We start from the raw sequence: 57043 nt of genomic DNA on the forward strand, positions 1-57043 counted from the left end.
CTTTTACAAAATTGGATAAATACACAAGCAATGCATTTTGCTCCAAATGATAAACCCATCACTAAGGTGGTGATAGAGCCAAAGCGTTTTTATTTGGTTTATGAAAATTTGGTGGGTAAAGAAGCATATCGTCTGACCAACTCTTTGGATATTGTGCTTTATAATACCGAACTGACATCAGAGGCTTATCGTTTTGAATGCGAAAAAAACTCTCATGTGGAAACCTTAGCACAGTGGCAGGCAAATCATTATGCCAAAGTAAATCAAATCCTAAATGCTCAAATTGATTCATGTATGGCGGATTTGACGCGACATAAAGACAAAGTGTATGCATATCTTGCTAAAAACTTGCAGTCTTGATGGATTGTCATAAGTCATCATTGATGTCTTTTTGTTGTGTATTTTATTAAAAATTTATTTAAATCAATAGCTTAAAAAATTTTTTAAAATTTTATTAAAAAATGCTTGCCAATCTTTAAAAAATCATTATAATACGCACCATCAAGACGAGATGTCTTAATAAATCTGGGGTTGTGGCGAAATTGGTAGACGCACTGGATTTAGGTTCCAGCGGGGCGACCCGTGAGAGTTCGAGTCTCTCCAACCCCACCATATTAAAGACCTGCTATTATGGCAGGTTTTTTGTTATTTGCCGTTTGCCCAGCCATCATTGAGACAGCTAATGACCGTACACACTTTCAACCCCAAAGCCACAACCGAGCCATACCACCACAAAGCCAACCATAACCAAAACCGAGACATTGTTCAAAGCGAACAATTTGTCCCTACGGATTTATCCACCAAAGCCCCAAAAGTGGGTTTTGTGTCGCTTGGTTGCCCCAAGGCTTTGGTGGATAGTGAGCGTATCATCACCGAGCTGACTCGTGAAGGTTATCAAGTCGCCAAAGATTATGATGGGGCAGATTTAGTGGTGGTCAATACCTGTGGTTTTATTGAGTCGGCGGTGCAAGAGAGTCTCGATGCCATTGGCGAAGCGATTAGCAAAAACGGCAAAGTGATTGTAACAGGTTGTCTGGGCAAAGACGCTGATAAAATTCGTACCATGCACCCTGCGGTACTGGCAGTAACAGGGGCTCATGCTTATGATGAAGTCGTCAAAGCGGTAACACACCATGTGCCAAAACCTACCAAATCCAAAGCCTACGACCCAAAAATTGACCTTATCAATGACGCTGGTATTAAGCTGACCCCAAGTCATTATGCTTACCTAAAAATCTCCGAAGGCTGTAATCATCGCTGCACCTTTTGTATCATTCCGTCTCTACGTGGCGATTTGGTGTCTCGCACCATTGATAGCGTGATGAATGAAGCGGTAGCACTTCAAAAAGCAGGCGTAAAAGAGCTGCTCATTATCAGTCAAGATACGTCCGCTTATGGACTGGATTTAAAATACAAAATGGCATTTTGGCAAGGTCAGCCACTAAAAACCAAATTTTTTGATATGTGCCAAGCTCTTGCAAAACTAGGTGTTTGGGTGCGACTGCATTATGTTTATCCTTATCCGCATGTGGATGCTGTGGTACAAATCATGGCAGAGAGCATGGCGATTAGTGGCGGCAAAGGTGGGCTGTTGCCGTATCTTGACATTCCTTTTCAGCACGCCAGCCCTGATGTATTAAAGGCGATGAAACGCCCCGCCCATAGTGAAAATACGCTTGAACGTATCGCTAAATGGCGAGAAATTTGCCCTGACATTGCCATTCGTTCTACCTTTGTGGTGGGCTTTCCGGGGGAGACAGACGAAGACTTTGAGTATTTGCTGGATTGGCTTAAAAAAGCTCGCCTTGACCGTGTGGGCTGTTTTATGTATTCGGAAGTAGAAGGAGCGGCTGCCAACGAGCTGCCAAATCCTGTGCCAGAGTCTGTCAAGCAAGCACGTTATGAGCGATTTATGGCGGTTGCCCAGTCCATCAGCGAAGAAAAACTCCAAGAAAAAGTTGGCAAAACCTTAGTGGTGTTGGTTGATGAGATTGACGAAGAAGAAAACATCGCCATCTGTCGCAGTTATGCTGATGCCCCAGAGATTGATGGTCATGTGTATGTGGATAATATTGACCAGACGGTAAAAGCAGGGCAATTTTTGACGGTGGTCATTGATGAAGCCAGTGAGTATGACTTGTTTGCCAGCTTTTGTAACGCCAAATGACAGCGTGTTATTTTAAGTAGCTTTTTATGCCCTTTATGATATTTGGCTTGTGATTGCAGGATTAATTCAGTAGAATGACAGTCAAATAAAACAGTAATAACGGGTGAATTTATGGCAAAATCTTTTGCGGTGCGACTGGTTTTGGTGATGGTATTGTCCTTGATGTCTGTTGTTTCGGTATCTGTTCATGCCAGCCAAGGTAAATTACCACCACAGTTTAGTGCAGATAAAGACTATCATACGAATGTCGCTAAGGCTCGTGAAATGCTCCAAGCTCGTAGTAATTACCAAGTTACCAACATCAAAGCCAGTGTTCAAGAAGGTAAAAAATACCTTGAAGTAAAAGCCTACAAGGGAGCATCAGAATATGAGATTAAGTTGGACTATCCAAATTTAAAGATAGTCAAAGAAAACAAAATCGGCAAATAAACCAATCATTACAAAACCATTCATTCAGATGAGTGGTTTTTGTATATCTGCTTGAAAATCAGTTTGTGGGTTTGATGTCTTCAATCAGCCCCAATAGATAATTTCTAATTTCTGCCAATTTATCATCACTGGTTTGATTTAGCCAAGTGCCATCTGCGGCATGGCGAATTGCCATCAGGCGACTGTCGCTGTCAGTATCAGCATGAACAGCCAGTTTGGTGTTAAGCCAATTTGTCCATAAATCACGAAGTTTATTATCTGCATTCATGGCTTGAATGAGTCCCGCCCAATCACCAGATAAACCAATTTGTGTGTCATCAAAAAGTACATGAACATAAGCTTTGGTAAAAGTGCCAAATTCATCGGTGATGTGAGTCATGATGGCGGTGTTAATTTGGGCGATAAATAACTCAAAAACGCTCATTATTAGGTCATCTTTGTTTTTAAAATGATGGCATAATCCACCTTTGCTTGTGCCCGCCATATCAGCAACTTTTTGTAAAGATAAATTGGCAATGCCATCTTTGAGTATCAGCTCTTTGGTGCAGATGATGATGCGGTGGCGTAATGCTTGGGGGTTGTTTTTGCGTTTGGGTGATGTCATCATGTGCTTTGCTTTTCCTAATTAATGAGTGGTAACATTTGAAAAAACATTCATAATCACCACGCCAATGATGATAAAAATAATCCCAATGATGGCAGGAGTATCTGGGGGATTTTTTAAAATAAAAACGCCAATAAGAGCTGTGAGAACAATGCCCACCCCTGAACAGAGTAATTCACGCTTTGTAACGAGTGGGGTCTAAAACGCCTGCATCTATAAACCCTTGACGGCGTAACACGCAGCTATCACACACGCCACATGCTCGCCCATCTGTGTCGGCTTGGTAGCAAGATACGGTTTGAGCATAATCTACGCCCAGTGATAAACCCAACTGTAAAGTTTGGGCTTTGGACAGGTGCTGTAATGGGGCAATGATGGATAGGCGGTTACCTGCTCGCCCAGCAACGGTTGCCAAATTTGCCATCAGCTCAAAGGCCTGAATAAAATCTGCTCGGCAATCAGGATAGCCTGAAAAATCTACCGAACTGACCCCAATGATGATATGATTTGCCCCTGTAACTTCGGCGACCGCCAACGCATAGGATAAAAATATCGTGTTTCTGGCAGGAACATAGGTGATGGGCACACTATCTATGTGGTCGCTATGATTGGGTACGTCTATGGTGGTGTCGGTCAGGGCAGAGCCACCAAGCTGAGCGATGTCTATGTCTATGATGCGGTGTGATATGCCCAATTTTTTTGCGATTTTTTGGGCAAAAATCAGCTCACTGCAATGACGTTGCCCATAACGAAAACTGATGGCAGTTACGTCCTTAAAATGTGCTTTTGCCCAGTATAAACAAGTGGTGCTATCAAGCCCACCAGAAAATAACACGACAGCACGGTCGTTTGGATGGCTTGGGGTGAGTGTGATGTCATTCATGATTAAAATTATGTATTTTACCATGAAATATCAGTTTGGCAAAGGTTGGTCAATGTTTAAAAATATGCTTAAATTTTAAAACGATTGTGTTACAATAACGCAAAAAATAGGACATGGACATGGACACAGAGCTTATTAAAATCATCCTTGCCTTTGTGGTGCTAATCAATCCGTTTAGTACATTAAGTTTGTTTTTAAACATCACAAGTGGCTATCAGCCCAAAGACCGCCAAAAAGTCGCCCAAATTGCCTGTTTGACGGTGTTTATTACCATTGCCTTTTTTACCTTGCTTGGCGAGAATCTTTTAAAGGTGCTGGGAATTTCAGTGGGGTCGTTTCAGGTGGCAGGTGGGATTTTGGTGTTTTTGATTGCCATTAATATGATGAATGGTGGCGGTAACCCTGTCAAACCCAATGCTGATGAAGTGGAAGTCAGCTCATCTTTGGCGGCATCTGCTGTGGTGCCAATTGCCATACCAATGATGATAGGACCTGGGGGGATTTCTACGGTCATCATTTATAGCAGTCAGGTCAAAGGTGTATTTGCCATAGCCATGATTTTATCGGCAGGTTTGTGTATCAGTCTGTTTTGTTATGTGTCGCTGATGATGGCAGGGCGGATTAGTCGCTTTTTGGGGGAGACTGGACTTAATATCCTAAGTCGTATCATGGGCATGTTGCTTGCGGCGGTGGCGATTGAGATTTTGGTAAATGGACTGCGTGGGCTATTTCCCCAATTAATGATTTAGTTGATTGGCATTTAAAAACCCAGCGAACTGGGTTTTTATTTAGTGCTTAGTATTTAACAGATGAGTTTCAAGATAATGAATGTTTTGAGCATCTTCGCTAAAATTTTCATCTACCAAAATCACATCACGATGTAGTGGCACGTTGGTTTTAATGCCTTCAATCACCAGCTCATCTAAGGCGTGGAGCATTTTTGCGATGGATTGCTGGCGAGTTTGGGCATGACAGATGAGTTTGCCAATCATTGAATCGTAGTAGCTTGGAATGTTATATCCTTGATACAGATGACTGTCAAAACGCACGCCTGAGCCACTTGGGGCAAATAAATTATTGATTTGACCGGGGCAGGGCATAAATGTTTTGGGGTCTTCGGCATTGATACGGCATTCTATGGCATGACCACGAATGGTAATCTCATCTTGATGGTAGGACAGCCCATAGCCTGCGGCGATTTTAAGTTGTTCTACAATGATGTCAATGCCTGTAATCATCTCAGTAACTGGGTGTTCTACTTGGACACGAGTGTTCATCTCAATAAAGAAAAATTCTTCATTTTCATACAAAAACTCAAATGTCCCTGCACCACGATAGCCGATTTGCTCGCAAGCACGCACACAAGCATCTAAAATGGGCTGTTTAATGTCATCAGGAATGCCGGGGGCAGGAGCTTCTTCTAGTACTTTTTGATGACGGCGTTGCAGTGAGCAGTCTCGGTCAAATAAGTGCAAAGCATTACCATCACCGTCCCCCAAAACTTGCACTTCTACATGGCGGGGATTTTTTAAAAACCTTTCCATATAAACCGTATCATCACCAAAAGCACTTTGAGCTTCGGTTTTTGCAGCTTGGACTTGATTAATCAGCTCTTCAAAACGCTCTACCACACGCATACCACGTCCGCCACCACCAGCTGCCGCCTTGACGATGAGGGGGAAGCCAATTTTGCGAGCTTCTTCTTCGGCATTATGCAGAGTAATCGCCCCAACAGAGCCGGGGACGGTGGGTACGCCAGCTTCTTTCATGGCGTTGATGGCAGAGACTTTATTGCCCATCAAGCGGATATGGTCAGGGTGCGGACCAACAAAAGTCAATCCTGCTCCTTCAACTTTTTCGGCAAATTCAGCATTTTCGGACAAAAATCCATAGCCAGGGTGAATGGCGTCTGCCCCTGTTACTTCGGCGGCGGTCAGTAGGGCTGAGATGTTAAGATAGCTTTGGTTGGATGGGGGGTTGCCGATACATACCGCTTCATCACAAAACCTAAGGTGCATCAAATCCTTGTCGGCTGTGGAATATACGCCCACCGTCTGTATGCCAAGTTGTTTACACGCACGCACGATACGCAAGGCAATCTCACCACGGTTGGCAATCAGAAGTTTTTTAATCATGGGTCAAGCCTTATGCTTTATAACGAATGACAGGCTGTCCAAACTGCACGACTTCGGCATTAGACACCAAAATTTCTTCAATAATACCGCTTTGAGTGGCTTCTAAGGGGTTCATGATTTTCATGGCTTCAATGATGCCAAGCTGGTCGCCTGCTTCTACCTTTTGACCCACTTTGACAAAGGGCGGGTCATTTGGGCTAGGGGCAGAGTAAAACACACCCACCATTGGGGCGGTCTCTATTTTGCCACTTGGGGCTTTTGTCGTGGGGGCGGTAGGTGCGGTTGTGGTGCTAACGGCTTGGGGGACGGCAACGGTTTGTACGGCAACATTACGAGTAAGATGAATGTAGTCGCCTTTTTTGCCGTATTCAAGATTTGCTAAATCTTTTTCTTCCATCAAGTCAATAAGTTCGCGAATTTGTTTGATGTCCATTGTCATCACCTTAAAAAGTCAAAATACATAAAAACGAATTGTAACAAATTTTTTCAAAATCGCCTAGCACTTGCGGGGAATTTTGTAAAAATTTATTTAAATTTTTGTATAGTGTACATTCGTTGTAAATTTTTGCAAGTAATTTTGTGTGAACGACTGTAATATTTGTGCAAAATTAAGACGATTGTGCGTTTAAAATTTGTTGATACCATGTTGGCATTGACCATTTGATGGCTTTGGTTGGTGTATAGGCATACATTTGGTCAAGCAAGTCATCTGGGTCATCGGAAACACAGACTAGTTTTAGATTGTCTTTTGGCATAAAACCTTGCTCGGCAGTATGTGCCAACAAAGCCATTACAGGGTCATAAAAACCATTGGTATTTAATAGCCCAATGGGGCTTTGGTCTAGTTCAAGTTGGGCGTTAGACAGCACTTCAAACAACTCTTCATAAGTGCCAAGACCGCCTGCCATGGCAATATAGCCGTTTGCCAGTTCTATCATTTTTAGTTTGCGTTCGCTCATGGTGTTGGTTTTGATGAGTGTGGTTAGGTTGTCATGGACAATCTCTTTTTCTGCCAAAAAATGTGGCACAACGCCAATAACTTCCGCCCCGTGTGCCAAAGCGGTATCGGCCAGCGTTCCCATCAGTCCTACGCTGCCACCCCCGTAAACAATGCGATGACCACGGCGAGCTAGGGTTTTTGCCATGTTTTGAGCAGCATGATAATAATCAGCGATGTTGCCAAGATTTGAGCCACAATAAACTGTGATATTATTGAGTTGTTTCATAAATTTTCCTTGTTAAAAAATGTTAAAGATGTCAAAAATCGCCATGGTTGAATCACACCGAAGCTCATGCCCACCAAGCCAACCACCATGACCAAATCAAGTGGTTCACCCAAAAGTGGCACAGCAACAATGGCAGAAATAAAAGGGGCAACCGATGCGATGCCACCTGCGGTAAATGCGCCCAGTTTTGCCACTGCCAAAGCGTAGGTCATGGTAGCAACAATCATGACAATGACACTGTGAAACACCCCTTGTATGATGAGATGATGTGGTTTGACGTGGATAAAGTTTGGCTCAAAAAATAGTGCGTATATTGGCACATATATCAAAGCAGACCAAACGGCAGTGCAGCACATGATTTGCCATGCTGTCAGTGAGCTTTGCTTGACCAAAATGCCATAAGCCCCCCATGAAAAAGCACACAGCACAAATAAACCATCACCCATACCAAACGTTTGTTTTGTGATGACCATTAAGGCGGTCATACTCACAAGTGTTAAGCTGATGATGATTAGAGCGATTTTGGTGTCGTGGTCGGGACGTTTTTTTAGCCAAAATAACATGAGTAGGGCAGTGGCGACAGGTATCATGCCATTTAAAAATACTGCCCCATGTGCCACAGGAGCGATTAAAAATGCACGATATACCAACATACTATAACCCACACCACCAAAGATAGCAAGGCTGATGGCGGTTTTTGACCATAAAAATTGATGGTTTTTTTGGTAGATGATGATGGGCAACAAGATGAGTGCTGAAACGCCAAACCGAATAAAAATGATGTCCCATGCACTAATGCCCCAATGAGCATTTAGGCGAGCAAATAAACTAAACCCACCCCAAATCGCCATCGTGATGATGACGAAAATATAACCTTGAATTGGGGTGGGTAGGCGATTAAAAAAGCCCATCAATGCTTAGTCTTTGGCATTTTGTAGATTGGGGTCGGCAAAAACTACGACTTCTTCGGTAAATTCAGGCTTGACTTTAACCACAAAATCTTCACGAGATAGCCCCATGCGTAATGGGATTGAACTTGCGATATATACAGATGAGTAAGTACCTGCAATCGTGCCGATAAATTGAGCTAGGGCAAACCAAAACAGCCCTTCGCCCCCTAAAAACAGCATGGCAATGACCACAACAAAGACGGTGCCCGATGTCATAAAGGTACGCCTTAGGGTTTCGGTCAGCGATAAATCCACCACCTGACGGGGAGTAAGCCCACGCACACGGCGAAAATTTTCACGGATACGGTCATACACAACAATGGTGTCATTTACCGAATAGCCAATCAAGGCCAACACAGACGCAAGCACGGTCAAATCAAATGGCCAGCCAAAAATGGCAAACAAACCACACACCACAATCACATCATGAAATAGTGATAATACCGCCCCCACTGCCAATTTAAACTGAAAGCGTACTGCCACATAAATCATCATCAGCACCAAAGCCACGCCCAGTGCCATCAAAGAATTGAGATAGATTTCGTTACCCAACTGACTGCCAATGACATTGATGTTTTCAACAGTAGCACTATTTTGGGGCAGATTTAAAGCTTCGGTGAGTGCTTGATTGAGGGTGCTGGCATCTTTGCCGTCTTGGGGTGGCAAGCGTACTAACAGCTCATCTCTTGTACCTAGATATTGAACGACAGCATCGTTAAAGCCTTTATCTGCCAAAGCACGAGTAACCGAAGCTTGCTCCACAGGCTGACTGTACTTCACATCAGCTGACACACCGCCAGTAAAATCCAGCCCTAAATTTAGCCCTTTTACCGACAAAGCAATGACACTGGCAATCACAAGCAAAGTAGAAATGACCATCATGGGTATTTCTAATTTCATAAAAGGAATGATACGCTGATTGCCAATGAGTTTAATGCCACCTTCTTTTTCAGCAATATCATCAGTATCGTTATTGCTAACGATGGCTTGACCGTCTAGTTTGGCATTGGCAGCAGCGTTACTGCCTTTACCATTTCGGCGGGGTGCACGGCGACGTGGGGTGGTTTTGCCATCGTCGGTAGGGTCAATCGGATTATTTTCTGTCATGTCTGTCTCCTAACCGATGCTGATTTTGGTTAAGTTTTTGCGATAACCATACCAAATTTGCATTAAGGCACGAGTTATGATGATGGCGGTAAATAGCGATGTTAAGATACCAATGGCAAGGGTGATGGCAAAGCCTTTGATTGGACCTGTGCCAATGGCAAACAAGATAAACGCGACCAGTAGTGTGGTTAAGTTGGCATCAAAAATAGAGCTAAATGCACGGTCAAAACCTGCCATAATGGCAGTCTTGATGTTTGAGCCACCTGCGATTTCTTCACGAATCCGCTCAAAAATCAGCACGTTTGCATCCACCGCCATGCCCATGGTCAATACAATCCCTGCAATGCCGGGCAAGGTTAAAGATGAGCCAAGAATGCTCATGACCGCACCAAGCATGATGATGTTAAAAGCAAGGGCAATATTGGCAATGACCCCGCAAGCACGATAAAACACAATCATCCATAAAAATACCAACAGATAACCGATTTGAGAAGCAAACAGACCTTTGTCAATATTTTCTTGACCCAAAGATGGACCGATGGTACGCTCCTCCACAAAATACATGGGTGCTGCCAAAGCTCCAGAGCGAAGTAGCAAAGCAAGCTCAGATGCTTCGGCATGACTGTCTAGCCCTGTGATGACAAAAGATGTGCCTAGCACCGCCTGAATGGTGGCACGATTAATGACACGAGTTTCAGCATAGGGCGTACGCACTTCGGTGGTTTCGCCAGTGGTGGGGTCAGTCTCAAATTTTACTCTTTGTTTGTTTTCTATGAACAAAACCGCCATTTGCTTGCCTTGATTTGGAGCAGTGGCACTTTGCATGAGTTTGCCACCAGCATTATCAAGGGTGATGGAGACTTGCGGGCGACCTGTTTCATCAACACCAACTTGGGCGTTTTGTACTCTGTCGCCTGTGATGATGGCTTGGCGGTTGAGTAGTAGTGGCATGCCATCAAGCGTACCAAAAGGAAATGCTTCTGTGCCGGCAGGTGGTACGCCCCCTGTAAAGCTGTCTGCCCCATCAGCAACCAAACGAAACTCCAAATTGGCAGTGCGTCCCAAGACGCGTTTGGCTTCGGCGGTGTCTTGTACTCCGGGCAACTCTACAACAATGCGGTTTGTTCCTTGGGATTGCACCAAGGCTTCTGCCACACCAAGCTCATTGATTCGGTTGCGAAGTGTGGTTAAGTTTTGACCTACTGCATACTCATTGATTTGGTTTAAGGAAGATTCGGTGTAGCTCATCTCCAAGGTTGCCCCGTCTTGGCTCATCACAGGACGTAGTGCAAAATCTGCCATCGTGCCTGCAAGCGTTCGTTGGGCTTTATCACGTTCGTCATTGCTATCAAAAGTCAAAACCATGCCATCTGTGGTGGTGCGTAAGCTTTTTATGGCGACCTTTTCGTTTCGCAGATGACGGCGTACGTCTTGGCTAGCGGTTTCTAATCGCCGTTCTAGGGCTTTGTTCATGTCCACTTCTAGAACAAACCGCACCCCGCCACGCAAATCAAGACCAAGCTTCATCGGTTTTGCCCCAATGTCCCTAAGCCATGTTGGGGTGGTTTGAGCAAGGTTTAGAGCGACCACATAATTTTCACCCAAATTTTTACGCAAAGTATCTTGGGCTTTTAGTTGGTCTTCAGCGGTATTAAGACGAATCAGCACGCTGTTATTTTCAAGGTTGCCCCCATGATGGGACAGACCTGCATCATCTAGCAGACGTTGTGATTGGGTCAAAACGTTTTGGTCAAGACTTGTACCTGCTGATGTGCTGGTGATTTGTATTGCAGGTTCATCAGGATATAGGTTGGGTAGGGCGTAAATGCCACTAATGACAAGTGCGACCACGATGAGTATGTATTTCCAAGCAGGATAGTGCATAAGGGACTTCTTTTGTTAAGCCAATAACAAACCGATAAGTTAAAATGAATGATTGTTGTAGATTTTCAAAGATTTTTAAAAGCATTTAGATGGCATCAATCGTCCCTGTGGGCAACACACTAATGACGCTGGCACGTTGGATTTTGACTTCGGTTTGGTTATTTAGAGAGACAATGGCGTATTCGCCTTCAATTTTTTTTATTTTACCCATCAGACCGCCTGCAAAAATCACTTCTGTGCCAACTTTTAAGGCTTCTACCATGGCTTTATGCTCTTTGGCACGTTTGGATTGTGGGCGAATTAATAAAAAATAGAAAATCGCAAAAATTGCCACCATTGGCAAAAATTGTAAAAACGCATTTGGTTGAGCAGGGGTGGCCGTTGCTAATATAGAAAGTAACACAATGTTCTCCTAATCAATGAATAAAAATAACATAATATGATAGCATAAAATCACAATTTTGGGGCGCAAGTTTGATTTTTAAATGGTGGCAGGTGGTTTTATGGTGATAAATGACAATTTTGGGATAAATTTTTATCATTTTGGTATTTGCCCCTTGCAGTTGTGATGATTTTATCTTAACATAGGGGCTTTTATTTTATGTCATTGACCCATGCCCCGACAGAGACTTTTGCTTTTCGTTCTTTTGTTTTTGCCCCTATCAGCATATGCTCAGCCTACTGTGGCTACCAATACCAACATCGCTTTACTTGTCTTTTATGTCAGTTTTTCAATCTTGGTGTCGTTTATTTGTTCTATCTCAGAAGCCACACTGCTGACCATGAGTCCAAGTTATGCAGACAGTCTAAGTGATGACAACCCCAAAACTGCCAAATTGCTCCAAGATGTTAAAGTAGATAATATTGGCAAATCCATCTCAGCGATTTTAACCTTAAATACCATTGCCAATACGCTCGGCTCACTTGGGGCGGGGGCTCAGGCAACCATTGTGTTTGGCAATGCGTGGTTTGGGGTATTTTCAGCAGCTATGACCATGGCGATTTTGATTGGGTCAGAGATTATTCCTAAGACACTGGGGGCGACCTATTGGCGTACCTTTGCTGTGCCTGTGGCGTACTATGTCAAAGGGATTAGCGTGCTACTTTTGCCTGTCATTTGGGTTACTGAAAAAATCACCAAACTGCTCACACGGGGCAATACAGGCAGTGATTTTAACCGTCATGAGTTTATCGCCCTTGCCAACCAAGGACAAAATTCAGGGCAGATGAGTGAACTTGAAACTCGTATTATTAAAAACTCACTTGCTCTTAGTATGATGAATGTAGAAGACATCGTAACGCCCCGTTCGGTGGTTATGGCATTTGAAGATACCATGACGGTGGGTGATGTGTTTGCCACTTACCCTAAATTGCCCTTTTCTCGTTTTCCTATTTTTTATGATGATTTGGATAATACCACAGGTTTTGTCTTAAAATCCGACCTGCTTATCGCCAAGGCCAACCAAGAGATTCATACGCCCATCAAGCAGTTTCGCCGTGAGATGACTTTTGTGTTTGCTAAGATGAAGCTGTTTGATTTGCTAGATTTGATGCTCAAAGAGCGTGTGCATATCGCTTTGGCGGTCGGAGAATTTGGTGAAGTCAAAGGGATTGTCAGCTTAGAAGATGTGCTTGAAACTTTGCTTGGTCTTGAAATTGTTGATGAGATTGACCGTGTGGACGATATGCAAGCGTTGGCTCGTCAGTTGATGGACAGACGCATGGCACGACTTGGGGCAAAGATTGAGCACGATGAACATGATGAGACATCATCTTGATTTGGCACTAAAATTGCAACAAAATATTACAAAACCGTCATCATTCTTTATGGCTTGACTGTTATCTTAATGATTATCTAAGTTAATGATGAATATTTATGAAAAAATCCACCGCTTTATTTAGTGCCACCTTAGCCATCATTGGTGTGTATTATGGTGCAAAACAATGGCTTAAAAACCCCAAAGTTGCTCGTGCCGTTGGTGTGATGGGTCTGTCAGGCGTGATGGCAACAGCCCCAGCGTACGCCATGAGTGAAAGTGCTGTACAATCTTTTGCTAATGCAATGAAAACATCTGCCAATGCCCAAAATATTGGACAGTTATCCGTGCTGATTGATGATGAAGCGGTAATTTCTTTGACCCGACAAGGCAATACCGCCACATTGAACAAAAATGGCTATTTGCAACTCCTACAAAAATCATGGGCAGGTTCAAAGGATTATCGTTATGACATTGCCATCAGTGATGTGGTTGTTAGTGGCAATCAAGCCAAAGCTCAGGTTAAAATCACCGAAAGCTGGGTTAAAAATGATAAAAAAACCACCATTACAACCGTATCACGAGCTACTTTGCAGGATTCTGGTAAAAATGCGGTGTTATTAAGAGCAGTATCTCAAGTTACGGTAGAGTGATTTTTGGATAATAACCATACAAAATAATTGCTATTGATACACTTTATCCTTTGATATAATTGTTTTGCTATATTATAATGGTGAAGTCTTTTTTATCATAGGATAGTTATGAAATTAAGTAGCAAAGATAATCAGTGTGGTATTTTAAAGCCTTTGGCGGTTTCGGTGTCTTCTTGCTTGCTATTTGCTTGTGCTAGCACGCCATCTCACATGACTGCCAATACAAATACGGTGGCTATTCCTACTAAAACAGATGTGCCTGTTACGCCTGATATTGTTCCGAGCCAAGATGATTTTACAGGGGTGTTGGACCAAGCCACGCTTGATGAACTTGAAGATTTGCTATTTGCTACTGACATGAGTATGGTGGAAGGAGACCGCTTAACGGTACAGCGTTATGGCAATTTGTGGGACAGGGTGCGTCTTGGTTATCGCATGAATCATGTACAAAATAGGCGTGTAGAAGCCCAAAAATCATGGTTTTATAGTCGCCAAGATTATCTTAATCGTCTGACTGCCCGCACATCTCGCTATCTATATTATACAGTTACCGAAGCAGAAAGACGTGGCATTCCTACCGAACTTGCCTTGTTGCCCATCATTGAAAGCTCATACGACCCATCTGCCACATCTAATGCCGCCGCCGCAGGACTTTGGCAGTTTATTCCAAGTACAGGGCGAATTTATGGCTTAAACCAAAGCACCACCTATGATGGTCGTCGCGATATTATTGAATCCACTCGTGCTGCTTATGATTTTTTAACCAGTTTGTATAATCAGTTTGGCTCATGGGAGCTGGCATTGGCAGCTTATAATGCAGGACCAGGAAGAGTTTCTCGTGCCATCAGTGCAAACCGTAATGCAGGTTTGCCAACCGATTATTGGTCGTTGCGTTTGCCAACAGAGACCATGAATTATGTGCCGCGTTTTATGGCGGTTGCTCAAATTGTCAAATCCCCAGAAAGTTATGGCGTGTCCTTACCAGCGATTGCTAACCACACGCATTTTAGAACAGTACCAACCAATTTTGGGGTCAGTCTTTATGACATTTCCCAAACCACTGGCGTGCCATTAGACGAACTTCGACTGTTAAACCCTGCTTTGATTAGCTTTAATGTGGATAGTGCAGGGCCAGGTAGGGTGGTCATCCCAAACAGTTTGCCTATCAGTGTTGATAGGAAAATAACTGACTTAAAAGGTTATGGTTATGGAGCATCGGCTTATGTGGCAAGTCAATATGTCGCTCCAAAAAATACTGCCATTCAAAACATCAATTCCGCCAGAGCGTTAGCATCGGTCAATGCTTTGCCGACAACCAGTGCTCAGGTAACTGCAAAAAATACCATCGTTCAAGAGCCAGCACTTACCAGTGAAGAGCGTGATTTTATCGCAGCCCAAATTCAAGCCCATACTGCCGATAATGTACAGCCCATATCAGATGATGGTAATATTGAGCTGACTGCTTTGCAAACGGGTCAATCAGTACTAGAAGCTCGTGGCGAAACAAAAAGTCTTAGCTTTAATGCACCCAGTACCGCCACCGCATCTGATGTTGCACCCAAAACACAGCCGTCTGATAAGCCATCTAACACACAAGTCTCCACCGTTCAATCGCCCCCGCCCCCACCATCAAATACTACCATTCCTGCCACTACTCAAACTAAGCCCAAGCCCACACCAGCTCCTGCCAAAGTGGAGCGTTATAAAGTGGTGGCAGGCGATACATTGATAGGTATCGCCAATAAACATGGTTTAACGGTCGGTCAGCTTGCCAGCTATAATGGCATTTCTACCAACGCACAAGTGATTAATGGTCAAAGGTTGTGGCTTGTTCCTGGCAAGGTTAGTACGGTTACATCAAGCAACACCGCTCCTATCGCCAAGACCACCACTCATACTGTGCAAGCAGGTGAGAGCTTGACATCAATTGCTCGTAAATACAATACCACCGTTCAAGATGTCGCTGCCTTAAATGGGTTGTCTGTAACAGATGGTGTGCTGATTGACCAAAAACTTAAAGTCCCTGCCAGCATTAAGCCTGTGGCTACCAACACGCCAAAAACCACAGCACCACAACAGCCCAAAACAGAAAGCACGGTAAAATATACCATTGCATCAGGTGATAGTTTGACCAGTGTGGCAGCAAAATATAATGTCAGTATTGAAGCGTTGGCGGCTGCAAATAATATGTCTTCTGATGCAGGATTGGTGCGTGGTAAAACACTCATCATCCCCACCAAAGGCACGAAGACCGAACCTAAAAAAGCCGAACCCAAAAATGTGCAAAAAACACCCACGCAAACAACGCCTGTTAAAAAAGATGACCCAAAACCAGATGTTGCTCAGGGCAAGGTATTTAAATCCACTGAAAACTATACAGTACAATCAGGTGATACTTTGATTGGCTTGGCAAAAAAACATGGTGTGTCGGTCAATGATTTGGCGGCGACAAACAGCCTAGCCACCAATGCTCAGCTAAAAAGAGGTCAGGTCATTAAACTGCCAAAACTGACGGACACTCATGTGGTAAAATCTGGCGAAAGTCTGACATCTATTGCAAAAAAGCACGGCATTAGTGTGGCAGAGCTTGCCAAGATGAATCAGATTGAGCCAACCACTACCCTAAAAATTGGGCAAAAAATCACAGTTCCTGCCAATTAGCCAGTTTTGAATACGCTCCTATTGGGGCGTATTTTTTTGGGAATCAGTCGGACAAAAAAACCACCCTTAAAAAGAGTGGTTTGCACAAAATCAATATGTGTTTATACTGCCATGACGGTCAGGTTATTTGATTTTTGCTTCTTTAAAAAGCACGTGTTGGCGGATTTTTGGGTCAAATTTTTTGATTTCCATTTTGCCAGGCATGGTGCGTTTGTTTTTGGTGGTGGTGTAAAAATACCCAGTGCCAGCCGTAGAAACGAGTTTAATTTTATCTCTCATGATACTATCCTTTTGCTAAATTAAATCTTTTGACCCTGAGCACGCAAATCAGCAAGCACTTTTTCAATGCCGTGCTTATCAATGATACGCATACCTTTTGAAGACACACGAAGACGCACAAAACGGTTTTCAGACTCTACCCAAAAACGATGGTTGTGCAGGTTTGGCAAGAAACGACGACGAGTCTTGTTGTTAGCATGGGATACGTTGTTGCCTACAAGCGGACGCTTTCCAGTTACTTGGCATACACGAGACATGATGAACTCCTATATTACAATGATGGCACGGATATTGAGCGGTATCGGTTGTGCCGTTTAAATAATCACCATAAATTAGGTATGGACTAGGTGGCTTATTTAAACTTTTAAGTGATGCCACTTTTGTTTATCATAAAGGCGATGATAATAAAAAGATAGCAGAAAAATCAAAGCCCAAATTATACGCTAATTTTACTTATCTTTCAAGCAAAATTTTAAAATTTGGGCAATTTTATGGCAAAAATTAACGTGGGCTTAGGGCATTGATGGTCATACCAATGCCTTGCCAGCCATAGTACATAAAATTACGAATGTTAGCATGGTCTGTACCATTGGGAGAATTAAGCACTGCTTGATAGTGTTCACCAAACAGTTTTAGGGTATCCAACTGATTTAAACCATGCAACTTGGCAAAGCTAAACACTTTGGCAGAGCCTTCATTAGTGCCGGCGGGATTGACCACTTCGCCATTATAAAACTCAATGGGATGGTATGAATAATGACCATCTATATGAGCAATCACATCTTTAAAGCTAAGTTCGCCAGATTCTAGCTCATAAAGTAGCTTAGAGACTTCAGTGTTCATGATAAATCCTAGCGGTTAAAGTAATCGTCATCAAATGATGGTGGGGCAAAGTTACCTTGTTCTAGGTGGCTCATGTGCATTTGCATGGAGCGTTCGTGTTGAATGCGTTGATAAATTTCTTCTCGGTGTACAGCGATGTCTTTGGGGGCATTGACACCTAGGCGAACTTGGTTGCCTTTAACGCCAAGTACAGTAACGCTAACTTCATTACCAATCATTAAGGTTTCACCAACACGGCGAGTTAGGATTAACATAATAGCTCCTTGCTATATCAACAATATAAAAATAATAAAAGTTACCCAATTGGTTATTATAAAACTTCTTGGGTAACTTGTCAGCCATTTTTATAAAAATTTACGCAATCATCATCATTGGTAAATTTTATTGTTACATTGCCAAATGCTTTAACAGACGATTATAAAGTGGCTACTTTGCTTTCACCATCTTCACGGTCAAGCCCAAAGGCAGTGTGCAGTGATTTGACGGCTTTTTCTAAATGTTCTTCTTTAATCAGCACAGAAACTTTAATCTCTGAGGTGGAAATCATTTGCAAGTTGATGTTTTGTGATGCCAATGTTTCAAACATTTTACTTGCCACACCAGCATGAGAACGCATGCCGACACCCACGATAGAGACTTTAACCACATCGTCTGTACCGATGATTTGGGTTGCTCCGATGTCATCTTTGACTTTTTCGTTAAGGATTTTTAGGGCTTTATCAAAATCGCCACGTGGCACAGTAAAGGTAAAGTCGGTTACGCCATTTTCGGAGATGTTTTGGATAATCATGTCCACTTCAATATTGGCTTTGCCGATGGGGCTGAGAATGGCAGAAGCAATGCCCGGGCGGTCAGGCACGCCAAGTACGACAATTTTGGCTTCATCACGGTTAAAGGCAATGCCTGAAATTACGGCACGTTCCATATCATCTCCTTCATCAACGGTAATTAGTGTACCGACATTTTGTTTAAATTCATCATCAAAAGCCCCATCTGTGCCTTCATCAAAACTAGACAGCACACGAAGTGGCACTTTGTATTTACCTGCAAATTCTACTGAGCGGATTTGTAGGACTTTTGAGCCAAGGCTTGCCATTTCTAGCATTTCTTCAAAAGTGATTTTGGATAATTTTTTTGCTTTGGAGCTAACTCGTGGGTCAGTGGTATAAACGCCGTCCACATCTGTATAAATTTGGCATTCATCAGCACCAATGGCAGCAGCAATGGCAACACCTGTGGTGTCCGAACCGCCACGACCAAGTGTGGTCAAATCATTGTGTTCATTTACGCCTTGAAAGCCCGCCACAATCAATACTTTGCCACTGTCTAACTCTTGTTTTAGGTGCTCAGCATCAATGTGTTCAATGCGTGCTTTGGTGTGCGTGTTGTCAGTTTTGATGGCAACTTGGCGACCAGTCATGGATTTTGCTTCTACGCCCAAATCTTTAAGTGCCATGGCAAGTAAAGCGATGGACACTTGCTCGCCCGTGGCAACCATCTGGTCATATTCACGGGGGTCAGGGTCGCTACTGATTTGGCGAGCCAAGTCAATTAAGCGGTTGGTTTCGCCACTCATGGCAGAGACCACCACCACCACCTGATGACCGTGGTCGTGCCAACGTTTGACACGTTGGGCGACATTTTTAATGCGATTGGTGTTACCCATAGAAGTACCACCATATTTTTGTACGATTAACGCCATTATCGTTGCCTTTTTAATTTAAAGGGGTTAAAAAATAAAATTATAACTGAATTAATTTTTAAAATAAACTGATAAATTTATTTTAAAATTTTATAAATAAGAGAATATTTAGCAACATACTAAATATATCTATTTATGTCAAATCTGCACTGAGTTTTTTGGTTAAGTCCGCCAAAATATTGTTAAGATTGGCAGATTTTGGCGCACCACCTTGGGCATAGTCTGCTTTACCGCCACCTTTACCGCCAAGCTCACCTGCCAAATGACGGATAATATCGCCCGCTTTGACTTTGTCGGTCAGATTTTTTGCCACGCTGGCTGACAGTGCCAAATCATCTGTTTCGCCTACCAGTACGATGATGGCATTATCAAGGCGAGATTTGGCGGTGTCCATCAGTCCACGAATGGCTTTTGCATCCACACCGTCTGCCTTAGCAACCAGTAATTTGGCATTGCCCACGTCAATGGTGTGTTCTAGTAATGACACGATTTGCAAACTGGCAAGTTTTTGTTCGGCTCGTTCTAGCTGTTTTTCAAGCTCACGGTTTTTATCGGATAAAGCACCAATACGCACGCTAATTTCATTACGTTTGGCTTTGAAATTGTTTGCCAAATCGCCCAAAATTTGCTCACCTGTTTGTACATAACGCACCGCTCCCATGCCTGTCAAAGCTTCAATACGGCGAATACCTGACGCAATGCCGCTTTCGGAGACGATTTTAAACAGCCCAATGTCGCCTGTTTGTGCCACATGGATACCACCGCACAACTCAATGGAAAAAGTAGAGTTATCGGCATTTGTTCCCATGGTCAAAACACGCACCACATCACCGTATTTCTCACCAAACAAAGCCATCGCCCCTTTGCCAATCGCTTCATCAATGGGTAGGTATTCAATTTGTACGGGGGTGTTTTTTTGGATTTGTTCGTTTACCATGCGTTCAATTTGTGTCAGTTCATCATGACTGATGGGTTTGTCATAAGAAAAATCAAAACGCAACACTTCTGCTGATACCAGCGAGCCTTTTTGGGTAACGCCTGTGCCTAGTATCTGCCTTAAACTGGCGTGCAATAGGTGGGTGGCGGAGTGATTTTTGGCAGAAGCACGGCGAATATCGGCAATCACTTGGGCGTTGGCAGGCTGATTTGGGGTGATTTGTCCCATTTTGACTGTGCCATAGTGGATAATGGCTGTGCTTGATTTTTTGGTATCTTCCACAAAAAATACCCCTGTGGACGTACTAATCTCACCAGTTTCGCCCGCTTGTCCGCCCCCTTCGGCATAAAATGGCGTGGCAGATAGCACAACCACCCCTTCTTCGCCTTCGTTAAGGCGTTCTACTGCTTTGCCATTTTGGTAAATGCCAACGATTTGGCTTTGGTTATCCAATAAGTCATAACCAACAAATTCTGTGGGCGTGTCCACCTTGATGGCATTGCTATAATCCACATCAAATTTACCTGCTTCTCTGGCACGAGTACGCTGAGCTTGCATACAGACATCAAACCCTGCTTCATCAATACTCACGCCACGTTCACGAGCAATATCGGCGGTCAAGTCGGTTGGAAAACCATAAGTATCATACAGTTTAAATACTGTCTCACCTGTCAAAGTGTCGCCATCTGTCAGATTTTCTAACTCTGCTGATAGCAGGCGTAAACCTTGGGCAAGCGTTTTGGCAAACTGCTCTTCTTCTTTTAGGATAACGCTGGCAATCTCATCTTGTTTTTCGCTAAGTTGCGGATAAGCATCACCCATTTCTTTGACCAAAGCAGGCACCAGTTTGTAAAGGAAATTACCTGTTGCCCCAAGTTTGTTGCCATGACGTACGGCACGGCGGATGATACGACGCAGTACATAGCCACGACCTTCATTGCTAGGATGTACGCCATCAGCGATTAAAAATGACACCGCACGAATGTGGTCAGCTACTACCTTAAAGGATGGTTCATAGGTGCTGGGTACGCCAATGATGTTGGCGGTAGCGTCCATCAGATTGACAAATAAATCAACTTCATAGTTGCCGTGTTTGCCCTGCATGACTGAGCTGATACGCTCTAAGCCCATGCCTGTATCTACTGATGGTTTGGGTAGTGGCTCTAATGTACCGTCTTTTTGGCGATTAAACTGCATAAATACACAGTTCCAAACTTCCACATAGCGGTCGCCATCTTCGTCAGGCGTGCCGGGCAATCCACCCGCCACGTGCTCACCGTAATCATAAAAAATCTCTGAACAAGGCCCACAAGGCCCTGTATCACCCATAGACCAAAAGTTATCTGACTGATACAAACCGCCTTTATCACCAATGCGGATAATTCGCTCAGGTGATAGCCCAATGTCTTTGTGCCAAATGTCATAAGCTTCATCATCGGTATGATATACCGTAACATATAAGCGGTCTTTGGGTAGGGCAAGCCAGTCATCACCCGTCAAAAACTCCCACGCAAATTTTAGGGCGTCTTGTTTAAAATAATCACCAAAGCTAAAATTACCAAGCATCTCAAAAAAAGTATGATGACGTGCCGTATAGCCAACATTATCAAGGTCGTTGTGTTTGCCACCTGCACGCACGCATTTTTGTGAAGTAACAGCACGGTCATAGTCTCGTTTTTCAAGTCCCAAAAAGGTGTCTTTAAACTGGTTCATGCCCGCATTGGTAAAAAGCAATGTGGGGTCGTTATGTGGTATCAGTGATGATGATGAGACGTGTGTGTGATTTTTGCTTTTAAAAAAATCAATAAATGCCTGACGTACGTCATTAAGCTGCATGGTTTTGGTTGGAGTGTGAGTCATGATATGTCCTGTTTTGAAAGCATTTGGTCTAAAAACAAATCGGTCATTTTATCATAAACTAAAGCAAATAACAGTGATTTTGCAAAAAAAGAGAGTGGTTTTTTTTGGATAATACAAAAACCTTAAAAAATTTACGGATTTTTTGTAAAAAAGTATTAACATTTTTGCAAAAAAGGTGTATAACTATCACATATTCACAGCCATTAGGAGTTTTGCCATGAATATGCCATTATTTAGTGCCATTTTTTCCATTGCCTTTACTGTGTTGATTGGGGTGCTGATGGTAATTTTGTTTGTTAATGACTATGACAAGCCTTTGTATGTGTTTGGGGCGGTGGGGCTAGGAACACTGATAAGCCTGCCAATTGCTTATGTGGTAACAAAAAAACTTAGCAACTTAGATGGTAAATAGTTTGAAACTTTTTGGGTAAGTTGGTGCGATTTTTGCTAAAATGGTGAGATTATTTTAGGCTGTAAGGTATGTCATGAAACAATCTCATCATTATGGTGATTTTTCTTTTTTGGTGGATACACGTTGGTGTCTTGATGAGCTGTTAAAAGCAGGTATGATTGACCAAAAATCATACAATTTAGTCATGACCAGTCGTAAAGATGGTGGATTGCACCCCATACAAATACTGGCTCGTTTTCACCTGATTAACCCAAATTCCCAACAAGTACTGACCCTAGATAGCCTAAATCTTTGGCTGTCAGCCACAGCAGGTATGCCATTTGTACGGATTGACCCCTTAAAGGTGGACGTGCCTGCCATCACCAGTATCATGTCTTATGAATATGCCAAAAATAACCATATTTTACCCCTAGAAGTCAGCCAAGATAAGGTGGTGATTGGTACAGACCAGCCATTTTTTACAGAATGGTATGACAATATCCGCCAAATCATTAAACCCAAAGAATTTAGCACCGTTTATCTCAATCCTGAACAAATTAATCGCTATCGTACTGAATTTTATCAAGTAACACGTGCCATTGCGGGGGCGGATTTTGCTCAAAAAAGAGCGGCAGCAGACGTAACCAATGTAGAAGCCTTGCTACAACTTGGCGACAATAGCAAACCTGATGCTAATGACCAGCACATCGTTAAAGTTGTGGATTGGTTGTTACAGTATGCTTTTGAGCAAAGGGCAAGTGATATTCATTTAGAGCCACGCCGTGAGATAGGTAAGGTCAGGTTTAGGATTGATGGTGTGCTTCATACCGTTTATGAGATGCCAAGTGCGATTTTGACGGCGGTAACTGCTCGTATTAAGATATTGGGGCGGTTAAATGTCGCTGAAAAACGTAAACCCCAAGATGGGCGACTAAAAACCCGCACGCACAAAGGCTTGGAGACTGAACTGCGTTTATCCACCATGCCAACCGCCTTCGGTGAAAAACTGGTCATGCGTGTGTTTGACCCTGAGGTATTGGTGCGTAGCTTTGCCCAGCTTGGTTTGACAGGCAAACAGTTGGAAGTGTGGCATAATCTAACCGCTCACCCCAATGGCATCATTTTGGTTACAGGTCCGACAGGTAGCGGCAAAACCACAACGCTGTATAGTACACTAAAACAGCTTGCTACTGATAAAGTGAACGTATGCACCATTGAAGACCCTATTGAGATGATTGAGCCATCGTTTAACCAAATGCAAATCAATACCGCCATTGATTTACATTTTTCAGACGGTATTCGCTCACTCATGCGCCAAGACCCTGATATTATCATGGTGGGGGAGATTCGTGATGCAGAAACGGCAGACATGGCGGTGCAAGCTAGCTTGACAGGGCATTTGGTGTTATCCACACTACACACCAATGACGCACCAAGCTCACTTACTCGTTTGCATGATTTAGGCGTGCAGCCTTTTTTGACATCTGCCACGATTTTGGGTGTGATGGCTCAGCGATTGGTGCGAACACTTTGCCCGCATTGTAAAGTTGCTGAATCTTTAACTGAAAGCTCACCATTGGCAGACGAATGGCATGGATTGGTTGCCCCTTGGAATGCTCCTTTGCCGTCTAAAATCTACAAAGCCGTTGGCTGTGATGAATGTAGAAACACAGGCTATAAAGGCAGAATTGGACTTTATGAAATCATGCCACTGTCTCATGAACTTAAAAAGATGGTTGCCAAAGATGCCAATCTGGATGACTTAAAACGCCAAATGTACAGTGAAGGCGTGTTGCCACTTCGTATAGAAGGAGCAAAACGTGTCAGCGAAGGCATGACGACCTTAGAAGAAGTGCTTAGAGTTGTGCCACTGCATTAAGCATAAAAAACACCCAATAGGGTGTTTTTGGATAATTAGTTGTCGTTTTGTGCCAAATGAATGGTTTTGTCTTTTTCTACCTTTTTGACATCAACATCAACTAAACCTTGTGATAAGGGAGCAAGCTGAGAAAAACCTTTTTTGGTTAGGTCAATACGACCTGCTTTGCCAATGCGGTCGTTTACTTTGCAAACGATGGATTTGCCGTTTTTAGCATTGGTTACTTGAACATAAGTGCCAAGAGGGTATTGATTTGATGCACAAGTCATGCCTTGGTTGGTAAAGGTTTCACCAGTAGCGGTTTTGCGACCGTTAAATTTATCTGCATAATAACTGGCATGAGTGGCATGGGCTTGGCTAGCAAATAATGTGCCAATCAACAAAGATGAAGTAATTAAACGCATAAATCTAAAATAATAAAAAATGAACGACCATTATAATAAAAAATGCTAAAGCGTATGTTAAGCATTTGCAATTTTTTGTTATTTTTACTATTCATTCTTATTATCATGATATATGTGGTAAATATATGAGCAAAAAATGGTGATTTTGACAGAGTGTGTTATAATTCATCAAAATATTTTGGAATAATTTATGAGCATTCGCACCCCAAAAGAACTAAATCACACTCCCAAAAAACGCTTTGGACAAAATTTTTTGCATGATACGGGCATCATTCGCCAAATCGTAGATGGTGTGCGTTTATCTCGTACGGATAATTTATTGGAAATTGGACCGGGTTTAGGGGCATTGACTGAACCTTTATTGGCAGAAGTAGACGGCATGACGGTCATTGAGTTGGACCGTGATTTGGCAAATGCCCTTAAAATCAATATCGGGGCAAACAGCCATGCTGATTTTACCATCATTAATGACAATGCCATGGATATTGATTACCGACAGCTTGCCGAGCGTGTTGGTAAGGGGGCGTTTCGTGTGGTGGGAAATTTGCCTTATAACATCTCCACGCCGATTTTGTTTCGTCTTTTGCAATTTAGTGATGTGATTGTTGATATGCACTTTATGCTCCAAAAAGAAGTTGTGGACAGAATCACCGCCGAACCAAATACCAAAGCCTATGGGCGTTTATCCGTCATCATGCAGTATCATTGTATGGCGGACTATCTGCTGACTGTGCCAAATGGTGCGTTTAATCCGCCACCTAAGGTAACATCTGCGGTGTTTCGTTTAACCCCTTTTGCAGTAAAGCCATTGCAAGCCCAAGATGAAAAACTGTTTGAAACAGTGGTGCGTGAGACATTTAATCACAGACGTAAAACCTTGCGAGCCATTTTTAAAAGTGCAAGTGTGCTACCAAAACTCAGCGATGATGACTTTGCCAAAGCGGATATTAGCCCAACAGCACGTCCAGAGACATTAAGTGTGGCGGATTTTGTGCGCTTGTCTGATGTGGTTTTTGAAAAGTTATATAATATTGAATAAAAACATGAATAAAAAGACACAAAAAATCTATCGCCATCAATATGTGATTGGGGATTTGCAAGGCTGTTTTGATGCGTTTAATCGCCTGCTTGTGGCATTGGATTTTGATGATAACCAAGATAAAATTTGGTTGTGTGGTGATGTGGTGGCTCGTGGTGAAGATTCGCTTGCCACATTACGTCAAGTCAAACGTTTGTCTGATAAAGGGGCTTTAACGACTGTATTGGGCAACCATGACATCACGCTGATTGCCACATGGCGTGGTGTGCTGCCCATCAAGCCCAAAGACAAAACCGCTCCTATTTTTGATGCTGATGATTGTGATGAGCTGCTAAACTGGCTTCGCTGTCAGCCTTTGCTGGTTTATCCTGATGATAAAACGGTACTGACACACGCAGGCATACCGCCAAATTGGAAAGTAAAGCAGGCCAAAAGTTATGCCAAAGAGTTGCAACTGGCATTGTCTGGTAAATTAGATGAGCTTGATGAGTTGCTACCAAATTTGTACAGCAAAGCAATAGAGCCATGGTCAGACACCCTAACAGGTCATGCTCGCCTAAGGGGGATTGCCAACTATCTGACACGCATGAGATTGTGCGACAAACATGGCACGCTTGAATTTTCATTTAAAGAAACCTTAGATGACAAGATGCCCAAAGGCTATCAGCCTTGGTTTTTTTGGCAAGTCAGTCGTAAACGCAAAATACTTTTTGGACATTGGGCAGGATTAAAGGCCCAAGTCGCCACAGACAAAGTGCAATCTTTGGATGCAGGGTGTGTGTGGGGTGGACAACTGTTGGCGTATCGGCTTGATGATGGAGCGATGATTAGTGTGGGGGCAATTTAGGAGAACATCATGAAATATCAGCGATTGTTGGCAGGCGTGGCGATGGCATTGCTCACAGCTTGTGCCACGCAACCTAGCTATCAAAAACCCATTGTTGTTAAAAATTCACGGGGAGTGCCCAGTCATTATTTGGTACAACAAGGTGATACGGTTGGTAAGATTGCACAGCGATATGGGCTTAACTGGCGAGAAGTGGCAAGGATTAACCGTTTAGATGACAGCCATACCATCTATGCAGGGCAATGGCTCGTGCTTTGGCAAGGTAGCCAGCAGCGTGCAGTTCGTACTCCCACCACCCAAGCACCAAGCGTCCCTGCCCCAAATCGGGTAATGATTGTTCAAGGTCAGGTTGCTAAAACTCAGCCCCAAAAACAAACCACCCAAAAGCCTCCCGCTCAAAACACGCTCACCAAAGCAAATATCATCAATGACACAGCAGGTTTTGTACATCCTGTAAACAAAAATGCGACCGTGGTACGTGAATTTGGGGCAATGCGTCAGATTAATGGCTCAAATGTGCAGTCAGAAGGCGTGTGGTTTCGTGCCTCAGAAGGCGACCCTATCCATGCCAGTCGTGCAGGCACGGTGATTTATGCAGATGTCAATAGTATCGCTGATGCGTCTATTGCCATTCGCCATGCTGATGGTTTTGTGAGTGAGTATCGTTTTATCAAAGATGCCACCATTAAAGCTGGTCAAAATGTTCAAGCAGGTCAGCGTATTGCCAGTATGAAAAGCACCAATGGCGTGGTGGTGATGGAGTTTCGTGTGGCAAAAAACAATATTTATATCAACCCATTAACTGTACTGCGATAATTAGGTTTGTATGAAAAATATCACAAAATCAGCATTGTTCATGATTGCTGTTATGACTTGCCAAGCGTACGCTCAAACTGCTCACAAGCCTGATAAAAACAATATTGCTTTTGTCAAAGCGGTTGTTGGATTGATACAAGATGGCACGTTTATGAACTTAAAAACAGTGGCTCATGCCGTTGATGAGCCTGATTTGTATCATGATGTCATCTTTGATGATGATTTGATGAATATGTATCGTCCCAAGGACAAGAACAGTCCTTTTGAATATATCCGCCACCAAGTCATGCCAACTGCTGTGCAGACGGATTTTTCTCAGCTGACAGGGGTGGCAGAATTTGCTTTTAAACCCAGTCATTGTCCTAAGGCCACTGATATTGAGCAGGTAACGGGTGTTCAGGCACAAACAGTCCAACAGCCAACATCGCCTGACTTATGGACGGGGCAAGGTGGCAGTTATACGGTGCATTATTTTTATCTGCCCAATGAGAAGACATTTTCGCTGATGGGCTGTCGTATCAATGCGTACGCAGATGGTAAACTGTCTTAAATAAAAATTATCTGTTTTTTACTTGATAATCTGAGTAAATAACGCCAAGAGTTTCTTTGTTAATATGACGGTGTCTTGATGGCTGATGTTTAAAGCAGGTAGTAGGCGAACAACATTACCCCCTGTTAGGTTAATGAGCAGATGAAACTCATCACGAGCTATATCTACAATATGCGTGCAATCCACGTCATCAGGCAAACCAAACCCCATCATCATGCCACGCCCACGAATGTCTATTTGTGGGAATGTTTCACGCACGCTTTGGCGGATAAATTCGCTTTCATGCACGGCATTAGTAAGTACGTCGTTAGTTAAATTGTCATACACCGCACAGACGATACGAGAGCCAAATGGTGTGCCACCATAAGTTGAACCGTGTGAGCCAGCCCCAAACAAGTCTTTGGCACGTCCTGCTACCAGACACGCCCCCACAGGAAAGCCATTCCCCAAGCCTTTGGCGGTAGTGAGCACATCAGGCTTGATGGTGCTGTATTGGTAGGCAAAATATTTGCCTGTGCGTCCGTTGCCAGTTTGCACTTCATCAAGCATCAAAAGCCAGTCGTTTTCCTGACAAATGTGGTATAGCTTTTCTAGATAATCATCAGCAGGGGTGTGTAGACCACCTTCGCCTTGAATGGGTTCTACCAAAACAGCACAAATATCCTTATCGTCTGCTAAACTGGCCACTGCTTGAACATCATTAAATGGCACACGGATAAAATCATCATCTAAGGTAAAAAACCCTGCCCGAGCCTTGGTATTGGCGGTGGCGGTTACGGTCAGTAGGGTGCGACCATGAAAAGCATTTTCCATGACGATGACTTTGGGGCGAGACTTGCCTTGCTGATGGGCGTATAAACGTGCAAGTTTTAAAGCACATTCATTGGCTTCTGCCCCAGAGTTGGCAAAAAATACTTTATCCATACCTGCTTTTTGGCACAAGATTTTGCCTGCTTTTTCTTGCCAATCAATCTGATACAGATTGCTTGTGTGAATGAGTGTGTCAGCTTGTTCTTTGATGGCGGCACTGATGGCAGGGTGGCAATGTCCAAGCCCACATACAGCAATGCCTGTCAATGCGTCCAGATATGCTGTGCCATCAGCGGTGTATAAATATGAGCCTTGCCCACGCACAAAACAAATGGGCTGACGGGCATAAGTTGGTATCAGATAAGACATGATAATTCCTGTTTTGTATTTGATAAGATGTTTTGTTGTTTGCTAATCGCTCTTTAATTCATCACTAAATGGCGCATCATCAGCAGGCACACGGTAGCTTTCGTTTGCCCATACCCCAAGGTCAATCAGCTTGCACCTGTCGCTACAAAAAGGACGGTTGGGATTGTCTGCCCAAGTGGTGGGTTTTTGGCAACGGGGGCAAGGATAAGATAAAAAATGATTTGATGTTGTCATGAGTGATTAACCATTTTAAAAGTTCATTATAGCACAAATGGTTGGGTGTTAATGGCTTTGTGTGCAATGTGTAAAAATACAGTAGATTAAAAAATTGTTACAAATTATTAAGAAAGCTTGTTTAAAAAACAAAAATAACGCATGACAGCAACAAAAAAGATGGCTATAATCTGCTGTTGCAGGAAATAATGATATTTTTTTGCAATAGGACTTCAAAATAAGCCTTTTGGTATCATGATTGTACAAAGACAGGGATTTTGAAGAGAGTTTATCATCACAATAGGAGATTGTTTGTGAGTGATAGTAGCGTAAGTACGGATTTGAGTGATGAACGAATCCGAGAAATAGAAAGCAAGACCTATCAGGAGTTACATAAACCATCATCAAGTTTTGCAACTCGTGATGAATACCTAAAACACGAATTGCAAATCATGAAGCCTAAGCGTTGGCAGGTGAATTTACCATTTCGTGATTATCGTTTTGAGTTTGAAGATGCCATTCCTGCAATGGCAGCCACCATTGGTAAAATCGTCATGGTTGGTGCGATGGCAGCGGCATTTGCAGCTCCCTTGGGTCTTGGTGAAGATTTTGTGCTACAAAACGTCCGCTATGAGATGCTTATAGCGGCTTTTTTGGTGCTGTTATTTTCAGGTCTTTTGTTGCCTACGTCTAACTTGCCTGGCACACATGGACCACTAATCCCACTGATTCCATTGGTGGTGGCAGCAGGCGGACACCCCCTTGCCTTTGGTATTTTGATAGGGATATTTGGTGTCATCATGGCTTTACTAAAAGGTGGTAGTTTGATGTCTAAGCTCACCAGTAATGGTGTGGCAGGGGGGCTACTGCTCTATCTGGGCTTTGTGGGTACGATAGCTCAGGTCAAAAACATGATAGCATGGGCGGATAAAATCGGTCTGCCACACATTGCTTTTATCATCATTTTGGCAACCATCATCATGTATGCTCTTTTAGAGCATTGGCAAAAACGTTGGCTGGCTGTACCAATTGGCTGTGCGTTGGCGGCGATTTTGGCGTTTGCCTTGGGAGCACCATTTGAATTTAAAACCCAGCCTGGTTTACCGCCACTTAGCCCAACATACTGGTGGGGGGAAGGCACAGGTTGGACAATTGGTTTGCCTGATTTAAAAGCGTTTATTGTGGTGTTTCCATTTGCGGTATTGGCGGTTGCCATGTGGCCACCAGATTTTCTAGGTCATAAGGTGTTCCAGCAAATCAGCTATCCTGAGCGTTCTGAGCGTACGCACATGAATATTGATGACACAACGGTGATTTGTTCTATTCGCCAAATTATTGGTTCCGCGTTGGGTGGAGCAAACTTTACTTCATCATGGGGTACTTACATTGTGCCTGCTGCCATTGCCAAGCGTCCGATTCCTGCTGGTGCGATTTTGACAGCCATCTTTTGTATCGTGGCTGCCATTTGGGGTTATCCGATGGACTTGGCGGTGTGGCAACCTGTGCTTTCTACGGCTTTGATTGTTGCGGTATTTGTGCCACTACTAGAAGCAGGCATGGAGATGACTCGTAAGGGTAAAACCACCCAATCTGCTGCCATCGTGGTGTTTTCATCCGCATTGGTTAATCCTGTGTTTGGCTGGTCTTTGACCATGATGTTGGATAACTTGGGTCTGATTGGCGACAAAGAGCGTAGCCGTGATTTGGGCTTATCGGGCAGAGTGATTATTCCTGTGGTGGGTTTTGCAATTTTGTGCATTGCCATGGGTGCGGTGGGTATGTTCCCTGGTATCCCAGCATTTTTACCACAATTTAGAGTATAAACCAATAAAAAACCGCTCAATTTGGGCGGTTTTTGTATGTACGGCATATTTACAAATAATGTTTGCAAAAATTTTAATCAATGATTATAATAACCGCCCTAAATCAGCCAGTTTTGGAGTATCAATATGAGCGATGAGAAGACCACGTTTAATATGCGAGTGGATAAAAATTTGGTAGAGCAATTTAAAAAAGCTGCCAAAGAAAATAACCGTACTGCCAGTCAGCTTTTGCGTGATTGCATGATTGATTATGTCAAAAAAAATCGTCAAGCTGATATGTTTAAAAACTAGATATGAGTATGTTTAAAACTTTTTTGGGCGGTAAAATTCATCGGGCGACCGTAACAGGTGCAGATTTGAATTATGTTGGTAGCATTACTGTTGATGTGGCTTTGTTGGAAGCAGCAGACATTGCCATCAACGAAAAAGTACAGATTGTTAATAATAACAACGGTGAACGTTTGGAAACCTATACCATTGCAGGTAAGCGTGGTGGCGGTGAGGTGTGTCTTAATGGGGCGGCAGCACGTTTGGTGCAAAAGGGTGATGTGGTGATTATCATGTCCTATGTGCTACTATCCGAAGAGCGAGCCAAAACTCATCAGCCCAAAGTTGTGCTTGTTAATGAGGATAACACAATACGTGATGTCATTGATTATGAGCCAGCCAATACGGTTTTATAAATCACCTATAAATAAAAAAGACCTTTGATAAGGTCTTTTTTGTGGGCTAGATTAAGCTTTTAGTGCTTTAATCGCTTTGTTTAGACGGCTCTTATGGCGAGCAGCTTTATTTTTGTGGATAATGCCTTTGTCTGCCATGCGGTCAATCACAGGAACGGCTTTATTGTAAGCTTCGGTTGCTAGCTCATAAGATTTGCTATCAATCGCACTAACAACACGTTTGATGAAAGTACGCACCATAGAACGCTGAGAGGCGTTTTGGGCACGGCGTTTAACGTTTTGACGAGCACGTTTGCGTGCTTGGGCTGAGTTTGCCATAGTAAATCCTTAATAAGGTCAAATAAAGGTATGTGCAAGAGTATTGATGAGGAGACACACCCATCACAAAACCGCTATTTTACTAGATTTTTAAGTCAGATACAAGTTTGGCTAATCAAAAATCTTGTTAAGTGCTTGAAATGGCAGTGTTACCACATCAAACGCCACCGCAAAGGGGAATAAAACAAGTTTTTGTACAGGATTGCTGTCGCCGTGCTGATAGGTGGATTTTTCTTCATGGGTGTAGATGGTAACAGGATAGGCACGGCTTAATGTTTGTAGGCTTGCTTGATTGGTAACCACAGGGTAGGACAGCCCTTTAAGTGGAATTTCAAAACAGAAACTTTGGGCATTAAGCTGTTTTTCACTGTGGCTGGTGCATTCTTCTACGCCATTTTGTATAAAGAAGTTCACTTCATCTTTTTTGACGTCATCTTTTAGTTTGGTGTATTTAAACGCCAAAGAGCCTGTAAAACTGCCGTCATTATTGGCAGAATAAAAATTAAGTGGTTTGGTAACTTTGATGTTTTTGGGGTCAAGATGTGTCAAAAGTCGCTCAAAACGTCCGCCCCCTTCGGTCAAAACATAACTGTGCTTTTGCCCAACAATCACCACCGCATCGGCAGGCAAATTTGACAAACGCAGGCTAGGTTTTCCAAAGGCAAGCACGGTGTCGCTTACTAAGGTTTTTTTTACTTTTTCAGTTCGCATACCGCCTGAGTCCTTAGACAATAGAGTATGTGTGGCACAGCCTGACAAGGTGAGTGATGACACCGCTAAGGCGACTAAGGTGAGTTTGCCAAAAGATTTCATAAAAATCCCCTTGTTAAAAATGGATGATTTGATTATAGGGGAATTTGATATTGATGTAAATAGGGGTGATTAATTTGTGCATATATGTTTTACAATAGGGCAATATTTGGGTAATAATTCCATGATTTTGCTCAATTTTTTATCAAAAAATAAGGAGTAAAAAATCCAAAAAATGGTCATCACAAGATTGATGGTTAAGGATAAATATTTAGGTAGATTAATGTTTGTTTTTAATACAGACCAAATTATCATGTCTGTCTTTGTCCACAAGTTTACAGTTTGATACAAGTGATTGATACACTGCTAAAGTGCTAGCGACCATTTGCTCAATCAAATACTCATGGGGCATGGCGGGGCGTAGAGGGTTTTGTAGGTGGGATTTGATGGCTCTGCATAAAGCAAAAGCAGTTTGTTCTTTGACTAAGCCTTGGGGATAGATGGCGGTCAAAATATCAGCAAATGCCCCTTTTGCCCAACCGACCACAGGCGTGCCAAGATGGATGGCTTGAATGGCGGTAATACCAATGCTTTCAGGGCGTTCAGCAAGTGCCAGTACAACATTGGCAGATGAGAGCCATTCTTTTAGGTCAGGGGGATTTCTGCCGATAAATGTTACTTTATCGCTTAGTCCTAGGGCATATAATCGCTGGGTAAATTCTTCTTGGGCGACATCTTGGTCGGTTAGGTTGTGTTCGGTATCTTCGGTGATGATGACATGAATGTTGGGGAATTTTATTTGTAGATTACCCAAAATATCTATCAACCATTCTTGACCATACTGTGTGCCGATGGGTGTTGGAAAAATGAGCCATTTTTTGTGTTCTAATTCTGGATATTGAGCAAAAACATTGTGCAGCCAATAAACAGACGAATGATGGCGGTAGGGGTATTTTTTTGGGTCTATGCCACGACGAATACAAACTGTGTGAAAGGGGAATTTTTGAATGTTGTGTTCTTCTTTTTTTTGGGCGAGTTTTTCTTTAAGATATTTATCAATACTTCTAGAAGCGGTAATGATGACATCTGAAAAAAACAACGCTTTACTATAATGATTGAGTGGATAAAATCCATACATGGTTGCCACGATTTTGGGTTTTTTGTCGGCAGGCAGGGGGCGTGTTGCCCAATGCAATATCCAAGCAGGCGTGCGAGAATGTACATGAACAACATCAGGACAATGCTGTTTGATGAGTTTTCTAAGTTTAAAAATTTGCCTTAGCGACCACCAAGATTTTTTTGGCATGGGCAAACGATAGTACAAAGTATCATCACGCAGCAGGCGAGTAACCAGCTCATCATCAAAAGAAGCCGCACCAATGACGATGGAGCGATGACCTGCTTTGGCTAGGGCGTGGGTGATGGCATAAATGCCCCGTTCAGCTTCATCATGCTTTAATGATGACGATAAGTGCATGACTTTCATGACATATCACAAAAGTTCAAGTAATGTTTTGACATGGTCTTTGGCTTTGACATTGCGATAACTTGCCACCATCTGTCCATCTTTATCAAACACAAAGGTGGAACGCACCACGCCCAGATGGGTCTTGCCGTACATCATTTTTTCTTTGATGACATCAAAATGTTTGCACAAGGTTTCGTCTGTGTCGCTGATAAGGGCGATACTAAGCTCTTTTTTGTAAATAAAATTACTGTGAGATTTCACACCATCACGAGATACGCCGATGACCACATAACCTTTTTGGGCAAAGCTGGCTAATTCATGACTAAAATCAGTTGCTTGCAGTGAGCAGCCTTGGGTGTTATCCTTTGGGTAAAAATACAAAATTAAGCCTTTTTTGTGTGCCGTGAGATACTCTTTTAAAACAATATTTTCATCTATCATGCCGTTGTTGCTTTGATAAACCAGTCTAACGGCAAAATCAGGCAGGGCGATGGTTTCTTGGGTGTTTTTCATAAGGATAAATGTGATATAAAATTGCTTATTTTACCTAAAAACATCAAGATTTACTATATGGCAGTTTTGTAAAATTTCTCAGGAAAAATTTGTCAAAATTGTTGCCATACGGTAAAATTATCCGCTCATTTGATTTGGCAAAAATTTTAAGGCGTTTTATGTCTTTGCTTTCTTTTTTTAAAATAAATGAACGTGGCTCAACAGTTCGTCAAGAGATTATTGCAGGTTTGACCACATTTTTGGCAATGGTGTATTCGGTGATTGTTGTGCCTAGTATGCTTGCTGATGCAGGATTTCCTGCCGAATCGGTCTATATTGCTACATGTTTGGTGGCAGGGTTTGGCTCTATTTTGATTGGCGTGTTTGCCAATGTGCCAATGGCGATAGGCTGTGCCATCAGTTTGACGGCATTTACGGCATTTAGTCTGGTATTAGGACAAAAAATCGCCATACCTGTTGCTTTGGGGGCGATTTTTTTAATGGGGGTGGCATTTACGCTGATTTCAGTAACGGGCATTCGTGCATGGATTTTAAAGAATTTGCCCAGTTCCATTGCTCACGGGGCAGGGATTGGTATCGGGCTATTTTTGCTACTTATCGCTGCTAATGGTGTGGGACTTGTTGTGGCAAATGATGCTGGATTGCCTGTCAAAATGGGTGAATTTACGTCCTTTGGCGTGATGATGTCGCTGATCGGTTTGGCAAGTATCATTGGACTTGAAAAACGTCAAGTTAAGGGCGGTATTTTGTGGGTGATTATCGCCATCACCATTGTGGGACTGATTTTTGACCCTAATGTAAAATTTGGCGGTTCAGTGTTTAAACTGCCTGTGGTTTCAGGTGAGTCGCTGTTTGGGGCGATGGACATTATGGGGGCATTAAATGCGGCGGTGTTGCCTGTGGTGTTTGCTCTTGTGATGACGGCGGTATTTGATGCCACAGGAACGATTCGTGCGGTGGCAGGGCAAGCAGGTTTGATTGATAAAGATGGTCAAATCATCGGTGGGGGCAAGGCTTTAACCGCAGATTCTATGTCAAGTTTGATGTCTGGTGTGTTTGGTACAGCACCTGCTGCGGTTTATATTGAGTCGGCAGCAGGAACGGCAGTGGGTGGCAAAACAGGATTGGTGGCAGTCATTGTGGGTGTGTTGTTTTTGCTGATGTTGTTTTTTCAGCCTTTGGCATTTTTAGTGCCAAGCTATGCCACCGCTCCTGCACTGATGTATGTGGGTTTGCTCATGCTAAGTAATGTCTCAAAACTTGATTTTGATGACTTTGTGGGGGCGATGAGCGGTTTGGTTTGTGCAGTATTTATTGTTTTGACAGCAAATATCGTTACGGGCATCATGCTTGGTTTTGGTTTGTTGGTGCTGGGGCGTGTCATCTGTGGCGAATTTAAAAAACTTAATATTGGTACGGTGATTATTGCAGTGGCACTTGTGGCGTTTTATGCCTTGGGTTATGCCATCTAAGGGGTGAGCGATGATAAAAATCGGACAAGGCATTGATGTTCATGCCTTTACAGATGGGGATTTTGTTGTGCTTGGTGGCGTGCAGATTCCCCACACGCATGGCATCAAAGCCCATTCAGATGGCGATGTGATATTGCACGCATTGTGCGATGCTCTTTTGGGGGCATTGGCACTTGGCGATATTGGACAGCATTTTCCTGATACTGACCCTGCTTTTAAGGGGGCAGACAGTAAAGTGCTACTACAACACGTTTATGAGCTTGTTAAAAATAAAGGCTATGTGTTGGGCAATGCTGACATTACTGTCATCGCTGAACGCCCAAAACTTGCCCCACATCACACCGCCATTTGTGAGTGCATTGCAAATAATTTGGGCGTACAACGTGAGCAAATTAGCCTAAAAGCCACCACCAATGAAAAAATGGGCTGGATTGGGCGTGGCGAAGGCATTTATGCCAGTGCGGTGGTGTTATTATTTGCACACAATTATCCAAAATAAGTATTGAAAAATATCTTATCACCTTTATAATAGCACAGATTTACTCAATATTTTGGAGACGGTCATGACTGACATTAACCCTGAAATCAAATCTTTGATTGAAAACCAAATCAAAGACCACGCTGTTTTATTGTACATGAAAGGCACGCCCCAGTTTCCCCAATGCGGTTTTTCTGCTCGTGCCGTAGAAGTACTGACACAAATCGGCAGACCGTTTGCCTTTGTAAATATTCTAGAAAACCCTGAGATTCGTAGCACCTTGCCACTGATTGCCAACTGGCCAACATTCCCACAACTGTGGGTCAATGGTGAGCTGATTGGTGGTAGCGATATTATTTTGCAAATGTATCAATCAGGCGAATTAAAGCCATTGATTGAAGAGCATAGCCCAGAAGTTTAATGCGATTAAAAAACGGTCATCATGACCGTTTTATTTTTGGTGTTTTTATGACAAAAAGTGCTATAATATGCCCTTTTTGTAAGGGGGTTTTATGTCCATCAAATCTGACCGTTGGATACGCCAAATGGCACAAGAGCATGGCATGATTGAGCCGTTTGAGCCGCAGCAGGTGCGTTATAATGAGCGTGGTGAAAAGCTAGTCAGTTATGGCACGTCAAGCTATGGCTATGATGTTCGCTGTGCCAACGAATTTAAAGTTTTTACTAACGTGCACTCTGCCATTGTAGACCCCAAAAACTTTGATGAAAGAAGTTTTATTGATATTGTGGGGGACGAGTGTATCATTCCGCCCAACTCCTTTGCTTTGGCTCGTACGGTAGAGTATTTTCGCATACCCCGTGATGTGCTGACCATTTGCTTGGGCAAATCCACTTATGCTCGCTGTGGTATCATTGTCAATGTTACGCCCTTGGAGCCAGAGTGGGAAGGTCATGTTACTTTGGAGTTTAGCAACACCACCAATCTACCTGCCCGCATTTATGCTGGGGAAGGCGTGGCACAAATGCTCTTTTTTCAAAGCGATGAAGTGTGTGAGACGTCTTATAAAGACCGTGGTGGCAAATACCAAGGGCAAACCGGTGTAACCTTGCCTAAAACTTAATTTCACACTTGCTTTTTATTAGGAAAATTTATGTCAGACATTTATATTGAACAAACGCACAATTTTGATTTTGCTACTGCACGCACCCAAGCAAAACAATGGCTTGATGATGCACGCAAAGAATTTGGTTTTGATGCCACTTATCAAGAAGGGGCAAATCAAGACGTGGTTACCATCAAAAAATCAGGCGTGGACGGACGAGCGGTTTTGACGGCAGATAAAGTGGTGTTTGAAGCTAATTTGGGATTTATTGCCAAACCTTTTAAAGGCATGATAAGTGATGGTATCCAAGATGGCTTGATCAAATATTTTAGCTAGGACATTGTGTGAGATATTTTTTGAAATCTGCCTTGATGATGGTGGGCGTGTTGGCAATACAAACACAAGCAAATTTGCCTGACAGTATCGCCAAAAAAATCAGCGAACTGCAACTCACTGCCGACCAAGTCAGTTTGTGGGTGGCACCTGTGGGGTCAGATACGCCATTGATTAGCCATCATGCAGACACACTTCGTACGCCTGCTTCTACCCAAAAACTCATCACTACCGCCATTGCTTTACAAATGCTGGGTAAAGATTTTCGTTGGTTTACTCACGTTTATCATACAGGTGTTGTGGCAGATGGGGTGTTGTATGGCGATGTCATCATTGTGGGGCAAGGTGACCCATCTTTGACACATGAGCGTTTGGTTTCCTTGATGTCTTATTTGCCTGCCAAGGGTATCAGGCACATTCAAGGTGATATCATTGTGGATAATCGGGCGTTTTTTAATGTCGCCCAAAACCCAAATGCCTTTGATGGCTATGGTCAAAGAGCCTATAATGCTCAGCCAAATGCTCTGCTTATTAATTATGGCACGGTAGAGATTGATGTGTTGCCATCAGGCAGACAGGTATCAACAGGCGAGTTGGACAAAGCAGGCAGACTTGTCATGGGGTTTTTGTCAACTGGCGACAATAAAGTGGCGGTCAGAATTTTGCCCCCATTGGCGGATTTTCATGCACCAAGCAGTCTGACTGCCCAAAGCGGTGCGTGTGATGGCGAGCCATCTTTTCGTTTGTCCGACAATGCTTTACAAAGCACAGGCACGGCACGTTCGGCGTGTGGACGAGTCAGCTATTGGCTAAATTTTGCCGATGGCGATGATTTTATGATAAAAGCGGTAAAAGGTGTTTGGCAACAGCTTGACCCAAAATTCACCGGTCAAGTGCGTACGCCCAAAGCTTTTGAGACCCGCCCAAAAACACTGCCTTTGTTTAGCTTTCCATCACGAGCATTGTCTCATCAGATTTATGACATTAACCAATATTCCAACAACGTCATGACCGAACAGGTGGCACTGTCTTTACCTTTGGCAGTGGGGCAAACAGTCAGCACTTATCCCAAAACTTTTGCTCTGATGGATGGTTGGTGGCAGTCGCATTTGTCATCACCTGCTCCCATCATGAGCCGAGCATCAGGGCTGTGCCGAGACTGCCAAGTCAGCGTAAAAGCGATGGGTGAACTGTTGGCTTATATGGCAAAACAAGATGATTTTGAGACATTTAAGCAGTCTTTGCCAGTTGCAGGGCGAACTGGTACGATGGCAAAGCTGGCATATCGTAACGCCAATCACCCCGCCATTGAAAGAGCGTTTATCAAAACAGGCACCCTAGATGATGTAACGAGTATGGCAGGCTATGTGCTAGACAGTCAAAATAGACTGTATGTGGCGGTTGGCATGGTCAATGCTCCTAATGCATCTGGTCGGGGGGCGGTGGCGGTTTTAGATGAAATGCTGGCAGTGGTCGCACAATCCTGACTAAAATATATACAAAATAATAACAAAATCCATTCATTATGGGGTGTACAAACCTAAGTGCACCCCCTACAATTAAAGTGTCTAAACATTCACTCAATTTATAGCCAGTTTTGGAGTTGATGATGTCGCACTTAATCTCTGTACACTATCCTTTTAAGGAAGGCAAGTTGCCATTTAGTAAAGAGTTTTTCTTTTCACTGCTTGCTACCAGCTTGTCTTTGGATGTGGAAGAAAAAGTTCTCGTACTAAAAGAGTTGCCAAAACTCAATGAAATTCAGATAATTAGCTTGGTTGAAGTTTGGATTGAGGAGCGTGTTAAGTTTGTTGAGCTTGGTAAAGAAAGCCCTGATGACATCAAAATACTGTCTGATAAAATGGTTAAAGATTGGCAATCACTCAAACAGGCCTATGAGTTGCCTAAGCTGCTTGGTGAAAAAGAGCTGGTGCAACAAATTGAGCAATTATTACAAAATGTTGATTATCTTTCAGCATTAAAAATGGCAAAATTTCTTATGGGAGATGATGACAAAAATGATGATGAGACACAAACAAAAGATTCAATGACGCATGAGCGTTTGAGACAGCAAGATGAACAGGTGAGTCAAACAAAACAGGAAGTAGAACAAAAAGCATTTAGCACATTTAGGGATTTGGGCTTAGATGAAGAGATGGATAAGGGGTTTTCGGTTGATGTTGATATCCCCAAACTGATTGATGTCATGGATCAGCTTAGAGAGACTGTGATTGGACAAGAAGATGCGATATTTATCCTGACTCCTATGCTGTACTATCATAAGCTATTTGCCACTCGCTTGATACAACAATACACGAAAACTGGCAAGGAAAGTCAGGTTGCATACGCAGGCGATGATGACTGCCTTAGACAGCAACCTGTGTTATTGATGGGAGCAACAGGCACAGGTAAGACACATTTGGTCAAATATGCCACCAAGGCTTTTGATTTAAATGTGGTAACGGTGGACTGTTCAACTTTGGTAAGAACAGGCATTGTGGGTATCAATCTTGACACTGTTGGACGTATGATTTATGAAAGTGCTGACAGAGACATGAGGATTGCTGAAACGTCTGTGGTGGTATTAGATGAGTTTGATAAACTGTTTTTAAATGAAGGCGGAAACCTAGAAATTGCCATGCAGTTATTAACAGTATTAGAAGGTTCTGCACCATTTCCTGTGGAGCGGTATCATCAGGATAAATATTCTGATTATCCCATGAGTCTTTCATCAGAGCGAATGATGTTTATTGTGGTGGGCAGTTTTGGTGTTCATCAAAGCAATATGAAACGCCGCTTCAAGGGTTTTAGCCACGATGATTCTGATAAGACACCAAAAAATTATGACCACCTGTTTTTGAGTAAATGTGGTGTGCCTGATGAATTACTTGGACGTATTGGGCGCGCCATTTGTTTGAAGACATTAAGTGCTGATGATTATGTCAAAATCTTATACCAAAGCCCAACATCGCCATGGAATGTGCTACAAAATCAGCTTAAAATGGTAAACTCCACAGCAGAGCTATCAAAAGAGCTTGTGACACACTTGATTGAAAATAATCAAGAGGCGATTGATAAATTTGGGGCAAGGGGATTATATCAGGCATTTAGTTCCATGCCTGTTGTTGTAGCGGTCTTGGCTTATGCAGCATCTGCTGATTATGAGCATTTTGTCATAGAATACTATAATTATGCTACTGCTGATGGTAAGATGTTATGGTGGTGAGATGTTATATTGAGGCGTTTGTATGTCATAGGTGTTAAGGACACCCACAGCGTTTGTTGATGTTTACCAGAGCTTCTTCTATCAGCTGTTCGCTCACGCCTTTTTTGCGTAACTCATCAATAAATAATACGTCATCAGCCAGCGAATAGCTACAATTATCACGGTCAAGCCCTTGACGGATATAATAACGTATCAAGCCTTGAATGGTATTAAAGCCATGTTCACTCATGGTGTGTTCTAAATGCTTAATAATCTCTTCGGATAATTTAAGGTGAACAGGTCGCATGATGATTTGGGGATGGTCAGAAAACTGATTTTTGATTTTGGGAGATAACATGACATTCCTTGATGATAAATAGCGATATGGTAGCAATATTTGAGAATTCTTTCAAGGGCGGTTGTAAATTTATGGTTAAAATTGCCTAAAAATAGCAACAAAAACCCTTTAAATTTGCAAAAATCCCCTAGATTGCAACATAAAAACATGGCAAAATGCACGCATTATTAAAAATTAGGAGTCATTATGTCAAATCTTACATCGGTTATTAAATATTCTGTGGCGTTGTCAGCTGTGGCATTGGGTTTTGTGCTACCAACAATCAGTCATGCCAATACAGCCGTAACAAATTTAAACAAACTTTTGTCCAACACCAAGTCTATGACGGCAAATTTTGAGCAAACCACGAAGGCAAATGGACGTTCTAAGGTGTATCGTGGTAATATGGCGGTTCAACGTGGCAATCAATTTCGCTGGAACATCACATCGCCAGCTAAGCAGTTGATTGTGGTTAATGGCAGTACCATGTGGACACACGACCCCGACTTAAATCAAGCAACCAAACAATCAGTAACAAGCCAAGTGGGCGATACCCCTGCGGTGCTCCTATCGGGAGACCCCGCTCAAATCGCCAGAAGTTTTAACATCAGTCAGCCCAATCCTGCCAAAAACTATTATTTATTAACCCCCAAATCTGGCAGTTCTGAATTTCGTGATTTGTCCATCAGCTTTAATGGGGGGCGACCGGTTATGATGGTGCTTAATGATAATTTGGGTCAGACCACCAGCATTAAATTTAGTAATATTAGCATGAACAAAAAAATCAACGCCAGCCAATTTAATTTTACACCCCCTGCTGGCACAGACGTGATTAACCAATAATTTATCTTGTAAGATTTATTAACAAAAACCAAGTATCTTTATGCTTGGTTTTTTATGCTTTTGTCTGTTTCGTGGCACATTTGGAATTTTTACAGTAGGCATTTTTCTAAATTATGATATAATAGTTAAGATTTTTTTTAAGAACTAACAAGTATAAATCACATGGGGTGTGATATGCCAGCCTATTGGTCAGCCATTATTTATCTACTTGCCGCCACAGGATTGGTCGTGTTTATGCTGATGGTGCCACGTCTATTGGGTGGTCGTTCGTCAGGTTCACAAAAACAAGAAAGTTTTGAAGCAGGCGTGGTATCTGCTGGCTCTGCTCGCATACGTTTGTCCGCTAAGTTTTACTTGGTGGCGATTTTTTTTGTGATATTTGATTTAGAAGCCTTATTTTTGTACGCTTATGCCGTCAGCGTGCGAGAAGTGGGTTGGGTTGGTTTTACCACCGCAGCGATTTTTATTGTGATTTTGTTTGTGGGGCTCATTTACGAGATGAGACTTGGGGCGATGAACTGGGCACCTGCTGACAAACACAAACCCAAGCCACGCATTTATCAAAAGCCTGCCAATTTTGATTTGGCTGCCATTACTGCTTTTAATGGCATTGATGAGCTGCATACTGACCCCACGGGTAAAGTGCCTGCTCAATCATCAGGACGCATCAATGTCTCTAATGACATTGAAAAAAATAAAGCCCATATGGCAAATATTGACCACATCAATACCACAGGACGTGTTACTACCCAAGATTTTAATTCGCCAGCCGATTGATGTTGGCACATAGCAAGTAAATCCATCTTACAAGCCAATACAAGTTTTAGCCATGAAATATACTTTCACTCGTGCCAATGAAGAAGCCAGCCAATATCCCCATCAGACCCGCCAAGTGGTTGATGACATCACGCAAGCCGAAGTAGAAAAAAACGTCTTTTTGGGTCGCCTTGAAGATTTGGTGCATGCTGCTGCTAACTGGGGTTGCAAAAACTCTTTGTGGCCATTTAACTTTGGTACAAGCTGTTGTTATGTGGAGTATGCCACCACATTGACAGCGGTGCATGATTTGTCTCGTTTTGGGGCGGAAGTTATTAGAGCTTCACCACGTCAGGCGGACGTGATGATTGTGGCAGGAACGTGTTTTGTGAAGATGGCGCCAGTGATTTTGCGTTTGTATGAACAAATGCTTGAACCTAAATGGGTCATCTCTATGGGAGCGTGTGCCAACTCAGGCGGTATGTATGACATTTATTCGGTGGTGCAAGGCGTGGATAAAATCTTGCCTGTGGACGTCTATATCCCCGGCTGTCCGCCCCGCCCCGAAGCGGTAATTCAGGCGTTGATGCTACTACAAGAGTCCATCACTCACGAACGCCGTCCGCTTGGCATTCATCTTGACCAAGGCATTTATCAGCCGATTATGACGCCTGAGCGAGACCGCAAAATGGCAGAGCGTATTGCGGTTAAGAATTTAAGAAGTCCTGATAACGCACAATAACTATCGCAAGGATTTGTGATGTATGACACACAAAAAGGCATGAACGTTGTCGCTTTTACCAAGTTTATCACTTTGTTTAACCAGTGCTATGGACTGGGTGATGATGAACTTGATGATTTGGTAAAGATTTATCAAGATTTGTATCAAGACGTACCAAGTTTTCAAGCGTGGCTACAAGAACAAACAGGCGAAGTGGTGGATTTAGATAGCATTGATGAAACACCCAAAATGGTCTGGCTGCAAACTTTGATGGTGCATTTTTCCCCTTGCTATTTTGATGATTGGAAGTTTGATTGCCAAGCGTTGAGTGAGTATATTAGCCAATATACTGATGAGCCTTTTGTGATTACTGGTGAAGAGTATGCAGGCGATATGGATAATCTACTTGCCAAATTAGAAAGTAGCACCCCATACAGCTTGCTCCATATTTGGGGTGGTAATGATGACGTGCATTTTTGGTTGATTGATAAAACCCACAAGGCGACACTAGAAAATTTGGCACAAAAACTGGATATTTGGCTAGACTAACGGCATAAAGGTAAGAAATTATAATGAGTGTTCATCATATTCATGATTTTGGTGTATTACAAGAATTGACTGCCAAAAATCATCAGTTTATCACCCAAGAAACCGCAGACGGCATTCCCACCATTTGGGTGGAAAAATCAGACGTGCTTGCTGTGCTGATGACTTTGCGGACATTGCCCAAGCCCTTTGTCATGCTGGTGGATTTATCCGCCATGGATGAGCGTTTGCGTAAGCACCGTTATGGTTTGCCTGATAGCGACTTTACTGTGTTTTATCATTTGATGAGTTTGGAGCGAAATAGCGACATTCGTATCAAAGTGGCATTAAAAGAAAATGAAAGCATTCCGTCAGCGACCAAAATTTATCCCAATGCCAACTGGTATGAGCGAGAAGTGTGGGATATGTTTGGGGTGGTGTTTGATGGACACCCTCATTTGACACGCATTTTATTGCCAAAATACTGGGAAGGACACCCCCTTCGTAAAGAGTATCATGCACGAGCCACCGAGTTTACGCCATATTTTTTGAACACTGCCAAACAACAGTTTGAGCAAGAAAACTTACGTTTTGTACCAGAAGAGTGGGGCATGAAACGCTCTGGGCGCGATGAAGACTTTATGTTTTTGAACATTGGTCCAAACCACCCATCAGCACACGGGGCGTTTCGTTTGGTGTTGCAGCTTGATGGTGAAGAGATTGTGGATTGTATCCCTGATATTGGCTATCATCATCGCGGTGCTGAAAAAATGGCGGAGCGTCAAACGTGGCATTCGTTTATCCCTTATACCGACCGCATTGACTATCTGGGTGGGGTGATGAATGAACTGCCTTATATCATGGCGGTGGAGAAACTCGCTGGCATTAGCGTGCCTGAGCGTGCCAACACCATTCGTATCATGATGAGTGAGCTGTTTAGGATTACCAATAATCTGCTCTACTGGGGAACATTTATCCAAGACGCGGGCGGTATGACTCCTGTGTTTTATATGTTTACTGACCGTCAAAAGGCGTATGACATCATAGAAGCGGTAACGGGCTATCGCATGCACCCTGCGTGGTTCAGGATTGGTGGTACGGCGATGGATTTGCCAAATGGCTGGGAGCGACTGGTGCGTGAGTTTTTGGATTGGATGCCAAAACGTATTGATGAATACTACAAAGCCACCATGACCAACACCGTCTTAAAAGGACGCACGCAAAATGTTGCCCAATACGATGCCAAACACGCCCTAGCATGGGGTGTAACAGGGGCAGGACTACGAGCCACGGGCATTGAGTTTGATTTGCGTAAAGCTCGTCCCTATTTGGGTTATGAAAATTTTGAGTTTGACGTACCTGTGTTTTATAACGGCGATGCCTATGACAGATGTTTGGTGAAAATTGAAGAGATTCGCCAGTCTTTGCGCATCATTGAACAGTGCTTAAATAACATGCCAGGCGGTGCGTATAAGGCTGAACATCCCTTGGCAGTACCACCACCCAAAGACCGTACGCTACAAGACATTGAGACGCTGATTAACCACTTTGTATCCGTCTCTTGGGGACCTGTGATGCCTGCTGGCGAGTCTGCCTGTATGGTAGAAGGGGTCAAGGGGCTAAACAGCTACTATGTAACGAGCGATAACGCCACCATGAGCTATCGCACGCGTATCCGTACGCCAACTTTTGCTCATTTGCAGCAGATGCCCAGCGTGATTAACGGCTCTTTGGTGTCAGATGCCATTATTTATTTGGCAAGCATTGATATTGTGATGGCGGATTGTGATAGGTAATCCATCATGATTGATGTGGCTGTCTTGTCAGCATTTGTCGGTTCGGTGGTGTTGTTTTTATCCACTCCCGGCCCTGTAACTGTCATGGTGGTAAATAATAGTGTAAAGCAAGGATTTTTGGCAGGATTTGCCACCATTATAGGAACAAACATCGCTTCGTTGATGTTGATTGGCGCATCATTTTTGGTGTTGTATGGCGTATTTCAAGTTAGTGAATATTTATTGACTTATTTAACGCTATTTGGGTCGTTATATTTATTGTATTTTGCCACACAAATCATCAAAGATAGTTTTAATGCCAAGCCCTTATCACTAGATGTGTCAGATAAATCTAATCAACCTTTGATGAATTATGTTACACAAGGTTTTTTAGTTGGCATTAGCAACCCCAAAGATGTGCTATTTTTTGTGGCATTCTTTCCATTGTTTTTTAACGTTGATAAAAACATCAACATCGCCATGATGGTATTGACGTTAACATGGGTGGCATTAGATTATGGCATTTTATCCTTATATAGTATGATGTTTGCCAAGATAAAACACCAGTCATTTATTGCGTGGGTGGGAAGATTGTCAGGTATCATGCTAGCGATAATCGCTTTAATTGGACTTTATCAAACCATCAGTATATTATTTTAAGAAAACACTATGACCACACATCACATTGCCGAAGAATCCTTAATCGCCTTTGCCGAAGAGACGCTACACGAAGCACGCAACATCATGTTTAGTATGCTCACCAAAGTGGTGGAAGTGGGGGCTTCGGATTTGTTTATTTCGGCGGATTTTCCACCAAGCGTCAAACATCAAGGCTTGATGAAACCTTTGTCCAAACAGACATTAAGTGCCGATAAAACCAAACTGTTTGCATATAGTTTGATGAATGACAGACAGCGTGAAGAGTTTGAGCAAGATTTGGAGTGCAATTTTGCCATCAACGTGCCAAATGTCAGCCGTTTTCGAGTCAATGTGTTTGTTCAGCAGCAACAAGTCGGCATGGTGATTCGTACCATTGCTGCTGAGATTCCCAATTTTGATAAACTCAAACTGCCCCCAAAACTGCGTGATGTCATCATGGAAAAACGTGGCTTAGTGCTGGTAGTGGGCGGTACAGGCTCAGGCAAGTCAACTTCTTTGGCGGCGATGATTGATTATCGTAATGAGCACAGTGCAGGGCATATCATCACCGTAGAAGACCCTGTGGAGTATGTCCATAAGCATAAAAAATCCATGATTACTCATCGTGAAGTGGGCGTGGACACACACTCTTGGCATAATGCCCTAAAAAACACCTTACGCCAAGCCCCTGATGTGATTTTGATTGGTGAGATACGAGATACTGAGACGATGGAGCATGCCATTGCCTTTGCTGAGACGGGGCATTTGTGTTTGGGAACGCTACACGCCAACAACGCTAACCAGACATTAGACCGAATTATTAACTTTTTCCCCGAAGAACGCCGCAACCAGCTTTTGATGGATTTGTCTGCCAATATGAAAGCCATCATCAGCCAACGCCTTATCCGCACCCAAGATGGTAAGGGTCGGCGGGCAGCGGTGGAAGTGATGTTAAACACTCGTTTGGTGTCAGATTTGATTTTAAAAGGCGAGATGCACGAGCTAAAAGCGGTGATGACCAAAAGCCGTGAAGTGGGCATGCAAACCTTTGACCAAGCCTTGTTTGATTTGTATGAAGAAGGGGCGATTAGTTATGATGAAGCCATCAGAAATGCTGATAGTGCCAATGAACTTAGATTGCAGATTAAACTAAAATCTAAGCGTGGTGAAGAAAAATCATAAAAGCGGTGGCAAGATGAATGCTGTTTTGCCTTTGTATAAAAATATCAATGAGTTAAACGAATATTTAACACCATTTCCAAACATTGATGAGATATTTGTAGAGCGTCAATCTTGGTTAATAAAGCATTTTTTGCCACTAGTTAGTATTGATTTGGGTATGCTAAATGATGGGTGGCGTGGGCAAGTGGTGCATATGCTAAACCCATTTGAACCCTATGAAGGTTATATTGGCGAATGCACCAAAAAACACCACAATAAATTTGTCAGTGCAAATTGGCTTTCGTTTAGGCTGACCTGTGATAACAAGTATGAATTTTTGGCTGATGAGCGGTATTTTGCCAGAGGTTTAAACACTCAACCAACAGATGTTTTTGATAACAGCATTGATGACAAAGATTTTGATGATGTTCAAACATATGTTGAAGAGAGCATAGAGTATTATCAGTTTCGCCAAAAGCGTTTTTATCAAACAGGTAAATTACTTGGTGTTTATCCTAATGATGGTGATGGTGCAGTCGCACAAAATTGGCTTGATAGCATGGGTGGCAAGCTGTCTGAAAATGTGAAAGATTGGCTGTCTGATTGCGAGTTGCCAGCAGCATTTGTTTGTCAGTGGCAAGATGATGAGCCAGTGATTGCATACAATGACAAGGCGTTTTATTTTATTGCTGGTGTGCCTGCCTATCGCTATGGCTGTCATGGGGCGGATTGGATTATATTATTGTATGAGCCAGTAAGCCAAATTGTATTATTTACTTATGGTTATCTTTAAGCTTATGATGAGGCTAAAGTTTTTGGGATGAGCATTAAAAACAAAATTTTCGTCATTTTATGTGATTAAAAGGAAGTATAGATGAAAGGTCAATGTCTATGTCAAGCCGTTATTATTGAGACGATGGATAATCATGAACTGCACGCTTGCCACTGTGGCAACTGTCGCAAATGGGGCGGTTCGGCAGGATTTACCTTTGCCACCCAAGGCATTGACATCAAGGGTAAAGACAATATGACAAGCTATCAGATGGTGGCGTGGGGCACACGTAACTTTTGTAAAGTTTGTGGGACACATTTGTATTTTCACCAGCTTGGTACAGATAACTATTATGTGTCAGCGGGCTTGTTTGATGATATGGATTTTAAATTGGCATCACAAATTTTTATTGATAAAAAGGCGTGCTACTATGAGCTTGCCAATGATACGTCTAAGCTGACTGAAAGTGAGTTTATCACCATGCTGACAGATGGTTGTAAATAAATTTGGCACAGTCAATGCTTGGCACAAAATTGTCATGTGTGATATGTAATTAAGTGCTGAGCATGATATGTGATGTTTTAGATGGTTTGATAAAACCGCCAAAGTGAGTGATAGTTTGTTAAAATAATCCTAGCAAAGATAGCATTATTTTAGCTAATTTTAAATAAAGCGAGCGAAAGCTAGCAAAATCATGGTAACTTTATGAAAATAGTAACCGACAAAACGCCCAAAGTGGATATTGACAGCATTTTGACTGCCGATGAGATTGTTGGCATCAAAGAATATATCCACCATTATCCCCAGCCACGTGCGGCAGTATTGGATGCCCTAAAACTGGTACAAAGACGCAACGGCTGGATAGATGACGCCCAGCTTAATGCCATCGCCAATATGCTGTCTATCCCAGCAGCTGATGTGGAAGGTGTGGCAACCTTTTTTAATCGCATTTATCGTATGCCAGTAGGTCGCCATGTGATTTTGTTGTGCGATAGCATTGCTTGTTATTTGACAGGGTTTGAAGCGATAGAGAGCGAATTTAAACGTCAGCTTGGCATTGATTATGGACAAACCACCCCTGATGGCAGATTTACGCTGTTGCCTATTTGCTGTTTGGGTAACTGCGACAAAGGAACGAGTGTTTTGATTGATGAAGATACTTATGGGTCGGTAACGCCTGCTGATGTGTCATTGTTATTGGAGCAATATCTATGACAGCCAAACAAACAAACATGATGAGCGTGGCAGAGCAGATACAAGCACGCAAAAATGGACTTGCCCCAAGTCAGCTTAACCGCCAACGCATTCCCATTTATGGTGTGGGTTTGGCAGATGGCGAAGCACCTACAAGTCTAACACACCCTTTGACATGGCGGCTGTATCATCATGATGCGCTCTTGACTTTGGCAGATTATCAGGCATTAAAAGGCTTTGACGGTTTAAAAAACGCCTTAGCCAAAACTCCCAAAGAAGTCGGCGAGATGATAAAAGCTGCCAACGTGCGTGGACGTGGTGGGGCAGGTTTTAACGCGGGACTAAAATGGACATTTATGACGCCCCCTGATGGTGGCGTGCGGTATCTTATCTGTAATGCCGATGAGATGGAACCTGGCACCTTTAAAGACCGTCTTTTGATGGAGCGGATACCGTTTCAGCTCATTGAAGGCATGCTCATCTCTGCCTATGCCATTGGGGCAAGTGTGGGTTATATTTTTATTCGTGGCGAGTATATTTTGGCAGCTCAAAGGCTACAAAATGCCATTGATGAATGCTTGGCAAATGGACTGCTTGGCGATAATATTTTAGGCACGGATTTTAATTTTGAGCTTCATGTACACACAGGGGCAGGGCGATATATTTGCGGTGAAGAGACAGCACTGATTAACTGTTTGGAAGGCAGGCGAGCCAACCCACGCACCAAACCGCCTTTCCCACAGGTGTCAGGAGCTTGGGGTCGCCCCACGGTGGTCAATAATGTAGAAACGCTCAATAATATGCCAGCCATCTTATTAAATGGCGTGGATTGGTATTTGGATTTGCCCAAGAAAAAAGGCAAAAGCCAGACACCGGGTACCAAAATCATGGGTGTGTCAGGGCGTGTCAAAGATGCAGGGCTGTGGGAAGTGCCGTTTGGTTATACCGCCAGAGAGCTGATTGAGCTGGCAGGTGGCATGCAAGACGGACTGACCTTAAAGGCGTGGCTACCAGGGGGAGCAAGTACTGACTTTTTGACCGCCAGCGATGAGCATTTGGACACTGTCATGGATTTTGACCCAATCACAAAAGCAGGCTCTCGTCTAGGGACATGTCTGATGATGGTGGTGGACGAGACCCAAGACATGGTGAGTTTGTCAAAAAATCTACAAAAGTTTTTTCAGCGTGAGAGCTGTGGCTGGTGTACGCCGTGCCGTGATGGCTTGCCGTGGGGGATGAAAATCTTAGATGCCATAGACAGCGGACAGGGACAAGATGGCGATATTGACAAGCTGTCTGAGCTGACTGGTGATTTGTGGATTGGCAAAACCTTTTGTGCTCATGCCCCCGGTGCGATGGAGCCACTGATGAGTGCCTTAAAATATTTTCGTCATGAATTTGAAGCCAAAATTAACAATGACAAACTAGGGGAATAACATGGCGGTCATTCATATAGATGGTAAAAGCGTAGAAGTGGACGGCAGCGATAATCTATTACAAGCCTGTTTGTCGCTTGGGATTGACATTCCATATTTTTGTTATCACCCTGCACTTGGCTCGGTGGGTTCGTGCCGTCAATGTGCGGTCAAACAGTACATGAGCGAAGACGACTACAAGGCAGGGCGTGGACGGTTGGTGATGAGCTGTATGGTTGCTCCGACCAATGATATGTACATTTCTGTGGACGATGATGAAGCCAAGGCGTTTCGTAAGCGTATCGTGGAATATTTGATGACCAACCACCCCCACGATTGCCCTACTTGTGAAGAAGGCGGTCATTGTCATCTACAAGACATGACTTATATGTCAGGACATCGCCAAAGACGTTATCGCTTCACCAAACGCACGCACCACAATCAAGATTTGGGCGTGTTTATCAACCATGAGATGAACCGCTGTATCGCTTGCTATCGCTGTGTACGCTTTTATAAAGACTATGCAGGTGGCACGGACTTTGGTGTGTATGCGTCAAACAATCGCGTGTATTTTGGGCGTGATACAGAAGGGCAGTTTGACAGCGAATTTAGTGGTAACTTAACCGAAGTGTGCCCCACAGGTGTGTTTACTGACAAAACCCACTCTGACCGCTACAACCGTAAATGGGACATGCAATATGCCCCAAGCATTTGCCATGGCTGTTCCACAGGCTGTAACATCTCGGCAGGCGAGCGTTATGGTGAGCTTAGACGCATTGAAAACCGCTACAATCATGATGTGAATGGCTATTTTTTGTGTGACAAAGGGCGGTTTGGTTACGGCTATGTCAATCGTAGCGACAGACCTGTTGAGCCTTTGCAAAATATCAATGGTACATTTAGCCCCATCTCTGCCGATTTTGCCTTAGATGGTGTGGCAAACCTTTTAAAAGGTAAAAAAGTCATCGGCATTGGCTCAGCCAATGCAAGTTTAGAAAGTAACTTTGCTCTCAAAAAACTGGTGGGTGCAGATAATTACAGCACAGGCGAGCGAGCCATAGAGCAAGATTTGGTGGGGCTTGGCGTGCAGATATTGCGTCATACAGATGTGCAAAATGTTTCGCTGGCTCAGATTGAGACGGCAGATGCGGTGTTTATTTTGGGTGAAGATTTGACCCAAACCGCCAGCCGTGTGGCGTTATCGGTGCGTCAAGCAGCCAAAAACAAAGCTCGCCAAATGGCAACGGCTTTGCGGACAGAGCATTGGCTGGCTGAGCCTGTCAAGCGTATCGGACAAGAAGCATACAGCCCTATCTATGTGGCTGGCGTTACCAATAGCAAACTTGATGACATTGCCAAGGTTTCTGTGGTTGCCACGCCCAATGACATTGCACGGCTTGGTTTTATGGTGGGCGACATCATCAAAAATTTTGCTGATAAATTAAGCAAGATTAATGAAGATGCCTTAGCGTTTTTTGCCAAAGAAACTAAGCTTGTGGTTGATGATGAAACAAGTATGATTGCCCTTGCTTATCATATCGCTTATGATTTGATAATGGCGGAGCGCCCACTGATTCTTAGTGGCACAAGTTTGTCATCAAAAGCCATTTTGCAAGCCACAGGTTATATTGCCCAAACTTTAACTGCCAAACGCCAACAAATCGCCCATGTAGAGCGTGAGTATATAGAAGTACAAAACGCCAAAATTCGTGATGAAGTTAAACGTCAATTTTTAGATATTGACAAATCCGCCAAAACAGATGGCAATCATCACACTGAGCGAAACCCTGCCGATTTTGAAAAAGAACTCAGCTTGCGCCTGCTTAAAATCAACACCCAATATGCTGATAAAACAGGGGTGTATCTTGCCATGCCAAGTGCCAATAGTGTGGGACTAAATTTGCTTGGTGGGCGGTCAGTAGAAGAGATATTGACCAAAGATTTTGATGCGGTGGTGGTATTGGAGCATGATTTGTCCAATCTAACGCCAAGTCAATTTGAGCAAATCACTGGCAAAACATTGATTGTGCTAGACCATCAACGTTATGATTGGCATGATAAGGCGGATTTTGTGCTGTCAGTAGGCTCATTTGCCGAAAGTGATGGCACATTGGTATCAGCCGACGGGCGAGCGGGGCGGTTTTTTGCTGCTTATGACAAAAAATATTATGAGCCAAACAGCGACATTAAAGATGCTTGGCGTTGGCTACACGCTCTTGATAATGCTCTTAGTACAAATACTGCCAAACCAACATGGTGTCATCTAGATGATGTGCTTGATGTGTTGGTGGCTGATTGTCCTGAATTGGCATTGGTGCGTGATGTTGCACCGCAATCAGAGTATCGTATCACAGGATTAAAGGTTGCTCGTGAGCCACGCCGATATTCAGGGCGTACGGTGCTACGTTCACCGATTTCTATCCATGAGCCCATGCAACCTAAGGATTTGGACAGTGGTTTGACCTTTTCTATGGAAGGCTATGTCGGAGACAAAACTCACGCCAGTTTAATTCCTTTTGCATGGAGTGCAGGCTGGAACTCACCACAAGCATGGAATAAACTGCAAGACAAAGTGGGTGGCAAGCTAAAAGGTGGCGATGTTGGCATTCGCTTGTTTGACCATTTGCCAAAAAATGATCATGTATTTGAAAAACTGATGATTAATGCTAGTCTGTCTAGCAGTATTGCTGATGGACGAGCGGTGCTGGTGCCGATATACAACCTTTTTAGTTCAAATGCCTTGATAAGTCGCAGCCCGGTGGTGGCAAGTCAAATCAAACCTGCGGTATGGAAAATCAGCACAGATGACGCAAAAAAATGGCTGATTAAAAATGGTGATAAACTCACCCTAAGCCAACATGACATGAGCGTTACTTTGCCTGTGCAGGTGGTGGATTATCTGGCAGATGGCTGTATTGGTTATCCAGTGGGACAAGTGCTCTTTGATGTCAATGTGCCAACAACTGTCAAAAAAGCAGATGATGACACGCCTGTATTCGTACCAGCGTATCAAAAAAGCCTTAAAAAGCTGGCAGTTACACAAAGACGGACGATTTTTAGTCCAACAACAGGGTTTAATAATATGCCACTTGGTCAATCTAGCCATCAAGAAGTGGGGGTGTAAATGAGTATTCTTGTCATTCCTGATGTGCCGTCCTTTTTGAGCGGTTTGTCGTTTGAGTGGTGGGCTGTCATTTTTATGACGGTGCAGACCTTGGTGATATTTTTGGGGCTGGTCATTACAGCGGCACTCATGATTGTCTATGAACGGCGAATGCTGGCCTTATGGCAAGACCGCTATGGGCCCAATCGTGTGGGCTGGCAAGGCAGCTTGCAACTGGTTGCTGATATGCTCAAAATCTTTTTTAAAGAGGATTGGACACCCAATTTTGCCGATAAACGCTTGTTTACACTTGCTCCTGCGATAGCGATGTTTACCGCTTTGGCAAGTTTTGCCATCATTCCACTGTCTCCGACACTTGGGGCGGCAGATTGGGATATTGGCATTTTGTTCTTTTTTGCCATGGCAGGCTTGGCGGTGTATGCGGTGATGTTTGGTGGTTGGGCATCTGCCAATAAATTTAGCTTGCTGGGCGGTTTGCGTAGTGCTGCCCAAACCATCAGCTATGAGGTGTTTTTGGGTTTATCCTTGATGGGCGTGGTGGCGATGGCAGGTTCATTTAATTTGCGTGAAATCGTAGAAGCCCAAAGCACCGTTTGGAATGTCGTACCGCAGTTTTTTGGCTTTTTGTGCTTTGTGGTGGCAGGCGTGGCAGTGACGCACAGACACCCCTTTGACCAACCCGAGGCCGAGCAAGAGCTTGCCGAAGGTTATCATGTGGAATACTCTGGCATGAAGTTTGGTATGTTTTTCATTGGTGAGTATGTCAATGTGGTGGTGATTTCAGCCCTGATGACGTGTTTGTTTTTTGGTGGCTGGCTGGCTCCTTTTAACTTAGACATTCCCTTTGTGCCACCTGTGTTTTGGTTTTTGATTAAGACTTTGTTTTTTATGACCATGTTTGTGCTGGCTCGTGGCTCGCTCATGCGTCCACGTTATGACCAAGTGATGAATTTTGGTTGGAAAGTGTGTTTGCCAGTAACACTGGTCAATCTGCTTGCCACAGCAACGATAATTTTGGCGGTGCAATAAGGAGAGATTATGTTTGCAACATTAAAAAACACCGCAATGGGCATTTTTACCATCGCCCGCTCCATGTGGATGGTCAATAGCCATGCCACACGCAAAAGAGATACGATTTTATACCCAGAACAGCCTGTGCCTGTACCGCCACGGTTTCGTGGGCGGATTGTATTGACAAGAGACCCTGATGGGGATGAACGCTGTGTGGCGTGCAACCTATGTGCAGTGGCGTGTCCTGTGGGCTGTATCAGCTTACAAAAGGCAGAGCGTGAAGATGGGCGTTGGTATCCTGAGTTTTTCCGCATTAATTTTAGTCGCTGTGTGTTTTGTGGTATGTGCGAAGAAGCCTGTCCGACCACCGCCATTCAGCTCACCCCTGATTTTGAGATTGGTGAATACAACCGCCAAAATTTAGTTTATGAAAAAGAGCATTTGCTGATTAGTGGCACGGGTAAATACCCTGATTATAACTATTATCGAGTAACGGGCATGGCAACCCAAGGTAAAGATAAAGGCTCGCACCAAAAAGAAGCCGAGCCGATTAATGTACGGAGTTTGCTGCCATGATTGATGTGCTAAGTGGGATTTTGGCAAACGGCGATGTGGTGGGTTTTTATGCCTTGGGCTTTGTGACGATATGGTCAAGCCTAAGAGTGGTTACACACGCCAATCCTGTACATGCCATTTTATCCATGATAGTCTCGCTGCTTGCTGTGGCAGGGATTTTCTTTATCATTGGAGCTCCCTTTGCAGGCGTGTTAGAGATGATTGTTTATGCAGGGGCGATTTTGGTGCTGTTTGTGTTTGTGATTATGATGTTAAATCTAGGCACAGACACTGATGAAGAAAAGTCATGGCTGACAGCCAGTGCGTGGGCAATGCCAGTATGTTTAACTTTAATCATCACAGCGGTTTTGGTGGGTTTTTTGACACAAAACGATACTGTCATGCTGCAAGATAGCACCATTGGCATCAAAGAAGTGGGCGTCAGTCTGTTTACTAAATATGTGCTACTGGTAGAAGTGGCGGCATTTTTGTTGTTGGGGGCGCTCGTGGCAGCTTATCATTTGGGCAAAAAAGCCCTAGATGATGAGAACATCAGTCATTATCAAAACGACCATGACACGCCCAATCGTCAGCCTGACACCCCTGTATTTAGCCAGCAAAATCATCAGGGAGATAAGTGATGAGTCAATTACAGACTTTTGCCACACAAACAACTGAGCTTGCCAGTCTTGGCATTCCTGTTTATCATGGAT

General features: G+C 43.3%; 60 protein-coding genes, 1 tRNA gene and 2 pseudogenes (1 of these 63 running past the window's edge). 40 read left to right on the plus strand and 23 right to left on the minus strand.

Annotated features, from left to right (window positions below; translation table 11 throughout):
• The first annotated feature begins 30 nt into the window (after positions 1-30).
• The 4 genes from CEW93_RS06695 to CEW93_RS06710 all read left to right on the plus strand — a co-directional run bounded on the left by CEW93_RS06695 (position 31) and on the right by CEW93_RS06710 (position 2596).
• Entirely contained in the window at positions 31-360 is a 330-nt protein-coding gene (locus CEW93_RS06695) for a hypothetical protein (protein ID WP_089539412.1), read from the plus strand.
• Between the two features lie 167 nt (positions 361-527).
• Positions 528-612 (plus strand) — tRNA-Leu (locus CEW93_RS06700).
• 70 nt (positions 613-682) lie between these two features.
• Positions 683-2167, plus strand: coding sequence for a 30S ribosomal protein S12 methylthiotransferase RimO (rimO, locus tag CEW93_RS06705; protein ID WP_089539413.1), 1485 nt, complete (start codon positions 683-685; stop codon positions 2165-2167).
• 111 nt (positions 2168-2278) lie between these two features.
• Positions 2279-2596, plus strand: coding sequence for a PepSY domain-containing protein (locus CEW93_RS06710; RefSeq protein ID WP_089539414.1), 318 nt, complete (start codon positions 2279-2281; stop codon positions 2594-2596).
• Positions 2597-2654: 58 nt separating this feature from the next.
• Here CEW93_RS06710 and CEW93_RS06715 read toward each other — a convergent pair whose 3' ends face one another.
• Both CEW93_RS06715 and queC read right to left on the minus strand, forming a co-directional pair.
• Positions 2655-3203, minus strand: a complete 549-nt coding sequence (locus CEW93_RS06715; RefSeq protein ID WP_089539415.1) for a TetR/AcrR family transcriptional regulator — start codon at positions 3201-3203, stop codon at positions 2655-2657.
• Between the two features lie 172 nt (positions 3204-3375).
• Positions 3376-4107, minus strand: coding sequence for a 7-cyano-7-deazaguanine synthase QueC (gene queC, locus CEW93_RS06720; RefSeq protein ID WP_370511943.1), 732 nt, complete (start codon positions 4105-4107; stop codon positions 3376-3378).
• Positions 4108-4202: 95 nt separating this feature from the next.
• On the opposite strand from queC, the gene CEW93_RS06725 reads away from it, so the two are divergent.
• Entirely contained in the window at positions 4203-4832 is a 630-nt protein-coding gene (locus CEW93_RS06725) for a MarC family protein (protein ID WP_089539417.1), read from the plus strand.
• 39 nt (positions 4833-4871) lie between these two features.
• On the opposite strand, the gene accC is transcribed toward CEW93_RS06725, so the two are convergent.
• From accC to yajC, 7 genes are all read right to left on the minus strand, one after another.
• Entirely contained in the window at positions 4872-6218 is a 1347-nt protein-coding gene (gene accC, locus CEW93_RS06730; protein ID WP_089539418.1) for an acetyl-CoA carboxylase biotin carboxylase subunit, read from the minus strand.
• A gap of 10 nt (positions 6219-6228) precedes the next feature.
• Positions 6229-6651 (minus strand): acetyl-CoA carboxylase biotin carboxyl carrier protein, encoded by a 423-nt coding sequence (gene accB / locus CEW93_RS06735; protein ID WP_089539419.1) that lies wholly within the window; start codon positions 6649-6651, stop codon positions 6229-6231.
• 175 nt (positions 6652-6826) lie between these two features.
• Positions 6827-7444, minus strand: coding sequence for a TIGR00730 family Rossman fold protein (locus tag CEW93_RS06740; RefSeq protein WP_089539420.1), 618 nt, complete (start codon positions 7442-7444; stop codon positions 6827-6829).
• Positions 7441-8355, minus strand: a complete 915-nt coding sequence (locus tag CEW93_RS06745; protein ID WP_089539421.1) for a DMT family transporter — start codon at positions 8353-8355, stop codon at positions 7441-7443. The genes CEW93_RS06740 and CEW93_RS06745 overlap by 4 nt, the downstream gene beginning before the upstream one ends.
• Before the next feature lie 6 nt (positions 8356-8361).
• Entirely contained in the window at positions 8362-9501 is a 1140-nt protein-coding gene (gene secF / locus CEW93_RS06750; RefSeq protein ID WP_089539422.1) for a protein translocase subunit SecF, read from the minus strand.
• Between the two features lie 9 nt (positions 9502-9510).
• Complete coding sequence (secD, locus tag CEW93_RS06755) at positions 9511-11385, minus strand: protein translocase subunit SecD (RefSeq protein ID WP_089539423.1); 1875 nt, start codon at positions 11383-11385, stop codon at positions 9511-9513.
• An 85-nt stretch (positions 11386-11470) separates the two neighbouring features.
• Complete coding sequence (gene yajC / locus CEW93_RS06760) at positions 11471-11791, minus strand: preprotein translocase subunit YajC (protein ID WP_370511945.1); 321 nt, start codon at positions 11789-11791, stop codon at positions 11471-11473.
• Positions 11792-12017: 226 nt separating this feature from the next.
• On the opposite strand from yajC, the gene CEW93_RS06765 reads away from it, so the two are divergent.
• From CEW93_RS06765 to CEW93_RS06775, 3 genes are all read left to right on the plus strand, one after another.
• Positions 12018-13163, plus strand: a complete 1146-nt coding sequence (locus CEW93_RS06765) for a CNNM domain-containing protein (RefSeq protein WP_370511944.1) — start codon at positions 12018-12020, stop codon at positions 13161-13163.
• Between the two features lie 98 nt (positions 13164-13261).
• Positions 13262-13795 carry a hypothetical protein gene (locus CEW93_RS06770; RefSeq protein ID WP_089539425.1) on the plus strand — a complete coding sequence of 178 codons (534 nt, stop codon included), beginning with the start codon at positions 13262-13264 and terminating at the stop codon, positions 13793-13795.
• Positions 13796-13903: 108 nt separating this feature from the next.
• A complete protein-coding gene (locus CEW93_RS06775; RefSeq protein WP_089539426.1) occupies positions 13904-16456 on the plus strand; it encodes a LysM peptidoglycan-binding domain-containing protein in 2553 nt (850 codons plus the stop codon).
• A 123-nt stretch (positions 16457-16579) separates the two neighbouring features.
• Here the strand turns inward: CEW93_RS06775 and rpmG are convergent, their stop codons facing one another.
• The 6 genes and pseudogenes from rpmG to alaS form a co-directional block, all read right to left on the minus strand.
• The gene (gene rpmG, locus CEW93_RS06780; protein ID WP_003659281.1) at positions 16580-16735 is read right to left on the minus strand and encodes a 50S ribosomal protein L33; all 156 of its coding nucleotides are present in this window, start codon (positions 16733-16735) and stop codon (positions 16580-16582) included.
• A gap of 20 nt (positions 16736-16755) precedes the next feature.
• Positions 16756-16992 (minus strand): 50S ribosomal protein L28, encoded by a 237-nt coding sequence (gene rpmB, locus CEW93_RS06785; protein ID WP_036362158.1) that lies wholly within the window; start codon positions 16990-16992, stop codon positions 16756-16758.
• A 244-nt stretch (positions 16993-17236) separates the two neighbouring features.
• Entirely contained in the window at positions 17237-17578 is a 342-nt protein-coding gene (locus tag CEW93_RS06790; RefSeq protein ID WP_089539427.1) for a HopJ type III effector protein, read from the minus strand.
• A gap of 86 nt (positions 17579-17664) precedes the next feature.
• A pseudogene (gene csrA, locus CEW93_RS06795) lies at positions 17665-17832 on the minus strand (carbon storage regulator CsrA); the annotation flags it as partial.
• Positions 17833-17993: 161 nt separating this feature from the next.
• Positions 17994-19280 (minus strand): aspartate kinase, encoded by a 1287-nt coding sequence (locus CEW93_RS06800; protein ID WP_089539429.1) that lies wholly within the window; start codon positions 19278-19280, stop codon positions 17994-17996.
• Between the two features lie 133 nt (positions 19281-19413).
• Complete coding sequence (gene alaS, locus CEW93_RS06805; RefSeq protein WP_089539430.1) at positions 19414-22077, minus strand: alanine--tRNA ligase; 2664 nt, start codon at positions 22075-22077, stop codon at positions 19414-19416.
• A gap of 217 nt (positions 22078-22294) precedes the next feature.
• On the opposite strand from alaS, the gene CEW93_RS06810 reads away from it, so the two are divergent.
• Both CEW93_RS06810 and CEW93_RS06815 read left to right on the plus strand, forming a co-directional pair.
• Positions 22295-22489, plus strand: a complete 195-nt coding sequence (locus CEW93_RS06810) for a hypothetical protein (protein ID WP_089539431.1) — start codon at positions 22295-22297, stop codon at positions 22487-22489.
• Between the two features lie 73 nt (positions 22490-22562).
• Positions 22563-24347: a GspE/PulE family protein gene (locus CEW93_RS06815; protein ID WP_089539432.1), complete on the plus strand. Its 1785-nt coding sequence runs from the start codon at positions 22563-22565 to the stop codon at positions 24345-24347.
• Between the two features lie 35 nt (positions 24348-24382).
• On the opposite strand, the gene CEW93_RS06820 is transcribed toward CEW93_RS06815, so the two are convergent.
• Positions 24383-24751, minus strand: coding sequence for a septal ring lytic transglycosylase RlpA family protein (locus CEW93_RS06820; RefSeq protein ID WP_089539433.1), 369 nt, complete (start codon positions 24749-24751; stop codon positions 24383-24385).
• 190 nt (positions 24752-24941) lie between these two features.
• Here CEW93_RS06820 and rsmA point away from each other — a divergent pair, with 190 nt between their 5' ends.
• From rsmA to CEW93_RS06840, 4 genes are read left to right on the plus strand one after another with little or no spacing between them, the layout of a single operon-like run.
• Complete coding sequence (gene rsmA / locus CEW93_RS06825) at positions 24942-25790, plus strand: 16S rRNA (adenine(1518)-N(6)/adenine(1519)-N(6))-dimethyltransferase RsmA (protein WP_089539434.1); 849 nt, start codon at positions 24942-24944, stop codon at positions 25788-25790.
• Between the two features lie 4 nt (positions 25791-25794).
• Complete coding sequence (locus CEW93_RS06830; RefSeq protein WP_089539435.1) at positions 25795-26637, plus strand: symmetrical bis(5'-nucleosyl)-tetraphosphatase; 843 nt, start codon at positions 25795-25797, stop codon at positions 26635-26637.
• A gap of 9 nt (positions 26638-26646) precedes the next feature.
• On the plus strand, positions 26647-27453 hold the full coding sequence (locus CEW93_RS06835) for a M23 family metallopeptidase (RefSeq protein ID WP_089539436.1): 807 nt from the start codon (positions 26647-26649) through the stop codon (positions 27451-27453).
• Positions 27454-27463: 10 nt separating this feature from the next.
• Positions 27464-28003, plus strand: a complete 540-nt coding sequence (locus CEW93_RS06840; RefSeq protein WP_089539437.1) for a hypothetical protein — start codon at positions 27464-27466, stop codon at positions 28001-28003.
• An 18-nt stretch (positions 28004-28021) separates the two neighbouring features.
• Here the strand turns inward: CEW93_RS06840 and CEW93_RS06845 are convergent, their stop codons facing one another.
• Positions 28022-29182 carry an aspartate aminotransferase family protein gene (locus tag CEW93_RS06845; RefSeq protein ID WP_186727923.1) on the minus strand — a complete coding sequence of 387 codons (1161 nt, stop codon included), beginning with the start codon at positions 29180-29182 and terminating at the stop codon, positions 28022-28024.
• A 42-nt stretch (positions 29183-29224) separates the two neighbouring features.
• Positions 29225-29416 carry a DNA gyrase inhibitor YacG gene (locus tag CEW93_RS06850; protein WP_089539439.1) on the minus strand — a complete coding sequence of 64 codons (192 nt, stop codon included), beginning with the start codon at positions 29414-29416 and terminating at the stop codon, positions 29225-29227.
• A 293-nt stretch (positions 29417-29709) separates the two neighbouring features.
• Here CEW93_RS06850 and CEW93_RS06855 point away from each other — a divergent pair, with 293 nt between their 5' ends.
• The 3 genes from CEW93_RS06855 to panD all read left to right on the plus strand — a co-directional run bounded on the left by CEW93_RS06855 (position 29710) and on the right by panD (position 31901).
• Positions 29710-31218 carry a DUF3360 family protein gene (locus CEW93_RS06855; RefSeq protein ID WP_255504002.1) on the plus strand — a complete coding sequence of 503 codons (1509 nt, stop codon included), beginning with the start codon at positions 29710-29712 and terminating at the stop codon, positions 31216-31218.
• Between the two features lie 126 nt (positions 31219-31344).
• Positions 31345-31509: a hypothetical protein gene (locus tag CEW93_RS10810; RefSeq protein WP_186727924.1), complete on the plus strand. Its 165-nt coding sequence runs from the start codon at positions 31345-31347 to the stop codon at positions 31507-31509.
• 8 nt (positions 31510-31517) lie between these two features.
• The gene (panD, locus tag CEW93_RS06860) at positions 31518-31901 is read left to right on the plus strand and encodes an aspartate 1-decarboxylase (RefSeq protein WP_089538845.1); all 384 of its coding nucleotides are present in this window, start codon (positions 31518-31520) and stop codon (positions 31899-31901) included.
• Positions 31902-31952: 51 nt separating this feature from the next.
• On the opposite strand, the gene rpsT is transcribed toward panD, so the two are convergent.
• From rpsT to CEW93_RS06880, 4 genes are all read right to left on the minus strand, one after another.
• Positions 31953-32219 (minus strand): 30S ribosomal protein S20, encoded by a 267-nt coding sequence (gene rpsT, locus CEW93_RS06865; protein ID WP_089538786.1) that lies wholly within the window; start codon positions 32217-32219, stop codon positions 31953-31955.
• A 111-nt stretch (positions 32220-32330) separates the two neighbouring features.
• Positions 32331-33032 carry a hypothetical protein gene (locus tag CEW93_RS06870; protein ID WP_089538787.1) on the minus strand — a complete coding sequence of 234 codons (702 nt, stop codon included), beginning with the start codon at positions 33030-33032 and terminating at the stop codon, positions 32331-32333.
• 217 nt (positions 33033-33249) lie between these two features.
• A complete protein-coding gene (locus tag CEW93_RS06875) occupies positions 33250-34455 on the minus strand; it encodes a glycosyltransferase (protein WP_089538788.1) in 1206 nt (401 codons plus the stop codon).
• 6 nt (positions 34456-34461) lie between these two features.
• Complete coding sequence (locus tag CEW93_RS06880) at positions 34462-34950, minus strand: peroxiredoxin (protein WP_089538789.1); 489 nt, start codon at positions 34948-34950, stop codon at positions 34462-34464.
• 158 nt (positions 34951-35108) lie between these two features.
• Between CEW93_RS06880 and CEW93_RS06885 the strand changes: the two genes are divergently transcribed.
• From CEW93_RS06885 to CEW93_RS06915, 7 genes are all read left to right on the plus strand, one after another.
• On the plus strand, positions 35109-36422 hold the full coding sequence (locus CEW93_RS06885) for an NCS2 family permease (RefSeq protein WP_089538790.1): 1314 nt from the start codon (positions 35109-35111) through the stop codon (positions 36420-36422).
• 10 nt (positions 36423-36432) lie between these two features.
• Entirely contained in the window at positions 36433-36921 is a 489-nt protein-coding gene (gene ispF, locus CEW93_RS06890) for a 2-C-methyl-D-erythritol 2,4-cyclodiphosphate synthase (RefSeq protein WP_089538791.1), read from the plus strand.
• A gap of 64 nt (positions 36922-36985) precedes the next feature.
• Entirely contained in the window at positions 36986-37321 is a 336-nt protein-coding gene (gene grxD / locus CEW93_RS06895; RefSeq protein ID WP_089538792.1) for a Grx4 family monothiol glutaredoxin, read from the plus strand.
• A 91-nt stretch (positions 37322-37412) separates the two neighbouring features.
• Positions 37413-37982 (plus strand): dCTP deaminase, encoded by a 570-nt coding sequence (gene dcd / locus CEW93_RS06900; protein WP_089538793.1) that lies wholly within the window; start codon positions 37413-37415, stop codon positions 37980-37982.
• Between the two features lie 30 nt (positions 37983-38012).
• On the plus strand, positions 38013-38300 hold the full coding sequence (locus tag CEW93_RS06905; protein WP_089538794.1) for a polyhydroxyalkanoic acid system family protein: 288 nt from the start codon (positions 38013-38015) through the stop codon (positions 38298-38300).
• Between the two features lie 8 nt (positions 38301-38308).
• Positions 38309-39784, plus strand: a complete 1476-nt coding sequence (locus tag CEW93_RS06910; protein ID WP_089538795.1) for a D-alanyl-D-alanine carboxypeptidase/D-alanyl-D-alanine-endopeptidase — start codon at positions 38309-38311, stop codon at positions 39782-39784.
• A 122-nt stretch (positions 39785-39906) separates the two neighbouring features.
• Positions 39907-41523 carry an AAA family ATPase gene (locus CEW93_RS06915; protein WP_186727925.1) on the plus strand — a complete coding sequence of 539 codons (1617 nt, stop codon included), beginning with the start codon at positions 39907-39909 and terminating at the stop codon, positions 41521-41523.
• A 34-nt stretch (positions 41524-41557) separates the two neighbouring features.
• On the opposite strand, the gene CEW93_RS06920 is transcribed toward CEW93_RS06915, so the two are convergent.
• Positions 41558-41860 carry a CopG family transcriptional regulator gene (locus tag CEW93_RS06920; protein ID WP_089538797.1) on the minus strand — a complete coding sequence of 101 codons (303 nt, stop codon included), beginning with the start codon at positions 41858-41860 and terminating at the stop codon, positions 41558-41560.
• Between the two features lie 186 nt (positions 41861-42046).
• Between CEW93_RS06920 and lolA the strand changes: the two genes are divergently transcribed.
• The 16 genes and pseudogenes from lolA to nuoK all read left to right on the plus strand — a co-directional run.
• On the plus strand, positions 42047-42682 hold the full coding sequence (lolA, locus tag CEW93_RS06925; RefSeq protein WP_089538798.1) for an outer membrane lipoprotein chaperone LolA: 636 nt from the start codon (positions 42047-42049) through the stop codon (positions 42680-42682).
• A gap of 174 nt (positions 42683-42856) precedes the next feature.
• Positions 42857-43459 (plus strand): NADH-quinone oxidoreductase subunit A, encoded by a 603-nt coding sequence (locus tag CEW93_RS06930; protein ID WP_089538799.1) that lies wholly within the window; start codon positions 42857-42859, stop codon positions 43457-43459.
• A gap of 52 nt (positions 43460-43511) precedes the next feature.
• Positions 43512-44180, plus strand: a complete 669-nt coding sequence (locus CEW93_RS06935; RefSeq protein WP_089538800.1) for an NADH-quinone oxidoreductase subunit B — start codon at positions 43512-43514, stop codon at positions 44178-44180.
• Between the two features lie 18 nt (positions 44181-44198).
• A complete protein-coding gene (locus CEW93_RS06940; RefSeq protein WP_089538801.1) occupies positions 44199-44708 on the plus strand; it encodes a hypothetical protein in 510 nt (169 codons plus the stop codon).
• A gap of 23 nt (positions 44709-44731) precedes the next feature.
• Complete coding sequence (nuoC, locus tag CEW93_RS06945) at positions 44732-46480, plus strand: NADH-quinone oxidoreductase subunit C/D (RefSeq protein WP_089538802.1); 1749 nt, start codon at positions 44732-44734, stop codon at positions 46478-46480.
• Positions 46481-46486: 6 nt separating this feature from the next.
• The gene (locus CEW93_RS06950; protein WP_089538803.1) at positions 46487-47119 is read left to right on the plus strand and encodes a LysE family translocator; all 633 of its coding nucleotides are present in this window, start codon (positions 46487-46489) and stop codon (positions 47117-47119) included.
• Positions 47120-47128: 9 nt separating this feature from the next.
• Positions 47129-48262, plus strand: a pseudogene (locus tag CEW93_RS06955) (PilT/PilU family type 4a pilus ATPase); the annotation flags it as partial.
• Positions 48263-48293: 31 nt separating this feature from the next.
• Positions 48294-49052 (plus strand): hypothetical protein, encoded by a 759-nt coding sequence (locus CEW93_RS06960; protein WP_089538804.1) that lies wholly within the window; start codon positions 48294-48296, stop codon positions 49050-49052.
• A gap of 81 nt (positions 49053-49133) precedes the next feature.
• Positions 49134-49535, plus strand: coding sequence for a GFA family protein (locus tag CEW93_RS06965; RefSeq protein ID WP_089538805.1), 402 nt, complete (start codon positions 49134-49136; stop codon positions 49533-49535).
• 201 nt (positions 49536-49736) lie between these two features.
• On the plus strand, positions 49737-50246 hold the full coding sequence (gene nuoE, locus CEW93_RS06970; protein ID WP_089538806.1) for an NADH-quinone oxidoreductase subunit NuoE: 510 nt from the start codon (positions 49737-49739) through the stop codon (positions 50244-50246).
• 20 nt (positions 50247-50266) lie between these two features.
• Positions 50267-51661: an NADH-quinone oxidoreductase subunit NuoF gene (nuoF, locus tag CEW93_RS06975; RefSeq protein WP_089538846.1), complete on the plus strand. Its 1395-nt coding sequence runs from the start codon at positions 50267-50269 to the stop codon at positions 51659-51661.
• A gap of 1 nt (position 51662) precedes the next feature.
• Positions 51663-54764 carry an NADH-quinone oxidoreductase subunit NuoG gene (gene nuoG, locus CEW93_RS06980; RefSeq protein ID WP_089538807.1) on the plus strand — a complete coding sequence of 1034 codons (3102 nt, stop codon included), beginning with the start codon at positions 51663-51665 and terminating at the stop codon, positions 54762-54764.
• A complete protein-coding gene (gene nuoH, locus CEW93_RS06985) occupies positions 54765-55793 on the plus strand; it encodes an NADH-quinone oxidoreductase subunit NuoH (protein WP_089538808.1) in 1029 nt (342 codons plus the stop codon). It begins immediately after the preceding gene.
• Positions 55794-55802: 9 nt separating this feature from the next.
• Positions 55803-56351 (plus strand): NADH-quinone oxidoreductase subunit NuoI, encoded by a 549-nt coding sequence (gene nuoI, locus CEW93_RS06990; RefSeq protein ID WP_089538809.1) that lies wholly within the window; start codon positions 55803-55805, stop codon positions 56349-56351.
• The gene (nuoJ, locus tag CEW93_RS06995) at positions 56348-56971 is read left to right on the plus strand and encodes an NADH-quinone oxidoreductase subunit J (protein ID WP_089538810.1); all 624 of its coding nucleotides are present in this window, start codon (positions 56348-56350) and stop codon (positions 56969-56971) included. The genes nuoI and nuoJ overlap by 4 nt, the downstream gene beginning before the upstream one ends.
• On the plus strand, positions 56971-57043 hold the beginning of the coding sequence (nuoK, locus tag CEW93_RS07000) for an NADH-quinone oxidoreductase subunit NuoK (protein WP_089538811.1). Its footprint extends 281 nt past the window's final position; the window shows 73 of its 354 coding nt (coding positions 1-73); the start codon lies at positions 56971-56973; the stop codon falls past the right edge of the window. Before nuoJ ends, nuoK begins: the two co-directional genes overlap by 1 nt.

Origin of the sequence: Moraxella sp. VT-16-12, from assembly GCF_002224245.2 — a bacterium.
In the GTDB taxonomy this organism is placed as follows: Bacteria; Pseudomonadota; Gammaproteobacteria; order Pseudomonadales; family Moraxellaceae; genus Moraxella.

What these genes read in the sequence shown, in the direction of transcription:
- CEW93_RS06935 (WP_089538800.1), top strand. Translation starts at nt 43,512, where the DNA reads ATGAAATATACTTTCACTCGTGCCAATGAAGAAGCCAGCCAATATCCC.
- CEW93_RS06830 (WP_089539435.1), top strand. Translation starts at nt 25,795, where the DNA reads ATGAATAAAAAGACACAAAAAATCTATCGCCATCAATATGTGATTGGG.
- CEW93_RS06815 (WP_089539432.1), top strand. Translation starts at nt 22,563, where the DNA reads ATGAAACAATCTCATCATTATGGTGATTTTTCTTTTTTGGTGGATACA.
- rpsT (WP_089538786.1), bottom strand. Translation starts at nt 32,219, where the DNA reads ATGGCAAACTCAGCCCAAGCACGCAAACGTGCTCGTCAAAACGTTAAA.
- secD (WP_089539423.1), bottom strand. Translation starts at nt 11,385, where the DNA reads ATGCACTATCCTGCTTGGAAATACATACTCATCGTGGTCGCACTTGTC.
- CEW93_RS06950 (WP_089538803.1), top strand. Translation starts at nt 46,487, where the DNA reads ATGATTGATGTGGCTGTCTTGTCAGCATTTGTCGGTTCGGTGGTGTTG.
- rimO (WP_089539413.1), top strand. Translation starts at nt 683, where the DNA reads ATGACCGTACACACTTTCAACCCCAAAGCCACAACCGAGCCATACCAC.
- queC (WP_370511943.1), bottom strand. Translation starts at nt 4,107, where the DNA reads ATGGTAAAATACATAATTTTAATCATGAATGACATCACACTCACCCCA.
- CEW93_RS06930 (WP_089538799.1), top strand. Translation starts at nt 42,857, where the DNA reads ATGCCAGCCTATTGGTCAGCCATTATTTATCTACTTGCCGCCACAGGA.
- rpmG (WP_003659281.1), bottom strand. Translation starts at nt 16,735, where the DNA reads ATGAGAGATAAAATTAAACTCGTTTCTACGGCTGGCACTGGGTATTTT.
- rsmA (WP_089539434.1), top strand. Translation starts at nt 24,942, where the DNA reads ATGAGCATTCGCACCCCAAAAGAACTAAATCACACTCCCAAAAAACGC.
- nuoC (WP_089538802.1), top strand. Translation starts at nt 44,732, where the DNA reads ATGAGTGTTCATCATATTCATGATTTTGGTGTATTACAAGAATTGACT.
- CEW93_RS06725 (WP_089539417.1), top strand. Translation starts at nt 4,203, where the DNA reads ATGGACACAGAGCTTATTAAAATCATCCTTGCCTTTGTGGTGCTAATC.
- ispF (WP_089538791.1), top strand. Translation starts at nt 36,433, where the DNA reads ATGATAAAAATCGGACAAGGCATTGATGTTCATGCCTTTACAGATGGG.
- CEW93_RS06770 (WP_089539425.1), top strand. Translation starts at nt 13,262, where the DNA reads ATGAAAAAATCCACCGCTTTATTTAGTGCCACCTTAGCCATCATTGGT.
- dcd (WP_089538793.1), top strand. Translation starts at nt 37,413, where the DNA reads ATGTCCATCAAATCTGACCGTTGGATACGCCAAATGGCACAAGAGCAT.
- CEW93_RS06875 (WP_089538788.1), bottom strand. Translation starts at nt 34,455, where the DNA reads ATGAAAGTCATGCACTTATCGTCATCATTAAAGCATGATGAAGCTGAA.
- CEW93_RS06905 (WP_089538794.1), top strand. Translation starts at nt 38,013, where the DNA reads ATGTCAGACATTTATATTGAACAAACGCACAATTTTGATTTTGCTACT.
- CEW93_RS06845 (WP_186727923.1), bottom strand. Translation starts at nt 29,182, where the DNA reads ATGTCTTATCTGATACCAACTTATGCCCGTCAGCCCATTTGTTTTGTG.
- nuoE (WP_089538806.1), top strand. Translation starts at nt 49,737, where the DNA reads ATGAAAATAGTAACCGACAAAACGCCCAAAGTGGATATTGACAGCATT.
- rpmB (WP_036362158.1), bottom strand. Translation starts at nt 16,992, where the DNA reads ATGTCTCGTGTATGCCAAGTAACTGGAAAGCGTCCGCTTGTAGGCAAC.
- panD (WP_089538845.1), top strand. Translation starts at nt 31,518, where the DNA reads ATGTTTAAAACTTTTTTGGGCGGTAAAATTCATCGGGCGACCGTAACA.
- CEW93_RS06790 (WP_089539427.1), bottom strand. Translation starts at nt 17,578, where the DNA reads ATGAACACTGAAGTCTCTAAGCTACTTTATGAGCTAGAATCTGGCGAA.
- lolA (WP_089538798.1), top strand. Translation starts at nt 42,047, where the DNA reads ATGTCAAATCTTACATCGGTTATTAAATATTCTGTGGCGTTGTCAGCT.
- CEW93_RS06745 (WP_089539421.1), bottom strand. Translation starts at nt 8,355, where the DNA reads ATGGGCTTTTTTAATCGCCTACCCACCCCAATTCAAGGTTATATTTTC.
- alaS (WP_089539430.1), bottom strand. Translation starts at nt 22,077, where the DNA reads ATGACTCACACTCCAACCAAAACCATGCAGCTTAATGACGTACGTCAG.
- nuoH (WP_089538808.1), top strand. Translation starts at nt 54,765, where the DNA reads ATGAGTATTCTTGTCATTCCTGATGTGCCGTCCTTTTTGAGCGGTTTG.
- CEW93_RS06820 (WP_089539433.1), bottom strand. Translation starts at nt 24,751, where the DNA reads ATGCGTTTAATTACTTCATCTTTGTTGATTGGCACATTATTTGCTAGC.
- CEW93_RS06880 (WP_089538789.1), bottom strand. Translation starts at nt 34,950, where the DNA reads ATGAAAAACACCCAAGAAACCATCGCCCTGCCTGATTTTGCCGTTAGA.
- CEW93_RS10810 (WP_186727924.1), top strand. Translation starts at nt 31,345, where the DNA reads ATGAGCGATGAGAAGACCACGTTTAATATGCGAGTGGATAAAAATTTG.
- grxD (WP_089538792.1), top strand. Translation starts at nt 36,986, where the DNA reads ATGACTGACATTAACCCTGAAATCAAATCTTTGATTGAAAACCAAATC.
- accB (WP_089539419.1), bottom strand. Translation starts at nt 6,651, where the DNA reads ATGGACATCAAACAAATTCGCGAACTTATTGACTTGATGGAAGAAAAA.
- CEW93_RS06810 (WP_089539431.1), top strand. Translation starts at nt 22,295, where the DNA reads ATGAATATGCCATTATTTAGTGCCATTTTTTCCATTGCCTTTACTGTG.
- CEW93_RS06695 (WP_089539412.1), top strand. Translation starts at nt 31, where the DNA reads ATGCATTTTGCTCCAAATGATAAACCCATCACTAAGGTGGTGATAGAG.
- CEW93_RS06835 (WP_089539436.1), top strand. Translation starts at nt 26,647, where the DNA reads ATGAAATATCAGCGATTGTTGGCAGGCGTGGCGATGGCATTGCTCACA.
- CEW93_RS06710 (WP_089539414.1), top strand. Translation starts at nt 2,279, where the DNA reads ATGGCAAAATCTTTTGCGGTGCGACTGGTTTTGGTGATGGTATTGTCC.
- CEW93_RS06885 (WP_089538790.1), top strand. Translation starts at nt 35,109, where the DNA reads ATGTCTTTGCTTTCTTTTTTTAAAATAAATGAACGTGGCTCAACAGTT.
- CEW93_RS06870 (WP_089538787.1), bottom strand. Translation starts at nt 33,032, where the DNA reads ATGAAATCTTTTGGCAAACTCACCTTAGTCGCCTTAGCGGTGTCATCA.
- CEW93_RS06775 (WP_089539426.1), top strand. Translation starts at nt 13,904, where the DNA reads ATGAAATTAAGTAGCAAAGATAATCAGTGTGGTATTTTAAAGCCTTTG.
- CEW93_RS06840 (WP_089539437.1), top strand. Translation starts at nt 27,464, where the DNA reads ATGAAAAATATCACAAAATCAGCATTGTTCATGATTGCTGTTATGACT.
- nuoG (WP_089538807.1), top strand. Translation starts at nt 51,663, where the DNA reads ATGGCGGTCATTCATATAGATGGTAAAAGCGTAGAAGTGGACGGCAGC.
- CEW93_RS06850 (WP_089539439.1), bottom strand. Translation starts at nt 29,416, where the DNA reads ATGACAACATCAAATCATTTTTTATCTTATCCTTGCCCCCGTTGCCAA.
- secF (WP_089539422.1), bottom strand. Translation starts at nt 9,501, where the DNA reads ATGACAGAAAATAATCCGATTGACCCTACCGACGATGGCAAAACCACC.
- CEW93_RS06915 (WP_186727925.1), top strand. Translation starts at nt 39,907, where the DNA reads ATGTCGCACTTAATCTCTGTACACTATCCTTTTAAGGAAGGCAAGTTG.
- nuoF (WP_089538846.1), top strand. Translation starts at nt 50,267, where the DNA reads ATGAGCGTGGCAGAGCAGATACAAGCACGCAAAAATGGACTTGCCCCA.
- CEW93_RS06965 (WP_089538805.1), top strand. Translation starts at nt 49,134, where the DNA reads ATGAAAGGTCAATGTCTATGTCAAGCCGTTATTATTGAGACGATGGAT.
- nuoI (WP_089538809.1), top strand. Translation starts at nt 55,803, where the DNA reads ATGTTTGCAACATTAAAAAACACCGCAATGGGCATTTTTACCATCGCC.
- CEW93_RS06740 (WP_089539420.1), bottom strand. Translation starts at nt 7,444, where the DNA reads ATGAAACAACTCAATAATATCACAGTTTATTGTGGCTCAAATCTTGGC.
- CEW93_RS06920 (WP_089538797.1), bottom strand. Translation starts at nt 41,860, where the DNA reads ATGTTATCTCCCAAAATCAAAAATCAGTTTTCTGACCATCCCCAAATC.
- CEW93_RS06940 (WP_089538801.1), top strand. Translation starts at nt 44,199, where the DNA reads ATGTATGACACACAAAAAGGCATGAACGTTGTCGCTTTTACCAAGTTT.
- CEW93_RS06715 (WP_089539415.1), bottom strand. Translation starts at nt 3,203, where the DNA reads ATGATGACATCACCCAAACGCAAAAACAACCCCCAAGCATTACGCCAC.
- accC (WP_089539418.1), bottom strand. Translation starts at nt 6,218, where the DNA reads ATGATTAAAAAACTTCTGATTGCCAACCGTGGTGAGATTGCCTTGCGT.
- CEW93_RS06960 (WP_089538804.1), top strand. Translation starts at nt 48,294, where the DNA reads ATGAATGCTGTTTTGCCTTTGTATAAAAATATCAATGAGTTAAACGAA.
- CEW93_RS06800 (WP_089539429.1), bottom strand. Translation starts at nt 19,280, where the DNA reads ATGGCGTTAATCGTACAAAAATATGGTGGTACTTCTATGGGTAACACC.
- nuoJ (WP_089538810.1), top strand. Translation starts at nt 56,348, where the DNA reads ATGATTGATGTGCTAAGTGGGATTTTGGCAAACGGCGATGTGGTGGGT.